Origin of the sequence: Aquimarina sp. MMG016 (assembly GCF_018100805.1) — a bacterium.
In the GTDB taxonomy this organism is placed as follows: Bacteria; Bacteroidota; Bacteroidia; order Flavobacteriales; family Flavobacteriaceae; genus Aquimarina.
On record NZ_JAGJEA010000011.1, the window covers coordinates 1 to 57,671 of the forward strand.

52 protein-coding genes and 1 pseudogene (1 of these 53 running past the window's edge) are annotated in these 57,671 nt (G+C 32.6%); 34 read left to right on the forward strand and 19 right to left on the reverse strand.

The annotated features are described in order from the left end of the window. The 4 genes from J8M14_RS17515 to J8M14_RS17530 form a co-directional block, all read left to right on the forward strand. Positions 1-806 (forward strand): toll/interleukin-1 receptor domain-containing protein (locus tag J8M14_RS17515; protein WP_211076119.1); only part of this gene is annotated, 806 nt, incomplete at its 5' end. Positions 807-971: 165 nt separating this feature from the next. Then, positions 972-1,499 (forward strand): hypothetical protein, encoded by a 528-nt coding sequence (locus J8M14_RS17520; RefSeq protein WP_211076120.1) that lies wholly within the window; start codon positions 972-974, stop codon positions 1,497-1,499. 208 nt (positions 1,500-1,707) lie between these two features. Continuing rightward, positions 1,708-2,175: a hypothetical protein gene (locus J8M14_RS17525; RefSeq protein WP_211076121.1), complete on the forward strand. Its 468-nt coding sequence runs from the start codon at positions 1,708-1,710 to the stop codon at positions 2,173-2,175. A gap of 219 nt (positions 2,176-2,394) precedes the next feature. Then, positions 2,395-4,053, forward strand: a complete 1,659-nt coding sequence (locus J8M14_RS17530; RefSeq protein WP_211076122.1) for a DUF4832 domain-containing protein — start codon at positions 2,395-2,397, stop codon at positions 4,051-4,053. Positions 4,054-4,187: 134 nt separating this feature from the next. Here the strand turns inward: J8M14_RS17530 and J8M14_RS23410 are convergent, their stop codons facing one another. Next, positions 4,188-5,048: a helix-turn-helix domain-containing protein gene (locus J8M14_RS23410; RefSeq protein WP_211076123.1), complete on the reverse strand. Its 861-nt coding sequence runs from the start codon at positions 5,046-5,048 to the stop codon at positions 4,188-4,190. Between the two features lie 395 nt (positions 5,049-5,443). Further along, positions 5,444-5,755, reverse strand: a pseudogene (locus tag J8M14_RS23415) (hypothetical protein); the annotation flags it as partial. A 362-nt stretch (positions 5,756-6,117) separates the two neighbouring features. Between J8M14_RS23415 and J8M14_RS17545 the strand changes: the two are divergent. The 17 genes from J8M14_RS17545 to J8M14_RS17625 all read left to right on the forward strand — a co-directional run bounded on the left by J8M14_RS17545 (position 6,118) and on the right by J8M14_RS17625 (position 21,118). After that, on the forward strand, positions 6,118-6,567 hold the full coding sequence (locus J8M14_RS17545) for a cytochrome c oxidase assembly factor Coa1 family protein (protein WP_211076124.1): 450 nt from the start codon (positions 6,118-6,120) through the stop codon (positions 6,565-6,567). A 122-nt stretch (positions 6,568-6,689) separates the two neighbouring features. Further along, the gene (locus J8M14_RS17550; protein ID WP_211076125.1) at positions 6,690-7,766 is read left to right on the forward strand and encodes a two-component regulator propeller domain-containing protein; all 1,077 of its coding nucleotides are present in this window, start codon (positions 6,690-6,692) and stop codon (positions 7,764-7,766) included. Positions 7,767-7,909: 143 nt separating this feature from the next. Continuing rightward, positions 7,910-8,569 (forward strand): hypothetical protein, encoded by a 660-nt coding sequence (locus J8M14_RS17555; RefSeq protein ID WP_211076126.1) that lies wholly within the window; start codon positions 7,910-7,912, stop codon positions 8,567-8,569. Between the two features lie 393 nt (positions 8,570-8,962). Next, the gene (locus tag J8M14_RS17560) at positions 8,963-9,406 is read left to right on the forward strand and encodes a nuclear transport factor 2 family protein (protein ID WP_211076127.1); all 444 of its coding nucleotides are present in this window, start codon (positions 8,963-8,965) and stop codon (positions 9,404-9,406) included. A 148-nt stretch (positions 9,407-9,554) separates the two neighbouring features. Beyond that, positions 9,555-9,848 (forward strand): barstar family protein, encoded by a 294-nt coding sequence (locus tag J8M14_RS17565; RefSeq protein ID WP_211076128.1) that lies wholly within the window; start codon positions 9,555-9,557, stop codon positions 9,846-9,848. A 610-nt stretch (positions 9,849-10,458) separates the two neighbouring features. Next, positions 10,459-11,022, forward strand: coding sequence for an RNA polymerase sigma factor (locus tag J8M14_RS17570; RefSeq protein WP_211076129.1), 564 nt, complete (start codon positions 10,459-10,461; stop codon positions 11,020-11,022). Positions 11,023-11,043: 21 nt separating this feature from the next. After that, complete coding sequence (locus tag J8M14_RS17575; RefSeq protein ID WP_211076130.1) at positions 11,044-11,340, forward strand: hypothetical protein; 297 nt, start codon at positions 11,044-11,046, stop codon at positions 11,338-11,340. A gap of 56 nt (positions 11,341-11,396) precedes the next feature. Next, positions 11,397-11,825 (forward strand): hypothetical protein, encoded by a 429-nt coding sequence (locus tag J8M14_RS17580; RefSeq protein WP_211076131.1) that lies wholly within the window; start codon positions 11,397-11,399, stop codon positions 11,823-11,825. Between the two features lie 38 nt (positions 11,826-11,863). Next, positions 11,864-12,646, forward strand: a complete 783-nt coding sequence (locus J8M14_RS17585; protein WP_211076132.1) for a YHYH protein — start codon at positions 11,864-11,866, stop codon at positions 12,644-12,646. A 101-nt stretch (positions 12,647-12,747) separates the two neighbouring features. Further along, a complete protein-coding gene (locus J8M14_RS17590) occupies positions 12,748-13,371 on the forward strand; it encodes a toxin-antitoxin system YwqK family antitoxin (protein ID WP_211076133.1) in 624 nt (207 codons plus the stop codon). Then, the gene (locus J8M14_RS17595; RefSeq protein ID WP_211076134.1) at positions 13,361-14,014 is read left to right on the forward strand and encodes an SCO family protein; all 654 of its coding nucleotides are present in this window, start codon (positions 13,361-13,363) and stop codon (positions 14,012-14,014) included. The genes J8M14_RS17590 and J8M14_RS17595 overlap by 11 nt, the downstream gene beginning before the upstream one ends. Before the next feature lie 153 nt (positions 14,015-14,167). Further along, complete coding sequence (locus J8M14_RS23420; protein WP_211076135.1) at positions 14,168-15,031, forward strand: helix-turn-helix transcriptional regulator; 864 nt, start codon at positions 14,168-14,170, stop codon at positions 15,029-15,031. Between the two features lie 86 nt (positions 15,032-15,117). Further along, entirely contained in the window at positions 15,118-15,873 is a 756-nt protein-coding gene (locus J8M14_RS17605; RefSeq protein WP_211076136.1) for an SDR family oxidoreductase, read from the forward strand. A 304-nt stretch (positions 15,874-16,177) separates the two neighbouring features. After that, positions 16,178-16,888, forward strand: a complete 711-nt coding sequence (locus J8M14_RS17610; protein ID WP_211076137.1) for a class I SAM-dependent methyltransferase — start codon at positions 16,178-16,180, stop codon at positions 16,886-16,888. 309 nt (positions 16,889-17,197) lie between these two features. Then, positions 17,198-19,042, forward strand: coding sequence for a PLP-dependent transferase (locus tag J8M14_RS17615; RefSeq protein ID WP_211076138.1), 1,845 nt, complete (start codon positions 17,198-17,200; stop codon positions 19,040-19,042). Positions 19,043-19,154: 112 nt separating this feature from the next. Continuing rightward, positions 19,155-20,027, forward strand: a complete 873-nt coding sequence (locus J8M14_RS17620; RefSeq protein WP_211076139.1) for a hypothetical protein — start codon at positions 19,155-19,157, stop codon at positions 20,025-20,027. Between the two features lie 173 nt (positions 20,028-20,200). Then, positions 20,201-21,118 (forward strand): leucine-rich repeat domain-containing protein, encoded by a 918-nt coding sequence (locus J8M14_RS17625; RefSeq protein WP_211076140.1) that lies wholly within the window; start codon positions 20,201-20,203, stop codon positions 21,116-21,118. 91 nt (positions 21,119-21,209) lie between these two features. On the opposite strand, the gene J8M14_RS17630 is transcribed toward J8M14_RS17625, so the two are convergent. Then, positions 21,210-21,581 (reverse strand): VOC family protein, encoded by a 372-nt coding sequence (locus J8M14_RS17630; protein ID WP_211076141.1) that lies wholly within the window; start codon positions 21,579-21,581, stop codon positions 21,210-21,212. 306 nt (positions 21,582-21,887) lie between these two features. Next, positions 21,888-24,272 (reverse strand): TIM-barrel domain-containing protein, encoded by a 2,385-nt coding sequence (locus J8M14_RS17635; RefSeq protein ID WP_211076142.1) that lies wholly within the window; start codon positions 24,270-24,272, stop codon positions 21,888-21,890. A 283-nt stretch (positions 24,273-24,555) separates the two neighbouring features. On the opposite strand from J8M14_RS17635, the gene J8M14_RS17640 reads away from it, so the two are divergent. Continuing rightward, entirely contained in the window at positions 24,556-25,155 is a 600-nt protein-coding gene (locus J8M14_RS17640; protein ID WP_211076143.1) for a hypothetical protein, read from the forward strand. Between the two features lie 82 nt (positions 25,156-25,237). Here the strand turns inward: J8M14_RS17640 and J8M14_RS17645 are convergent, their stop codons facing one another. After that, positions 25,238-25,684: a hypothetical protein gene (locus tag J8M14_RS17645; RefSeq protein WP_247672691.1), complete on the reverse strand. Its 447-nt coding sequence runs from the start codon at positions 25,682-25,684 to the stop codon at positions 25,238-25,240. A 65-nt stretch (positions 25,685-25,749) separates the two neighbouring features. After that, positions 25,750-26,511, reverse strand: coding sequence for an MBL fold metallo-hydrolase (locus tag J8M14_RS17650; RefSeq protein ID WP_211076145.1), 762 nt, complete (start codon positions 26,509-26,511; stop codon positions 25,750-25,752). Between the two features lie 171 nt (positions 26,512-26,682). Between J8M14_RS17650 and J8M14_RS17655 the strand changes: the two genes are divergently transcribed. Continuing rightward, positions 26,683-28,128 (forward strand): TonB-dependent receptor, encoded by a 1,446-nt coding sequence (locus J8M14_RS17655; protein ID WP_211076146.1) that lies wholly within the window; start codon positions 26,683-26,685, stop codon positions 28,126-28,128. Between the two features lie 85 nt (positions 28,129-28,213). Here the strand turns inward: J8M14_RS17655 and bcp are convergent, their stop codons facing one another. Continuing rightward, positions 28,214-28,663 (reverse strand): thioredoxin-dependent thiol peroxidase, encoded by a 450-nt coding sequence (gene bcp, locus J8M14_RS17660; RefSeq protein ID WP_211076147.1) that lies wholly within the window; start codon positions 28,661-28,663, stop codon positions 28,214-28,216. 154 nt (positions 28,664-28,817) lie between these two features. On the opposite strand from bcp, the gene nth reads away from it, so the two are divergent. Next, entirely contained in the window at positions 28,818-29,468 is a 651-nt protein-coding gene (gene nth / locus J8M14_RS17665) for an endonuclease III (RefSeq protein WP_211076148.1), read from the forward strand. 256 nt (positions 29,469-29,724) lie between these two features. Here the strand turns inward: nth and J8M14_RS17670 are convergent, their stop codons facing one another. Then, positions 29,725-30,309 carry a sigma-70 family RNA polymerase sigma factor gene (locus tag J8M14_RS17670; protein WP_211076149.1) on the reverse strand — a complete coding sequence of 195 codons (585 nt, stop codon included), beginning with the start codon at positions 30,307-30,309 and terminating at the stop codon, positions 29,725-29,727. Positions 30,310-30,549: 240 nt separating this feature from the next. Between J8M14_RS17670 and uvrA the strand changes: the two genes are divergently transcribed. The 4 genes from uvrA (at position 30,550) to J8M14_RS17690 (ending at position 36,075) form a co-directional block, all read left to right on the forward strand. Next, on the forward strand, positions 30,550-33,330 hold the full coding sequence (gene uvrA, locus J8M14_RS17675) for an excinuclease ABC subunit UvrA (protein ID WP_211076150.1): 2,781 nt from the start codon (positions 30,550-30,552) through the stop codon (positions 33,328-33,330). A 160-nt stretch (positions 33,331-33,490) separates the two neighbouring features. Beyond that, positions 33,491-34,135 (forward strand): hypothetical protein, encoded by a 645-nt coding sequence (locus J8M14_RS17680; RefSeq protein ID WP_211076151.1) that lies wholly within the window; start codon positions 33,491-33,493, stop codon positions 34,133-34,135. Between the two features lie 279 nt (positions 34,136-34,414). After that, on the forward strand, positions 34,415-35,509 hold the full coding sequence (locus J8M14_RS17685) for an amidohydrolase family protein (protein ID WP_211076152.1): 1,095 nt from the start codon (positions 34,415-34,417) through the stop codon (positions 35,507-35,509). Then, complete coding sequence (locus J8M14_RS17690; protein ID WP_211076153.1) at positions 35,509-36,075, forward strand: DUF4348 domain-containing protein; 567 nt, start codon at positions 35,509-35,511, stop codon at positions 36,073-36,075. Before J8M14_RS17685 ends, J8M14_RS17690 begins: the two co-directional genes overlap by 1 nt. A 60-nt stretch (positions 36,076-36,135) precedes the next feature. Here the strand turns inward: J8M14_RS17690 and J8M14_RS17695 are convergent, their stop codons facing one another. Further along, the gene (locus J8M14_RS17695; protein ID WP_211076154.1) at positions 36,136-37,140 is read right to left on the reverse strand and encodes a hypothetical protein; all 1,005 of its coding nucleotides are present in this window, start codon (positions 37,138-37,140) and stop codon (positions 36,136-36,138) included. Positions 37,141-37,452: 312 nt separating this feature from the next. Here J8M14_RS17695 and J8M14_RS17700 point away from each other — a divergent pair, with 312 nt between their 5' ends. Beyond that, positions 37,453-38,763 (forward strand): hypothetical protein, encoded by a 1,311-nt coding sequence (locus J8M14_RS17700; RefSeq protein ID WP_211076155.1) that lies wholly within the window; start codon positions 37,453-37,455, stop codon positions 38,761-38,763. 98 nt (positions 38,764-38,861) lie between these two features. On the opposite strand, the gene J8M14_RS17705 is transcribed toward J8M14_RS17700, so the two are convergent. From J8M14_RS17705 to J8M14_RS17720, 4 genes are read right to left on the reverse strand one after another with little or no spacing between them, the layout of a single operon-like run. Continuing rightward, positions 38,862-40,316, reverse strand: coding sequence for a polysaccharide biosynthesis C-terminal domain-containing protein (locus J8M14_RS17705; protein WP_211076156.1), 1,455 nt, complete (start codon positions 40,314-40,316; stop codon positions 38,862-38,864). 4 nt (positions 40,317-40,320) lie between these two features. Then, complete coding sequence (locus J8M14_RS17710; RefSeq protein ID WP_211076157.1) at positions 40,321-41,610, reverse strand: glycosyltransferase family 4 protein; 1,290 nt, start codon at positions 41,608-41,610, stop codon at positions 40,321-40,323. A gap of 8 nt (positions 41,611-41,618) precedes the next feature. Next, positions 41,619-44,066 carry a YfhO family protein gene (locus J8M14_RS17715; RefSeq protein ID WP_211076158.1) on the reverse strand — a complete coding sequence of 816 codons (2,448 nt, stop codon included), beginning with the start codon at positions 44,064-44,066 and terminating at the stop codon, positions 41,619-41,621. A gap of 33 nt (positions 44,067-44,099) precedes the next feature. Further along, the gene (locus J8M14_RS17720) at positions 44,100-44,369 is read right to left on the reverse strand and encodes a DUF4834 family protein (RefSeq protein ID WP_211076159.1); all 270 of its coding nucleotides are present in this window, start codon (positions 44,367-44,369) and stop codon (positions 44,100-44,102) included. Positions 44,370-44,430: 61 nt separating this feature from the next. On the opposite strand from J8M14_RS17720, the gene J8M14_RS17725 reads away from it, so the two are divergent. Together J8M14_RS17725 and J8M14_RS17730 are read left to right on the forward strand one after the other, a co-directional pair. Continuing rightward, positions 44,431-46,131 (forward strand): transporter, encoded by a 1,701-nt coding sequence (locus J8M14_RS17725; protein WP_211076160.1) that lies wholly within the window; start codon positions 44,431-44,433, stop codon positions 46,129-46,131. A gap of 124 nt (positions 46,132-46,255) precedes the next feature. After that, positions 46,256-47,386, forward strand: coding sequence for a GNAT family N-acetyltransferase (locus tag J8M14_RS17730; RefSeq protein WP_211076161.1), 1,131 nt, complete (start codon positions 46,256-46,258; stop codon positions 47,384-47,386). Positions 47,387-47,468: 82 nt separating this feature from the next. Here J8M14_RS17730 and J8M14_RS17735 read toward each other — a convergent pair whose 3' ends face one another. From J8M14_RS17735 to J8M14_RS17745, 3 genes are all read right to left on the reverse strand, one after another. Further along, entirely contained in the window at positions 47,469-48,728 is a 1,260-nt protein-coding gene (locus tag J8M14_RS17735) for an aminotransferase class I/II-fold pyridoxal phosphate-dependent enzyme (protein ID WP_211076162.1), read from the reverse strand. A 148-nt stretch (positions 48,729-48,876) separates the two neighbouring features. After that, on the reverse strand, positions 48,877-49,917 hold the full coding sequence (locus tag J8M14_RS17740; RefSeq protein ID WP_211076163.1) for a cysteine synthase family protein: 1,041 nt from the start codon (positions 49,915-49,917) through the stop codon (positions 48,877-48,879). 88 nt (positions 49,918-50,005) lie between these two features. Then, positions 50,006-52,141 carry a S9 family peptidase gene (locus J8M14_RS17745; RefSeq protein WP_211076164.1) on the reverse strand — a complete coding sequence of 712 codons (2,136 nt, stop codon included), beginning with the start codon at positions 52,139-52,141 and terminating at the stop codon, positions 50,006-50,008. A gap of 70 nt (positions 52,142-52,211) precedes the next feature. On the opposite strand from J8M14_RS17745, the gene J8M14_RS17750 reads away from it, so the two are divergent. Together J8M14_RS17750 and J8M14_RS17755 are read left to right on the forward strand one after the other, a co-directional pair. Next, a complete protein-coding gene (locus J8M14_RS17750; protein WP_211076165.1) occupies positions 52,212-52,538 on the forward strand; it encodes a YbaB/EbfC family nucleoid-associated protein in 327 nt (108 codons plus the stop codon). A gap of 43 nt (positions 52,539-52,581) precedes the next feature. Beyond that, on the forward strand, positions 52,582-53,031 hold the full coding sequence (locus J8M14_RS17755) for a thioredoxin family protein (protein WP_211076166.1): 450 nt from the start codon (positions 52,582-52,584) through the stop codon (positions 53,029-53,031). 58 nt (positions 53,032-53,089) lie between these two features. Here the strand turns inward: J8M14_RS17755 and J8M14_RS17760 are convergent, their stop codons facing one another. Then, positions 53,090-54,193: an OmpA family protein gene (locus tag J8M14_RS17760; RefSeq protein WP_211076167.1), complete on the reverse strand. Its 1,104-nt coding sequence runs from the start codon at positions 54,191-54,193 to the stop codon at positions 53,090-53,092. Between the two features lie 227 nt (positions 54,194-54,420). On the opposite strand from J8M14_RS17760, the gene J8M14_RS17765 reads away from it, so the two are divergent. Then, positions 54,421-54,741 (forward strand): YegP family protein, encoded by a 321-nt coding sequence (locus J8M14_RS17765; protein WP_211076168.1) that lies wholly within the window; start codon positions 54,421-54,423, stop codon positions 54,739-54,741. Between the two features lie 39 nt (positions 54,742-54,780). Here the strand turns inward: J8M14_RS17765 and J8M14_RS17770 are convergent, their stop codons facing one another. Further along, positions 54,781-55,821 carry a GntG family PLP-dependent aldolase gene (locus J8M14_RS17770; RefSeq protein WP_211076169.1) on the reverse strand — a complete coding sequence of 347 codons (1,041 nt, stop codon included), beginning with the start codon at positions 55,819-55,821 and terminating at the stop codon, positions 54,781-54,783. 29 nt (positions 55,822-55,850) lie between these two features. After that, a protein-coding gene (locus J8M14_RS17775) for a zinc-dependent metalloprotease (RefSeq protein WP_211076170.1) crosses the window boundary here: on the reverse strand, positions 55,851-57,671 show its 3' portion. The gene runs 603 nt beyond the window's last position; the window shows 1,821 of its 2,424 coding nt (coding positions 604-2,424); its start codon lies beyond the right edge, outside the window — the gene reads right to left on this strand; it ends in the stop codon at positions 55,851-55,853.

A 57,671-nucleotide genomic window follows, 5' to 3' on the forward strand; every position in this document is an offset into this window, starting at 1 on the left:
TAAAAAAAACTGTAATGATATTTTTAAGTCATAATTATAACGACAAACCAATTGTAGAGCCTGTTGCTATAAAATTATCCGAAGTCTTTGGAATGGATAAAGTATTCTATGATAGTTGGTCTATGCAACCTGGAGAAGGAATAATAGACAAAATGAATGAAGGATTGGAAGCATGTGAATACTTCTTTTTCTTTGTTTCAAAAAACAGTTTATCGAGTAATATGGTTAAACTTGAATGGCAAAATGCATTATATAAGGCGACTCAAAATAAAGTGAAGTTAATTCCGGTAAAACTTGATGATTGCATGATGCCTGCTATTTTAATTCAAACTCTTTACATTGATATCTTTGGTAAAGGTCTTGATTATGGATTGAGGCAAATGATAGATGTAATTAACAACAAAAACACTTTTAATAGTACTCATCAAACCTACGAAAATGTTAGAGGTTATGTAAAGGAAATAGTACCAAATATAGAGATGGAACTTGAGATTCGTGCAGAAACGTACGTTGAACCTATGTCAAAATATATTATTCTTGTTGAGAACACGGAAACTGAAGTAGAAATCAATGTAACTTCGAAGGAATTATTAAATCCTACTGGGAAACGTTATATGGAAAATATTGACGTTACAGACGATTTCAAATGCAATGGTTTTTATTATTACGTTTCAAGGGCAACTCTTCCAAACTATCCAATAAGATTTTCTATTAAAAGCCTTGGTAATACATCCTTGAAATTTGTCGGTGTTTTTAGGTCTGTTGGTGAAAATACTGTTAGATTGATTCCAATTAATAAATTATAAAACTACCTACAACACCGTGTATAATTCATTGCTAGTACTTGCCTACTTACGAAAATCCTCGCGGATTTTCTATTCGGTTTGTATTTGCTAAATTAGTTGCTTAAATCACGCAACGAAATCATACACAAACACGTTGTGCTTCATTTTGACCCATTAACAAAACAAATGTCATCGAAAATTGAAAAAATAGATATCAATTACAAAGGAAAAAAAGTCAATGGAAGAAAATTGACAGTTTCTTCTGAACTTAATATTGATATTGATAATGCTTGGAACGAAGTACAAAAAAGTTCATTATTGGAATTTATCTGTAAAGGTAAAATAAAGTTCAAGCCTGTAAATTCGAATTTACCAAAACACTGGAAAACTGATATGGAAGTACAAGTCAAATTGCTCGTTTATGGCTTTATTCCATTTGGTGGTATTCACACTCTAAAATTGGTTGATATCATGCCAGAAAAATATACAGTCTTATCAAATGAAAAAAATTCTATCGTTAAGGTTTGGAATCATAGAATTGAAATGGTGAAGCTAAATGAGAATCTAATAAAATACACTGATGAAATTGAATTATATGCTGGATTCTTAACTAGTTTTGTGGTAAAATGGGCCGAATCATTTTACAAATACCGACAAAGAAGATGGAATATAGTTGCGGAAAAAATAAAAACGAAAGCACAACAAAGTGTATGAATTAATTGCGGCGGAATTTCCATATCGGAAATTCACACGCATTAATTATCTTTAGCAACGGCGGAAAGTACCTGCGTACTTTCTCGCAACTAATCATACACAAACCGTTACCTGTAATTTAGCACATTAGAATCCGATTAGTTTCTTAAGCTAATGGGCAGTTTTGAAGATTTTAAGAATAAAATTAAAGTCAGCAAAAGTTAGAAATATGAATGAAGACTTCATAAGTGGATATTTAGATTGTATATCAAGAGTTAAAAGTATTTATACCCCATTCTTAGGCGGACATAATTGTTTTTTTGGAGTTAATCGAAATGAAGGAAACGGTCTTCGAGAAGATTTAGTCGATTACTTGAATTCAAATTCTGAGCGTTACACAAAAGAGGAAATAAAAAATAAAATTGAATTGATTGAAATAAAAAATTGGTCAATAGAATTTATTCCAACAATAGAAAAATGGACATGTGATAAGCTAATAGAAAAAGAAAATGGAAATAATGGAGATAGTTTATCAGAGTATTTGGTGATGTTATTAACAGAATTCTTACCTGATGATAGAAAACTCTATAAAATGAATCTTGAGATAAACTTGCCTTGGGGAGACAGCACTGAAGAAAATTTTCTTTTTGAAACCAAAAATAAGTTTTATATCCTGCATTTCGGTGAAAGTTCATAAGACAAAAGCAGGTAACAATATTTAAAAAAACATAGGGCTTTTGGTCTTAATAGAAAGGTTCATGTTTGTTTGAAAAGTCGACAAATATAAAATTTGGCGTTTTCAAAAAATGATAAAAGTAAAATATTTATATTTGGCTTAGTACCAACCCAAAACGTATCGCTTATCACCTGTCCTACATTTCTTATACGAGACTTTGTCTGTCATTAAAAAACAATTATGATTAAAGTATTTTTTTTAAAGAAATCATTAGTATTCACACTACTCCTATATAGTTGTACATTAGTATTAGCACAGTCTACAAATTATACAACATCTACAGATATTATCGCAAACCCCGAGAGAGGTTTACAAAAATATTCTATTACATCTAGTGACTATGCTACAACTACAGATTACAACAACCTTTCTGTTGCTACATTAAATAATTGGAAGACAAGTACAGATAAAGTAACTGTGGTATATCGTTATTTTCTTTTGGATGCATTCCTGAATTCAGATATTAACGCAACTTTTTTAGAAAATATTCAAGGTGATTTCGATAATGTTAGAAATGCGGGTCTTAAAATCATTGTGAGATTTTCTTATTCTAATTCCCAAGGAACTACAGCACAACAACCAACCAAATCTCAAATATTAACACATATTTCTCAGCTTTCTCCAATATTAAATACAAATAAAGATGTTATTTTTTCTGTTCAAGCCGGCTTTATTGGTACTTGGGGAGAATGGTATTATACAAACTCTACAGAATTTGGTACCGATGGCAATATCTCCGAAATTCAATGGGCTAATCGCAAAGAAATAATAGACGCTATGTTAGCTGCTATACCTATAGAAATTCCTATTCAAGTCAGATATGCTGGAATTAAAACTAAAATGTATAGCACGACACAACTAACTGAGCAAACAGCTTATCAAAATACACCCAATGCTAGGATTGGTTTTTATAACGATGCCTTTCTTAATGATTATGGTGATCAAGGGACTTATTCGGTATCCTCGCAATGTGAAAATCCGGTTGGAGCAATTGATTACTCCTATATTGCTAACGAAACCAAATATTTACCAATGACCGGAGAAACTAATGGACTAAATACTTGTGATAATGGGTTTAGAACTAGTGGCGCTAATGCGCTGAATGAATTGAATTTAACCAATTGGACAACTATAAATAGAGATTACTACACTCCCTTTTGGACTCAGGTAATTAATTCAGGCCACTATAATGATATTGTAAAAAATATTGGATACAGATTTGTTTTAAATTCATCCACAATAACAACAAACACTAGTGATTTTGACTTAACTATAGATTTATCAAATGTTGGTTATGCAAGACATTTTAAAGAAAGAAATGTATATTTAATTTTGAAGAACACCATAACTGATGAAATTACAACGGCATTAATCGATACTGATATTAGAACATGGGAATCTTCTGTTTCAATTACTCAAAATTTTAATTTAGGACTAACAGGAACATTTCAATTGTATCTTTGGTTACCAGATAAAGAAACTAATTTAGCAATGAATCCCGATTATAGTATTCAATTTGCAAATACGAATATATGGGAAACTGAAACAGGGTATAATAGTTTATTACAAACCATAACTCTAGATAGCACACTCAGTGTAGATGACATTTTAAACAACAATCACTTCTCTATTTATCCAAATCCATCATCAGACTTTATTACATTGAAGTTAAAAGAATCCAAAGAAGTAAGAATTCAAATTTTTGATATATATGGACAATTAATTGAAGAGGTTTCTATTTTTGATGATTACACATTAGATGTTTCTAATTTAGAAAATGGAGTATATTTTATAAGATTTAAAAATAAATTATTTGCCCATAAATTTATAAAACAGTAAAGTACAGAAAATGAACACACAACAAAAGTTATAATTAATATGGGTTTATGTACTTAACCGAAAGTTCACTACTTTTAATTCCCGTACTAACCATAGCCTAAATGATGTACAACTGGAGAAAAGTTGTATGCTAATCATTTTTCTAGTTTAGCGAATCCTACTGTTTTTCTATACGTATCTGGAGAAACACCTACTTTCTTCTTGAAAAATCTACTAAAATAAAACTCGTCATCATAACCCAGACTAGCAGCAATTTGTTTCAAAGGTTTTGAAGTTAAGTAAAGTTCACGCTTGGCCTCCATAACAATTCTATTTGAAATTAATGTACTTGGTGTTTGATTCAAATATTTTTTTACGATTCCTGCTAGCGTTTTAGGACTAATACACAAAACATCTGCATATTCCCTGGGAGAATGTAACTCATAATAATTACTCTCAATAGCATCTACTAAATTTTGCAAAATCTCTGATTGACTATCAGAAAACCTTGGTACAACATTGTCATCAAATTGTTTTTTTTGTCTTACTGCTTCTATTAGGAATACCTTTAGGAAAGCTACAAGAACTTCATGTTGAGCGATAGAGTCTCTATCCATCTCTTTTGAAATTTGATCTATTAAATTAAAAAACAGGGATTCTTCAGAAAGCTGAAAATGTGGTAGTCCTTGAAAATTGTTAAAAAGAATACCTTCCGTTTCAATTTCATTCTGATGTCGATACGTACAAAAAAAATCAGGATGAAAGTTCAATAACCATCCCGAACAAGATCTTTCTGAAGTAATCATAAAAGGCTGGTAAGGTGACAAGCAAATCATTTGATTCCCTTTTAATTCATAAGTAGACAAATCTGCATTTAACTTATAATTACTGCCATTTAATAGAATGATAGAATAATAATTCTTTCGTTGCAAATGATCAAACTGACTGAGATTTTCAAAATACTCTAATCTAAACGCGAGTTCACCATTATGTTTATCAATAATAATTTGAGCCACAGGAATCTGTTTTTTCTTTTTAAAATCATTTATATAAAAAAGAAAGGAGTGTTTGCTACACTCCTTTCTAAATATAACAATTATTTGGAAGCTAAAATATCTATTTTTTGGATTGCTGATGATTCAAAACCTTCTAAAATAACAGGAGCGTTTTCCATAAGTGCTGCTGCTACTTTACCAGTTAGATGGGCATCTCTACCTGAATCTTCTACAAAAGTATCAAAAATCGCATATGTATTAGTATCTATTTTAATAGCGTACCAAGATAAAGTCTTTGGTTCGTCACCAACTAATTGCTTGCCTACATTTAAGAAATTTTCTACATCTATTGTCTTAGCTTCCTTCGCTTTCATAACAACCAACAAACCTTTGTTTTGTTTACCAGCTTTATGATTAGAAGCTAACACATGTACTGCTTGAATGCTTGTCTTTGGGTTGAAATCTTCTAACAAATGGTTTGCATTAGCCAGTAAAGCTTTAGCAACTTCTCCTGTTAAATGTGCTTGCCTACCTTCTTCTACTTCAAAAGTATCATAGATTCCAAAAGTACTATTGTCAATCTGAAAGGCAAACCAAGATACAGTTTGAGGTTCTTGATTCACTAGATCTAATCCTCCAAGCAAGAAGTTTTTTACGTCTTGTTCTTTTCCTGGTTTTGCTTTCATTGTTACTAATAATCCGATAGTTTCTTTTTTTGTGTCTTGCATAATGTTTGTGTTTTTAGAATTTGAAAATGTTTGAATTGTAAAACCCAGAGATAGAACTAGGAGTGTTAATTTTAATGGAATTTTAGTTTTCATCTTTTCTTTTGTTTTTTTTACACTGCAAATTTGAGAAGGAATGAGAACCTATGGAATGGATATCTATTACTATAGCATGGACAATTTTCAAAAAGATAATGCTGAAGAATGCAGTATGCACATAACAATGTATATGGTTAATAGCTTCTTCTACGTGGACTCTGAAAATCCTATGAATTTTCTTCTGGTTTGTTTTCTTTTACTAACTTAGTTATAGCCTACGCAGCTAACAACACACAAACACATTACCAGTAATTGAAAAAAGCTATATGAATAATGAAATAATTGAGAAAAAAAGTTGGTGGAATCGGAATTGGAAATGGTTTTTACCACTTATAACTTTCACTTCAATTTCTGTGGTTTTGTTTTTTTCTTCTGGGATGGGAGGACATATGACTGATTTTGTTCAAGCATACTCAGATACTGAACTTTATGAAAATGCACTAGAAAAAGCGCAACAGAATAAAAAAGTAACTGATCTTTTGGGTGAATTAGAACCAATAAACAAATTAGCAATCTTAGAAGGTGAAGTTCGATATTCTGATGATCATAAATCAGTTGATTCATCTATTCGTGTTAAAGGGAGTAAAAGAAAAGCTTCTATAGATATTTCTGCTGACAGAATAAACGGAAAGTGGAATTATAGAAAAATCAATATCCGAATTAAAAAGCCTATTGAGGAAAAACAAACGATTGAAATAATTAATCAATCAGAATAAACAATGCCTGCAAAAATAAAAGTTAGCAACCAATGCGTTGTAAAATCGAAACGAAAGGTAACATTTCGCCCTGTTACAACACATATATTCACTGTTGTGCGTCATATTCGAACCAAAAACTGATGATAAAAACTAAACTGACCATTGCCATAATTCTGGCGCTTATTTTAAACTCTTGTAATGGACAAAAAAATGAGATTGATATACAAAACCACGTAAACTCAGAAAAAAAATTAAACGAGAATAAGCCAAAAGTCAACTACAATGAATACTCTTTATTCCATTCAGATTTTAAAAGTCAGATTAGTCAAGTCGTAAGAACCATTTTTCAAGACAGTAAAGGGAATTTATGGTTTGGAACCCAAAACGGAGCATTTAAACTTAACGGAAATACATTAATCCACATTGATAGTATCGTTAGTGAATCTGGAAAAGATGTAACAATAAAAGAAATCACAGAAGGTAAGGATGGAAAAATATGGTTAGGACATACTGATGGTGTGAGTAGTATTGACGGAGAAATTGTAAATAATTATTCTAAATCAGATGGACTAATTAGCAATGATGTTTGGTCTATTAATGCTGATAAGCATGGAAAAATATGGATTGGAACCATTAATGGTGTATGTGTTTATGATGGTCAGGAGTTCACGAACTTTAGTCTTCCGGAAGGAAAAATCGACACAACTGTAGGGGTTTCAAGTACAAGAATGGTTCACAATATATTTGAAGACAGTAAAGGTACATTGTGGTTTAGTTCAAATGCAGGTCTATTTTCATACCCTAATGACACTCTCATAAATGTTTCGAAAAAACTAGGAATCCAAACAAATTTTATCAATCAAGTATTTGAAGACCAAAATGATCAATTATGGGTATCAACGAAAGTCGGGTTATATAGTTTAAAAAACAGTACAGCCCATAATATTACAAAAGGAAAAATTGAGAAAGGCAAAGGAATTGGAAGTATAGCAGAAGATAAAGACGGTAACATATGGTTTGTATCTAATCAACATTTCTTGTTTAAATACAACAAAGAGAAGTTAACTGAAATTAAAAAAACCGAAAACAATAAACGACCAGTAATTTTTGAAATATTTAGGGATAAAGACAATAGACTTTGGTTTGTTGGTTTTGGAGGTGCTTTTCGAATGGAAAACGAAAAATTCATTAATATCACAAAAAATGGGCCTTGGTAAAAATACGAATGCACGACAACGTATATAAAACCTTTGTAAAACATTAAACAACTCATCAATAAAAAACAACAATTCAGAATTTTAAGCTTTCTAAACCAAAACTATAATCTGAATTTTGAACCGTTAAACTGAATTAAAAATAAATGGAAGAAACGATAAAAATTTTGATTTATATCCACGCATTCTTTGGTGGACTTGGATTAGTAACAGGAATTGGAAGTATAATTGTAAAAAAAGGAAGTAAACCTCATAAAAAAATGGGAAAATTATTTTCAATCGGAATGGTAATAAGTTCTCTAATCTCAATGCCAATTTCTTGGCTACCTAATCACGAAAATATATTTCTTTTTCTAATTGGACTATTTACTATTTATTTAGTAATTTCTGGGAATCAAATTTTGACTTTTAAATCAAAAAGCAAGAATCTTGCAAAACCAATTGATAAAATCATTTCTGGAAGTATGTTAATTCTATCGATACTTATGATTTTATTTGGTGCTTATGGTGTGATTAAAGGAAATTTGACATATCTATTATTTGTTTTCTTTGGTGGTTTTGGACTTTCATTAACAATTAGAGATTTTATTTTTTATAAAAATGTTGGAAAAACAAAAAACGGATGGCTCTCTAATCATATCGGAAAAATGATTGGAGCATTTATTGCCTCAATTACTGCATTTATAGTTGCTGGGTTAGGAATAGGAAATCTAATTGCTTGGACTTTACCATCAATTTTGGGAACGATATATATTGTATACTGGAGAAGAAAACTGAAAACAAAAACTGTTATCAACACTATATAAAATTAATTGGTTAGTACGAGCCTACTTACGATGATAAAACCGAAATCTTGATTGAATTAAGTATTTTTAATAAAAATTCGGATTTAGGAAAAGCTAATCTTGTTGGATTGACAAAAACGGAATTGGAATCGGAATTCGGAACGGACTATCTTAATTTAAACAAAAAGAATAGTTTACTCGAATAAAAACAAAGTTTTAATAATTGAACTTAACAATTCAAAAGTCTAATCTTACTATTATATCAAGTTGAATACTGAGAAAATCAATACTGATTTAACCGGACAAATAATAAAATAAAAATGTTGTACACCAATTTTTGTATATTATATATGCCGCCTCCAGCAGATAAACGCATTATAAATAAACGTTGTGACCAATAAAGAACCTTAAGGAATGAAAAGAATAATCCTGATTATTGTAATAATCTCAGCTTTAGGTTGCCAAACTAAAAAAGATATGAATGAACAACGAAAGCAAGTAATTGAAAGCTATATTAAATCATACAATAACTTTGATATTAATGGAATGACGAAAGACTTGACCGAAAATGTTGTTTTTGAAAATGTATCAAATGGAAATGTGGAATTAAGAACGGAAGGAATAAAGGAATTCATAAAACAAGCCGAATCAGCAAAACAATACTTTACTGAAAGAAAACAAACTGTTCAGTCTTGGGAATTTAATAACTCTAAGGTTATTGTAGGTATTGACTATAAAGCAATATTGGCAGTTGATTTACCGAATGGAATGAAAACAGGAGATACTTTAAAATTAAAGGGTAAATCAGAATTTGAATTTGCGAATGAAAAAATTAAAAGTATAACGGACAAAAGTTAAATACAGGATACAACAAGGTGTCCTAATGAGGATTCTGATGCTTTACCAAAATTTAGAACTTTACACCAAGTCCGCCAAATCCAAAGTTTACTACCTTTATTCCCGTACTAACCATAACCGAGACATTGGCAGTAATTTGAAAAACAAAATGCAAACATTCAGAATTAAAGGAAAAAGATTAAAAAATTGGAAAACATTCCACTCTGAATTTAAGAAAGAATTGAACTTCCCAGATTATTATGGACAAAATATGAATGCGTGGATTGACTGTGTCGACGAACTGACAGACGAACCAACTCTACTACAAATTGATAACGGAAAGTACTTAAAAGAAAATGCACCTGAATTATTGAACGCAATTTTGGAATGTGGAGCTTTCGTTAATTATAGAAAAATAGAAGTTGGAGAAAAACCGAATTTGATAATTTCAACGGATTGTTAAATGAGAGAAAGTAAAACTTCAAAATGGACTTTGATTTCGATTTGCGGAATCGTAATGGTAATAACGAATTTTACTTTGTTATATGATTTGCTTATTCCAGACATTTGCTATTATCACATTCACGAAATGAATTCATTTTTGAACTTATTTTATAGTGCTGGACCTGCTGACAATGGGCATCCAAGTCCAAATTTTTTGAACTTGATAATTTCATTAATTATTGGTGGAATTTTAGGTTATGGTATTTATAAAATTTTGATAAATAAAACAAAAAGAAAATAAAAACTACCGCCAATACGATGTATAAAACATAGCTAATAAGTATTTAATCAAAAGGTTTGTTCTTACTTACAAAGACGGACAAATTTTTAATTTGGCTTTTAAAAGTGATAAATTAAAACAAAATATAAGAATTCGGCTCTGTGTTTATCCAAAAGTTAGTGTCTTTTTACACGTTACGTTTCATACACAAGCCATTACCATACATTCTCACTAGTTGAAATTTACTTATACAAACGGAATAGATTAAATTATAATTATTAATATTACTAAAGTCACTGAAATTCAATAATCTGAACTACGATTAGTTAGAGTAAAACAAGTAAACTCATTGAGAACAGAAACCGAAATTATACAAGCTGTTGCTGATGGAGATGAACAAGCCTTAGCCGTATTGTATAAATTGTATTCGGAAAAAATCTATAATACAGCATTAAGCTATACCAAAATCGCAGAAGACGCAGAAGAAATCACACAAGATGTTTTTTTAAAAATTTTAAAAAGTATTTCAAAGTTTAAACAGGAATCCTCATTGAATACATGGGTTTATCGAATTACGGTCAATACATCACTTAATTACTTAAAAAAAAAGAATAGGTTTAAATTCTTAAAGACACACATTAAAACACATCAACACATTGATTTTGAGCATCCCGGAGTTTTATTAGAAAATAAAGAAAAAGCAGCAATACTTTACCAAGTAATCGATTGTCTGTCAAAAAATCAAAAAACAGCATTTATTTTAAGTTTTATTGAAGAACTGCCCCGACAAGAAGTTGCCAACATTATGGAAACTTCCCTAAAAGCTGTAGAATCCTTACTACAAAGAGCAAAACAAAATATGAGGACAGAATTGGAAAAAATTTACCCTCACCGAAGGAAATCAAAAAAATAATTGTCAAAATAAAAAAGTAACATGAATGACTCTAAAAAAAAATGGATGGAAGATGTCTTTCAAAGCATGAAAGGCAGTCAACGAGCGAAGCCTCAACAAGAGCTATTTGCAAAAATTAACAACCAATTTAAACTTGAAAAAACTGAGGTTGTTCCTTTGCATCAATGGAGGTATACTGCGGCTGTGGCCATTTTTCTTCTTTTGATGAACTCAACCGCACTGATTTACTATAACCTAAATAGACAAGTAGACTATGATTATGCTACATTTGAGGATACCTATAAAGAATCACTAATTAGTTCATATCAAATTTATTAATAATGAACCAAGTAAGAATTTACAAATATATCATTTTAGGTTTAGTAGTCTTGAATATGATAGTTTTAGCTTTTTTTTTGCTGACTAAACCACAGTTACGACATCAACCTCCTCCTAAAAACTTTCGGTCGGAAGTAATCGAAATGTTACGCTTAAACAATCAACAAGCATCTCATTTTAACGAATTGGCTGATGAACATAAACAAAAAATGGAGGAAATCAATAAGCGACAGGCAAGATTGCTTTTCCCATATTTTGAAAGCCTTACGAACTCTGTTGATAGTATTGGTAAGGATAGCATATTGAATAAATATCAACAATTGGAAATGGAAAAAATAGAAATGACATATCAACATTTTCAAGACATAGAAAAATCTTTAAACAAAGAGCAACTATCTGATTTTAAATATTTTATAAAAAAAGCTACCAACAAACTTCTTTTAAGTAAGAAAAAACATTCACCTCCCCCGAAGGATTTTGATTAATTGATGGTCTAAAAGGAAATTAACTTAAAGAAATAGTTATGACAAAATCAGTTTTTCCTTTTTTTACAGTCCTTTTAGGATCATTGATACTTTATACGTCCTGTAGCAACAATGATAACGATACAACAACTACAACTGATAACGATGTAGCCAAAACACCAGTATCGGCATTTGATGAATTTAACAAGGATGCGGTTACAATTTCATTTGATGGAGATGAAATTACGATTGAAACAAATGGTATGCCTAACCATACATCACCTTATTGGGAGGAGACAGCCCCTTTGTATATTGCTCCAGTAGTAGCTATTGCTCAAACACCTGGACGCATAGGAGACCGTAATTTAACTGTTACCATTCCTGCTGCACCAGAAATAGCTGCTTCCAGTACAGCTACTGGGTTAGGTCCAATCGGTATTTCTGTAACGGGAGTTCCTATTTTCAATGATACCGAGGGACCAAACCGTCCAATAGAAGAACAAATTGTCGAAACGTTTGACTATGCTGGAGCTCACAACGGTCCTAGTGGTTATCACTATCATATTGAGTCATATGATGTTCCTGAAAATACTGTGCTTTCTCATAATGATGAAAAGTTGGTCGGTATAATGGCTGATGGATTCTTAATCTATGGAAGAAAATGTAATTCTCTTGGAGATCATCCAACGAACCTTGATGTTTCAGGTGGTCATATCTCATCAACACAACATAGTGATGGTGAAGAATTTTATCACTATCATATCATTAACGAATTTTATTTAGGATCCATAATCGCACTTTTTGCCGGTGATTTACAAGGTACTCCTAATAGTATCATGTAGCCCAATCTTAGATTATTGATTGAAATAAAAGTACCATTCATATTTCATTCATAAATGGTAGCTTCTTCGTTAGATAAATTATTTAAGTTAGAATCATAAAAATGAAAACAATTTTTCGGATGCTTTTGCTGATAAGCCTTTTATTAATGGCTTGTTCTCCTGTAGAGAAAAGAAAAACTTCTGGAAGTAATAGTGCTAAATGTTTTCTTGAGATACCAGAAATTACCATTGAAAAATCAGCTCTGCAGTATGATCATGAAACATCATTATGGCTTTTAAACGGTCTACCCTATTCTGGATATGTTGTTAGTTATTATCCAGATAACAGTTTGAAGGAAAAGATTGGGATGTTACACGGGAAAAAGCAAAACAAGACTATCGAATGGTATCCGGACAGATATTTTAAAAATGTTTCCAATTATCATGAAGGAAAGTTACATGGAGAGAAAAAAGTATGGACAAGAGATTCAACACATATTTTAATTGCACACTACAATTTTTATGAAGGCAGAGCACATGGAGAACAAAAAAAATGGTACCCAACTGGGGAGCTATATAAAATTTTAAACCTAAATATGGGAAAAGAGGAAGGCCTACAAAGAGCATTTAGAAAAAATGGTGCTCTGTTTGCCAACTATGAAGCCAGAAAAGGTCGAATTTTCGGGTTAAAAAAAGCTGCTCTTTGTTATGGACTAGAAGGTGAAAGTATTAAATATGAAAATTAAAAACATTCTTTTTCTATTAATGATTTGCTTGATTGCTTGTAATGAATCAAAGCACAACCAAACTAGAGTCAAAACGCTTCCCTTTTATAACGAAGCTACCTTCACTCCTCATTGGATTTTACCTAACGATGAAGCATTAGATTCCTTTCATAAAATCTCGCCTTTTAGCCTTACTAATCAGGAAGGAGAAATTATTACAGAGAAAAACTTTAAGGATAAAATATATGTAGTAGATTTTTTCTTTACGAGTTGCCCTGGTATTTGTCCCAAAATGACTACTAACATGATGGAATTACAGAATGAATTTTTAAAAGATGATGATGTGTTATTATTATCACATTCAGTAACTCCAGAGCGAGACTCAGTCTCTGTTCTCAAACAATACGCCTTGAATAAAGGCATTTTATCTCACAAATGGTATTTAGTGACTGGCACGCAACAAGAGATATACCACTTAGGTAGACAGGAATATTTTGTCGAAGAAGATTTAGGTTTGAATAAAGAAAAAGATGAATTTTTACACACTGAAAATTTTATATTGATTGATAAAAACAGGCAGATTAGAGGAATTTATAATGGTTTAAACAAAACCTCAATCAATCAATTAATAGCCGATATAAAAACATTAAAGAAGGAGAAATGACTGTTGCTAACAAAGCGTATAATTAATTGCTAGAGTTTGGTCAGTTCTAATCGAAAAATACTATTCTGAATTATCATCATGCTCGTTCCCTTTTGCTATCTTTAGTCTCAACACAACTAACCATACACAAACCGTTAATAACATAAAAAGATAGTGGACACAATTAAAAGCTACGATCTTCATAAAGATGATTATTCAAAACTTCATTTTGAAATAAATGACACCAAGTCTTATTTCGATATCAATCAAAAACATGCATCAGTTCCTCACAGACATAGTTTTTATCAAATTATCTGGTTTAAAAAACCTGGCCGTCATTTTATAGACTATGAAACTATAAATCACGAAGAAAACACCATCTTCTTTATTAATCGTAATCAAATACATTACTTCTGTTTAGATGCTCCAAATGAAGGATACTTGTTCCATTTTAATGACTATTTTATCAATAAAGGAAAAGAAGGTTTAATGAATAGATTATCGTTATCTATATTTAATGAAATCGGAAGCAATCATTTAAAATTATCCAAAGAGGATAGTAAAAAAATAGGGTTACTAACCTCCTTTATAGAATCAGAAATCTTAACAAGAGATAACTATTATAAAGAACAGATATATCATTATTTTCAAAATATTTTATTTCAAATTGAACGTTTACGAAAACTTGACAATAATTTTGATATTAAAACAAACCCAGGGTATAAGTTAGCTGCAGAGTTTAAAAAACTAGTATTTAAAGAAATAGAACACTTTCATAGTATAGAATATTTTGCAAACGAACTAGGTACTAATACTAAAACACTCACTGACATTTCTAAGAAAGTGTTACTAGACACACCTGCCAATATCATTAGGCATAGTAAACTTCTAGAAGCCAAACGTATGTTATCTAGTCATACTACTTCAATTAAAGAAGTTGCCTATGGTTTAGGGTTTGATGATCCTACTTATTTTACTAAATATTTCAAAAAAGGAACTGGCTATACTCCCAAACAGTTTCAAAAGACACATCTCTGAATTACCATTCTCAGTTTCTGGATTACCATTTTTTACTTGGATTTGTATTGAAATTTGTACCAATATTAATTTAAAAGGTAAAAAATATGAAAACACAAGCGTTGATTATTGGTGGAACTTCTGGAATAGGAAAAGCCACCGCAGAACTTTTATTAAAAGACGGCATTGAAACTATTATTGTGGGTAGAAATAATGCTAATTTAACAAATGCCGAAAGGGAGTTATCTAAATTGGGATCTGTAAAAACGATCAATGTAGATCTTAGTAATGCTAATGCTGTAACATCTTTTGCAGGATCTCTAAAAAGTGTTGCTTCAAATTTAAAATATATTGTAAATGCAGCAGGTTACTTCAGTCCTAAACCTTTTTTAGAGCACGAAGAAGCGGATTACGATATTTATCACAACTTCAATCGTGCTTTCTTTTTTATTAACCAGGCAGCCTCTAATATACTTATTAAAAATGGTGGCGGATCTATAGTGAATATAGGCTCTATGTGGGCAAAACAAGCTATTAAAGCTACACCTTCTTCAGCTTATTCTATGGCAAAAGCAGGTCTTCATTCTTTAACGCAACATCTTGCTATGGAATTAGCAGAATACAATATTCGGGTGAATGCCGTATCCCCAGCTGTAGTGGTAACACCAATTTATGGAGCTTTTATCGAAAAGGATAAAATCGAAGAAACACTACAAGGCTTTAATGATTTCCATCCTATTGGTCGAGTTGGTAGATCTGATGATATCGCAAAAACCATACGCTTCTTATTATCAGATGAAAGTTCATGGGTAACTGGAGCAATTTGGGATATTGATGGTGGTATAATGGCAGGAAGAAATTAAATGAAGTACTAGTTAAAAAATAAATCAAAAAATAGGTCGGAAGAAAAATCCTATGTTATATATAAGTCTGAAGACCTGGGTATGACTTGGTTTTCATTTGCTAAAGGAATTCTGGAGGATGCAAGATTGATAAGTAAAACTATACATAAAAACTGAACAGTTTATGGTAACGAAATTCTTTATCAAAATTTCTATTCACCTATACTATGGTTTCTACTCTATTTGCTATCTTAGTGTTTATCGCAAAAAAACCATACTCTTAGGGGTGAGCTGCAATCTGCTTAAACTTAAAACCGAAACAGAAATGAAAAAAATAGCTTTTATAATTACATTTTTTCTATGGTTGGGATGTAAAAACAATCATCATGTTTCAGGTACTGACCAAGTAAAAGAAAATGTTCACGAGCACCACGAAGATGGGCAATCGAAACATAGTTCAGCTAATGAACATATGCTCCGATCCTCTATTAAAGATTTAATCGAACGATTTGAGTCTCCAGAAAGAGATGCTTATCAACAACCCCAAAAAGTATTGGAATATTTAGGGGACATACAAGGACAAACTATCATGGATATTGGAGCTGGTTCTGGTTATTTCTCTGTGAAATTAGCGGAAAAAGGAGCAACAGTTATTGCTGCTGATGTAGATGATGAGTTTCAAGAGTTTCTAAAAAATCGAATTAAAAAAAACAATTTAAAAAACATTGAAACCCGTAAAATACCATACGATTCTCCTAAATTGAAAGAAAAAGAGGCCGACATGGTATTCATTGTTAATACGTATCATCATATTGAAAATCGTATAGAATATTTTGCTAAAGTAAAAAAAGGTACAAAATCTAACGGAGATTTAGTTATTATCGATTTCTTTAAAACTGATATCCCTGTTGGCCCTCCTTTAAACCACAAGTTATCTATTGATGTAGTTGTTAATGAATTAAAAAAAGCAGGTTATACCTCTGTTAATGTAAACGTAGATTTGCTTCCGTATCAATATATTATTAAAGCGAAATAATATCATATATCTAAAAGATAGCAGCTAATAACTTATAAAATTAAAACGTTTTTTATACAAACCGTTAGCACCAATTAAAAAACGTACAATGAAAGCTACAGCTTAATATTTGGTTGATGAGTTTGTAAAAGGAAAGAAGGTGGAAAAGATTTTATATGAAAAGAAATAAGAACCAATACGAACAAGGTTTATAATGTATCCCCTTCAGAATGTGTACTCTGCATAGAACATTGTAATGTAACAACAATTTGAAGCACTTAAAAAAATCTAATTAACGTATATTTGTTGGCTTATTTAAAGGTGAAAATTATGCAAGACAATAACACGCTAACTTATATTAACGATGTCTTAGAAAATATGCCAAATGATTGGTTGAGTCTAACAACCCATCGATTGGATATTTATGATGAAAAATTGGCTAAAATTCAATTTTTAGAACAGTTTGAGATTTTATATAATGACAATAATTCTCAATCATCAGCACTACATGGATTACCTACGGCTTTCGACTATATTCGATTAGGGCATCCATTGTCTTGTGTACTAGAATGGAGCATTGCTAAATTACATCATCTAAACGCAGAAAATGTAATCAGTTTTTCATCAAAAACGGTTCCTGTTCTAGCAGTGCTAAGAAAAAATTTATTAGCTAATAAAAACACCTTAATTACCTATACAGGAGAATTACCTGATTTTTTTGATATTGATCTACTAAAGCGTGTTTATGGATATCAATTTGATATAAAGCAGGTAGGAAGTGTATCAGCTATTCCTGAGTTTCGTGGTAGTACCATTTTCATTTCACAACAGGATAATATTTGTAATTTTGAACTCAACCCTAACGTTGACTTTTTTATTAATATTCACCAGTATTTGGGAAGTGTTTTATTAGTACATACTGAACAAAACGAAAGTTATATTTCTGAAATTCAGCACGTAAGAAGAAGGGAAACCATAGCTATGACACCTGCCAACACTTTGGTTGCCTTACAGCATCTCATTAAACAACCTTCTGATCAGGAGAATACTAATATTGAGAACAACAAAAAACAGGTTCTAGATTCCATAAAGGATATTACTGGCACATATATAACTCCACTAGTGGGTTCTAGCGGATTATCTATGCAGTATGCCATTATGATGGGCTTAATTCACGATGCCATAGAAAAGTATAAAGGAAAGGCTATCAAAATTGTCGTCCCTCCAAATTGTTATGGAGGTACCAATGATCAGGCAAGACGTGTTGCTGTTTGTATTGATAATGTAGAAATCATGGATTTACCAGTAGATGGTGACAATGATATGGTACAAAGTATTGACATTGTTTTGAACAAAATTGCTCAAGAAGATGCTGTACCATACATCATTGCAGAAATTCCAACAAATCCAAGAGTCGAAGTTCCGGATCTTGAACAATTAAAAGATGTTTTAAGTAAGGAACGTACAACTCCGGATGGTGATATTGCTATCGATCCGGTATTTATTTTAGATCAAACATTTTGCCCTAATGTACATTTCCTTGGTGAAGGTGAAATACTCTCTAAGATTAGAGCTATTGCCTATGTAAGTGGATCTAAATTTCCAAGCGGTGGACGATGTACGGCAGGCTACTGTGTAGCAAACAAAAAATCCGAAGCCCTAATGGAGAAAATAGCATTGCATCTAAGACTTTGTGATAATGAGGCTACAGATCTTCAGGTGGAAATATTGGCCGAACAATTACCATCTATGAACCAGAGAATTCATGATGCCTATCAAAATACACGAGAATTTGTAAACTTTATCCGCGATACGTTACCTGAGGCGAAAATCAATTTTGTTTCAGAGAAATTAGCAGAACAAGGATTTACTCCATCTGTATTTTCATTGGATCTTCCTACAAAAGGTGCTACTGAAGAGGAAAAAGAATCCTACAAAAGAGCATTAAATCATAGATTAATCAATCTAATGATTAACGAAATTCCTAATAAAAGTAAATACTGTGTGAGTTATGGACAATTAAAAGGTTGTTATTGGACGATACCTGCTACATCTACTCAAGGGACCACTAAAGAAGGTGACAAAGATTATATTGCTCGAGTAGCGCTTTCTCCTAAGATGGATCTTGAACGTCATAAAAAAGTCTTTTTAGATTTTGTTGAAAGTATTGAATAACTGGTTTTATTAATAATTAGTATTATCTACTTTTAGGTGTTTAATTCCTTCTTTTAAATCATATTTGTATCTTACGAATGTTATTTAAAACAACCCCAAAAATTTACATACCATGAAAATCTACTTTTTAGTACTGGTAGCTATTGCTATTACGTTCCTATCGTCATGCAGTAGTAACGATGATGCATCAGTGGAAAACAAGCCTAAACTAATTGTAAAACTTGCTGTGGATCCTAATCAGGTTCGGTTAGGCAATGATGGATCACAAACGGATATTGAAGCTGGAAATGCAGGACAAAACCCTGTGTTTAATAGTATCTCGGCACATTATTTAGAGTTAGCACCCAATGCTAGTACCTTTTTAGGTCAAGGTACCATACTATATCAAGCACCGGAAACCGATACCGGAGGTGCTACAGCAATTGATTTCGATCAATCTAACATAGTAGCTCCTGGGGAAACTTTTTTAGAAATTCCTCTCAAAGATATTCAGGCGGGATCGTATGAGTGGGTTCGCCTATCCCTTTCGTATCAAAATTATGACGTCACATTTCATTTTAATGATGCTCCTTTTACTGGAACGGTAGCCAGTTTTGTAGGATTTAACACGTATATCACCGACTATACCGTTAAAAATGAACAGGTAACAGTCAACGACAATAAACTTCAGGGATATTGGGGTTTTGAGACTATTACAGGTGTACAAACCGGGCAAGCACCAGAAGGTGCAACGACAGTACCTAATCCATTATTCAATACCTCTCCTATTCCACAGGGTTCTTGTGTGGTGACAGGAAGTTTTGATACTAACTTGGTAATTACCGGAGAAGAAACGGAAGATATCGTGGTAACGCTATCTCTATCCATCAATAAAAGTTTTGAGTGGATAGACACTAATGGAAATGATAAATGGGATGTAAATCCAGGTACCGAAGAATCCATAGTGGATATGGGATTAAGAGGGTTAGTCCCCTCGTATGAATAAGGTTTTAGATATTTCTTTATTAAAAAGAAATTCCGTTTAGTTTGTCCTATTAAAATTTTAATCGCTCAATCTAACAATGAGAATTATACATTTATAAATGTTCACTTCGTAGATAAAAAAATATAAATTTACTTTTGGTAAGTGTGTAGTGGTAATAAACAATTAAAAAAAACATGAAGCGAATTCAAATACTAGTTCTGATTTTGTTACTTCCTACAACTACTATTTGCCAGGATAAAAGATATACTTCCTTTTTAACTGCTCTACAAGAACCTGAAAAAGTGAAATGGTTAGATTTAGACTGTAAAGAATTAGATAAATTGCCCAATAACACAAAAAAATTACCAAATGTAAACTCTTTCTACCTGACGGACTGCAAGTTAAAAGAAATACCTGAGGGAATAGAGAATTTGCAGAACTTAACACTATTAAATGTTCAAGGAAACAACTTGTCTACTTTACCGGATAATTTGATCAGATTGAATATGCTTTCTGTAATAAATTTACGTAATAACAGCTTCAATAATTTACCTAAAGTACTAACCTCTTTTTCTAACCTAAGAGAGATCGACATAGCTGAAAACCATAAATTAGATTTTGAACAGGCTTGTAAGGTCTTATCCGGTGTAAAAAACTTAGATTTTCTATACCTTAGCGGAAACCAATTTACAGAGCTTCCTACCGGAGTATCCACTCTAAAAAAATTAAAAGAACTTCATTTAGAAGACAATCCTGAGCTTAATTTCGAACAAGCTTTTGAAGTTATGGCCCAAATCAAATCATTACGGATTCTTATAATCTCAAATAATAATTTGAGTAAAATCCCAAATAACATTGAAGTTCTTCAACAAATTGAAGGCTTAGTACTTGACAATAATCCCAATATTAAAATTGAAGATTTAGTGCAACAGATTCAAAACTTAACGAACCTAAAAGTCCTTTTGATTAGAAATAATAATTTAGAATATTTGCCAGATGATTTAAACGGATTTGCATCTCTCAAATTATTAGAATTAAGCAAAAACAAATTTTCAGAAAAAGAAAAATCACGTATCATTAATAGATTACCAGCGACAAAAATAATTTTCTAAAAACTGTGGTTAAAACAAACCTCTAAAAATAAAACAGAGTAAGAAATGGGTTTTCTCTGCATAAATAGTATTTTAGTTTTACTTAAAAGTTCTACACGTGTTGATCTACAAGAATAGCATTTCCATCAGGGTCGAGTACTACAAAACTTGCAGGTCCTGAAGTATTTTCATCTGCTTCTGATTCTAGTTTTACTCCTTTACTTTTGAGGTGTTGTTGGATTTCTCTAACATCATCAAAGTTTTTTAAGGTATTTGCATTTTCATCCCATCCCGGATTAAAAGTCAAAATATTATTCTCAAACATTCCCTGGAATAATCCTACCAGAGCGTTTCCATTTTTCATAATGAGATAATTCTTCTCAATATCACCTGCAAAGACTTCAAAGCCAAGGTTTTCATAAAACGCTTTCGACACATTAATATCTTTGACACTAAGACTTATAGAAAATGCACCTAATTCCATACTCGTGTGTTTTTATTGGTTGTAATTATTATGTAGCCTATTGATATTTCGTTTTTTGGTTAACTGTTTTATTCCTTGTCTTTTGATCTAATGACAATTTTTAAACTTAATAAACTATTCTCCAAAGAATCGTCTTCCATATTGATTATTTAGATAATGCAACGTTTTAAACCCGAAAATTACAATAGACACTAAAAATAAACTTGTACTATTAACTCATAGGAAAAGCATTATTTTTCATTCTTAAATGTAATGATAAAAATTTAAAATCATTATTCGTAAACTTAGATATCAAACTACCTCCGATTAAAATTCGATATCAATCTCAGTAGACTCAGCAGAGTTCCAATCTAAATTAATAATCAACGATTTATCAGACTCGTTCCAGTTAAAATCTTTAGACTTTTCAGCAATAGTAACTGAGTTTGGAGCAGCTTGAACGTTATGAATCATTAAGGTAAGTTTTCTATTAGTAGCTTTATAACTCTTACCTGTATCCGCGGATAGTATAATAGTAAGTTTTTCTGCAGTGGATTTACTAGCAAATTTTAGCAATTCATACTTTCCTTTTTCAAAAGCATTTGGTGTTTTTCCATCATCGTCATACAATTTTCCTTGACCAGAACTAATCTCTGTATCATAATAGTAGTGTAAGGTCAAATCTTTAGTGGTATACTCTTCCGTAGTTTGTACCGGAGCTACCATTGGAATAAAAGATCCGGCTTTAACAAATACAGGGATATAATCTTCAGCAATTTCTACGCTTGTATACTTTCCTCCTTTATAAGACTTTCCTGTAAAGAAATCATACCAATTTGATCCTTTTGGAAATGGAATATCCATAGATGCAACACCCGGTTTTACTACCGGAGATACCAAAAAGTTATCTCCCCAGTAATAAGCAAAGCTTACTTCTTGTAATTCTTTATCTGCAGTAGTATCAAAAAATAACGGACGCATTAACGGCATACCAGTTTGATTATTCTCAAAAGCAAGTGTATAATTATATGGCAATAAGCTATATCTAAGCTCTATACTTTTTTTGGCTAATGCCTTAGTTTTATCATCGTGAAAAACAGGCTCGGGAGCAATATGCTCTTGTGCATGTGGTCTAAAAATGGGGTGAAATACTCCATACTGCAACCAACGTGTATATAATTCCGGATCAAACACCTCTCCTCCTGCAAATCCGCCAAGGTCTGAGTGCATATATCCTAATCCTTGCATTCCCATGGATAGAGCGATTTCCGTTTGTGGTTGTAATCCTTCCCAACTGCGGCTTACGTCCCCAGACCAAGGAATCATACCAAATCGCTGTGACCCAGAGTACCCCGCACGCATAAGAATGAATGGTCTTTGATCGGGAAAATCTTTTTGATACCCTTCCTGAACCAACCTTGCCCAATCGTGCCCGTAAATATTATGCACCTCATCTGCGCTTCCTGTAGCGTGTTGTAAATCTGACGGATGAACCTCTGGTTCTCCCAAATCTCCCCACCATCCGGCTACTCCAAAATCCTGGGTATACTCTTTATAGATATTCCAAAACCATTCTTTTCCTTTTGGGTCATAAATATCCACAATTCCGGTATTACCAAAATAGAAATCATATTTAAATGGATTACCAACAGAATCTTTACCCAAAACTGCTTTTTCCACAGCCTCATCCCACTTTTTAGAAGTCGTTAATATAAATGGTTCTGTAATCAAAATAGTTTTTACTCCCTTATCTTTAAAGTCATTAATCATCTGCTTTGGGTTAGGAAAAGAATCTTTTAGAAATTCAAGATTCCCCATATGTCCCTTGATATCCTTACCAAACCAGTAAATATCTAGAATTATTGCATCTAACGGAATACTATCAGTTTTGAACCTAGCAACAATTTCCTTAGTTTCTCTTTCTGAATGATACCCAAAACGACTGGCAAAATTACCAAAAGCCCAACGTGGTGGTAAAGGTTGCTTACCTGTTAAGTCTGTGTATTGGTACATTAATTCTTTCCAATCATCTCCGGCTATTACTTGATAAGTTTTTCTTCCGTTTATGGTTTCATAACTTAGTGTATTGTCTTTTTTACTATCAATATCTAAAAACCCTATCGGTGCATTATCAAAATGTACAGCATACTTCTTAGAAGAAAGAACTAAGGGCATGGTATAATTCATTAATTCGGAATGTGTTCCGTAACCATAGTGAGCCTTATTATATAATTCTAATCTTTTGCCTCTTCGGTTCATTCCTACTACCCTAGATCCTGCTCCATAGATTACCTCGTCTTTATCTAAATTAAAATTCAGAATTTCAGTTGAATCAGTTTTGATATACCCTTTTTTCTCAGAAATTAATTCTTTTCCTTTATAAATATATGAAATATGAAAGGGTTCTTTGGTCACCTTAATCTTTATTCCATCTGTTCCATACGTAAAACCATTTTCGGTTTTTACTAAATCTGCCTCAATACTTTTATCCTTTATTACGGCATGAGATTCTAGATTTATGGTCTCACCAGTAGGAATAAAAGAAGTTTCTATAATATGATCAGAATATAGTTTTATAATATACTTACCATTTTCTCTTGGGATTTCTATATACTCATTTTTATCTACAACGAATCCATCTCCTTTTTTACAAGAAAAGTTAAAAGTAATAACAAATAAGAGCAGTAGAATAGAAAGAAATTTGGTTTTCATCTTTTAGGATTAAGTTTATGATTCAAATGAAGTCAAATATAAAAGAATCCCTATAAAATTAAGCGATAACCAAAGTATAGCAAGCAGAATTATTGAATTCTCAATGATACGCCTTTCTCTTTGAAGAGATTTCATCTCATACGCTATAAATTTCCTTTTCGGGTCGTAAAATCATATCGTTTCCCTTTTAGGGTAACAAAAATTAACTCCAATTGATATGAAGATAACAAAGAAGGAGGAACCGAAAATCCTAAAAAGAGTAGGCAAATCAAATCTTATTATTATGAAAAATTTGAACTCAAAAAACACTAACCATTTATTTTTCTTACTATTATTAAGTCTATTCATTTTCTCTTCGTGCGAAAGAGATGAATTAACATCTATTGAAACTGAAAGTGATTATATTGAACAATCTGACACTAAAAACCTGGAGCACGAAACTCAAACTTCATCTCAATGTTATAGTACAAATAGAGGTTCTTGTGATGATAACCTGACCAATAATGGCTGTAATTTTACCACAGGACAAGGTAGAAAAGGTAGGGATATGCCAAATCAGTATCTAATGGTAAATATGTTAGATAATTGTCGCACTGAACAGCTTCCTGCCAATTGTAGTTGGGTTGGAAATCATACTCAAACCCGAGTAATCGAGGTTGATCTAAATAACTGTTGTTCTCCAGCATATGCGCTTAACTCTAGATTAGATAATTGGAGAGATCTGGCAATTGCTAACAAACCAGATTCTTCATACTTAATAACCGACTATGAAAGAATTTATGGATTTATGGTAACCTCTTATGGACCATATAGAATGCGTATAAGAGTTACCTATCGCAAAAAAATCTGTTCCATAGGAACAGTAGATGTTATCAGAAAGTAATATTTTCAAAAAAATATAATATTGCGGTCGAAGCTGTCTGGAAATTATTTCAGGCAGCTTTATTATTCAAAACCCATAAAGCTTAGCTTCTAGGATACAAAAACGATTTTTCTACCTCAAAGTCCACTACTCCATCCTCACGAACATCGTATACAATAAAAAGTTGCCCCCAATACACACCATCTGTAAAATCAGCAATAATCCATCTATGATTAAGTAATCTCACTTTATTAATACTCATATTTCCTTCCATACCTACAAAAGGAACAATCGGATTATCTTTTCCGGCTTTATTCTGGCTTATGATTTGATCGCTAATTGTTAACTCCAGCTTCTTAGCATCATATCCTTTTTCTTCAAAATATGTTTTAGCTTCTTCATCACTATCCAAGGAAAAATAAGTAAGATCCAGATTAGCATCTATTAATGAATCTATAGTTGTTTGCGCAGATGCTTCATTCTCCCTAATTCGTTCTTGTAGGTTTATAATTTTAGCATCATAAGATTCTTTAGCTTTCTTTGCATTCATGAATTGAAAAAGTATAAACAATAAGGCAAAGATGAATAGATACAAAAATATTTTACTTCTCATTTTTATATAATTATTTTAAGATTATCGTACGCAATATGTACATTTTCCGGTAATTGTTCTTCAACTTCTGCATGAAAGCCTAGCATATGACTAATATGAGTTAAATATGCTCTTTCTGGTTGTATTTCTGAAATAAACTCTAGAGCTTCTTCCAGGTTAAAATGTGAATGATGTGGTTCTATTCGCAATGCATTAACCACCAAAACCTTAACTCCTTTTAACTTCTCTCGTTCCTGTTGCTCAATGGTTTTCACATCTGTTAAATATGCAAAATCTTCAAAACGAAATCCAAATACCTGCAAACGATTATGCATTGTATTTATAGGAATCACATCCAGATTACCCAGCGCAAACGGTTGGTTAGTTAGTTCGTGTTCTATAACGCTGGGCGCGCCTGGATATTTATTTTCTGAAGAAAAAATATAGTTAAATCTTGATCTTAACGAGTCTAAAACACGCTGATGCGCATAAATAGGGATATCTCCTTGCCTAAAAAAGAAAGGTCTGATATCATCTAATCCCATAGTGTGATCTGCATGTTCATGAGTAAATACTATACCATCAATCTTCATTACATTATTGGCTAACATCTGCTGCCTAAAGTCCGGACCGCAGTCTACCACATAAGTATAATCATCCCAAGAAATCAATACGGATACTCGCAAACGCTTATCTCTTGGGTCTTCGCTTAGACATACGGGGTGAGTACTTCCTATAATTGGAATTCCCTGAGATGTACCTGTACCAAGAAATATTACTTCCATCCTTTTCAAAAAAAGTGCAAGACAAATGTAAAACTATTTTTAAGCAAAAAAGTAATTGATTTTTGCAAAAGTGATTTATATCAATCTTATTACACAAAAATCTGTGATACAACTTTTATTATAATGAAGGTATTAGTACCTTTACAGTAAACAAAAAAAGCCCGATTCACTATGCCTATTACTATCATGGGAGATAAGGAATTCGAATCTGTTCCCTCTATAAAAAGTAAAGCCTTACGCATCAACCTCAATCAGAATATCTATGGTACATTCGCCGAGATAGGTGCCGGACAAGAAACTGTACGTAACTTCTTTAGAGCTGGTGGCGCTTCTGGTACAATCGCCAAAGCAATGAGTGCCTATGATAAAGACTTCAGTGATGCGATATATGGTATTGAAGATGATAAACGCTATGTTACTGAAGCAAGGTTAAAAAAAATGCTTAAACATGAAGTTGGGCTCATTGAAAAACGTATTACCAGAGAAAAACATCCGAATAAATTATTTTTTAGTTATGCAAATACTGTAGCTACTATAGATTTTGCCAAAAAGTATAAAGGTCATGGCTGGGTCGGTATTCGTTATCAAGTTACTCCAAATGAAGATTATAATGAAATTACACTTCATATACGATTTCATGAAAATGATGCCCGTTTACAACAGATGACTCTTGGAGTTCTTGGAGTAAACCTTATCTATGGTGCATATTATAAGTATGACAACCCAAAAAAATTACTTCGATATCTTTATGACCACTTAGATAAAGATCAGATAGAAATTGATACAATTAACTTTTCGGGCCCAAGATTTAAGAAAGTTGATAATCGCTTAATGAGTTTACAACTTGTTAAAAACGGGATGACAGAAGCAGTAATGTTCGGCCCTGATGGTAATAATATTTTACCTGCTGCGATTCTATATAAAAAGAATATCCTGGCGCTTAGAGGAAGTTTCAGACCGGTTACCAGAGTAAATATGGATATTTACAAGAAATCACTTAATATGTTTTTAAATGAAAACAAAGTGAATAAAGATAAAACTGTGGTCATATTCGAGATTACACTATCCAATCTTAGAGCAGAAGGAGAAATTGATGAAGTAGATTTTATGTCTAGAGCAAGACTATTATGTTCTTTGGGACAAACTGTTATGATCTCTAACTTTAAGGAGTATTATCGTGTAGTTGATTATTTCTCTAATTATACAAAGGAGCGAATGGCATTATCCATGGGGGTCAATAATTTAATAGATATTTTTGACGAAAAGTATTATAGACATCTTAGCGGTGGTATCTTAGAAGCTTTTGGTAAATTATTCTTTAAAGATTTAAAAGTTTACCTATATCCATTAAAGGATCATAAAACCGGAGAGCTTAGAACTAGTGAAAACCTAAAAGTACATCCAAGAATGAAAGAGTTATACAAGTTCTTTAAATACAATGGTAAACTTCAGGATATCACAGATTATGATTCTGAAATTATGGATATTTTCTCTCGAGAAGTACTACAAATGATACAAGAAGGAGAATCTGGATGGGAAGATAAATTACCAGAGCTTATTCCTGAAATGATTAAAGAAAATAATTTCTTTGGATATAAAACCAAAGAAACTGTTTAAAAATAAATTTACTGTTTGTAAAAGAAAAAGCATTAGCCTGTTGTAAAATACAGTTAATGCTTTTTCTGCTTCTAACACTTAAGAATTATAATATTTGTGCAGCGTGATCTTTGGTTTTTACTTTTGTAATTACTTCAGATATTACAGCATTTTCGTCTATAACAAATGTGGTACGATGAATTCCATCATATTCTTTACCCATAAATTTCTTTGGACCCCACACACCAAAAGCTTCGATTACACTTTTATCTTCATCGGCTAGAAGAGGGTAAGGAAGCTCGAATTTATTCTTGAAATTCTGTTGACGTTTCGCACTATCAGCGCTAACTCCTAATATTTCATATCCCTGAGCCTGAAATGTTTGATAATTATCTCTGAGGTTGCAAGCCTCAGCCGTACATCCAGGTGTACTAGCTTTTGGATAGAAAAAAACCACAAGTTTCTTTCCTTTATATGTGTTCAAAGTAATAGTGTTACCTTCTTGATCTAATGCTGAAAAATTAGGAGCTTTATCCCCTACTTTTAATGTTGTCATTCTTTATAATATATTAAATTAAGTTTTGTTTAAAGTTATGTTATAAAAATAAAACAAAAAGATCAATTCAATCATAGTTTTATCAAAAATTTAATGATTCAAAGCTGTTATATTAGATTGATATTTTAATTTTAGCACAAATACCTTTTAACACATGACTAAACAGGAAAAAGTAGATTTCACAATTAAAACATTACAAGAATTATACCCAAAAATTCCAATTCCTTTAGATCACAAAGATCCTTATACTTTACTAATTGCAGTATTAATGAGTGCCCAAAGCACTGATGTAAGAGTAAACCAAATCACCCCTCTTTTATTCGAACGTGCTGACAACCCATACGCAATGGTAAAATTATCGGTAGAAGAAATACGAGAGATTATAAAACCTGTTGGATTGAGTCCCATGAAGTCTAAAGGTATTCATGGTTTGTCAAAAATTCTTATTGACAAACATAATGGAGAAGTTCCTCAAAGTTTTGAAGCATTAGAAGAATTACCTGCTGTTGGTCATAAAACTGCTAGTGTAGTAATGTCTCAAGCGTTTGGTGTACCTGCATTTCCGGTAGACACACATATTCATAGATTAATGTATAGATGGGGCTTGAGTAATGGAAAAAATGTAACTCAAACCGAAAAAGATGCAAAAAGGCTATTCCCTAAAGAATTATGGAATGATCTACATCTTCAAATTATCTGGTACGGAAGAGAATATTCTCCTGCTCGAGGTTGGAATCTTGAAAAAGATATTATTACTAAAACTATAGGCAGAAAAACAGTATTAGCTGATTATTATAAAAAATAAAAGACCTGTTACAAAATAACAGGTCTTTTATCAAAGTTTAGTTTAGAAGCGTTTCAAACTTCAAATTTTTATAATCTATAACACTTAAAGCCTTTGAATAGTTCAAAAGAAAATCTACTGTAGATTGTTTTGGAACTAATTGTTTTTCTTCTCTTTTAGAGGACGTAAAGTAAAATTTTGCCATATTAATGATCTTAAATTAGGGTTATTTAAGATGATAACGGGGCTAATGTTACTTTTATTGTATAAATAAATATTAATTTGTTAATACAATATTATTTTTTTCAATAACCTTTCTCAAATTAATTAATGCATAACGCATACGACCAAGCGCTGTATTAATACTTACACCTGTTTTATCAGATATTTCTTTGAAACTCATATCACGATACATACGCATTACCAAAACTTCTTTTTGATCCTCTGGCAACTCCTGAATCAGGTTACGTAAGTCTTCTTCTACTTGACTTTTAATCAATTTTTTTTCTGCATTAAGATCTCCATCACTGATCACAGAAAAAATACTAAACTCTCCGTTATCTTCGAATTTAGGCATACGATTTCCTTTTCTAAAGTGATCAATTACCAAATTATGAGCAATACGCATCACCCAAGGCAAAAACTTTCCTTCTTCGTTATATTTTCCATTTTTCAGAGTACGGATAACTTTGATAAAAGTATCCTGAAAAATATCTTCAGAAACATCTCGATCAAAAACTTTGGAATAAATAAAACTGTAGATACGTTGTTTGTGGCGTTCAATAAGGATAGACAAAGCACCTTCATCTCCTTTGATGTAATCATTTACCAAATGTGCATCTGATAGCGTGTAATCTTTCATACCTTTGACTTTGTTTTAGTACCAACAAGCTTGGGGCTCGGGCTATGTTAAACTTAAAAAGTAAAGGTTCGCTATAGGCTATTCTTTTAATTAGATTTGGTTATTTCTGGGTGCAATATAACAACAATCATTCAAAATCAAACAATTTTCTGTTAATTTTTTTAACTAAACTTTCATTATCAACCAGTTATCATACTTCTTTTGTAATCATTATCTTTGCGCTCTTACCGCATGATTACTATGATTCAAGATATAACGACCTTAGATCCAAAAAAGAATATATTAATAAAAGGGGCTAAACTTCATAACCTTAAAAATTTAGACGCTGCTATACCAAGGAATAAGTTGGTCGTCATTACTGGACTATCCGGATCTGGTAAATCAAGCCTTGCTTTTGATACTTTATATGCAGAAGGACAACGTAGATATGTAGAAAGTCTTTCTTCTTATGCCAGACAATTCTTAGGACGTCTTAATAAACCTAAAGTTGACTATATAAAGGGTATAGCCCCTGCCATTGCAATAGAACAAAAGGTAAATTCTACTAATCCACGATCTACTGTGGGAACAACTACAGAAATATATGATTATCTGAAGTTACTTTTTGCTAGAATTGGTAAGACCTACTCTCCTATTTCTGGAAATCAGGTAAAAAAAGATCGAGTTACGGATGTAATAGAATATGTAAAATCTTTTGAAGAAGGAGAGAAACTACTTCTAAATTCACCAATCCAGGTAGAAAATGGACGTACTATTGAAGGTAAACTAAAAGTGCTACAACAACAAGGGTATGCTCGTGTAAAAGTTAATGACTCTGTAATTAGAATAGAAGAGGCAGAAATCAAAGACAAAGACAAGTTGTTTCTGGTTGTAGATCGTATAGTGAAACGAAATGATGAAGATTTCTATAATCGATTAGCAGATGCAGTGGATTCTGCCTTTTTTGAGGGAAAAGGAACTTGTTCTATTGAGACATTAAGTGATGGGAAACTTCGTCAGTTTAGTAATAAGTTTGAACTTGACGGAATGACTTTTCTAGAACCTAATGTCCACCTTTTTAGTTTTAACAACCCTTATGGAGCCTGTCCTGAATGTGAAGGATATGGAGATGTGATCGGTATAGATGAAGATCTTGTGATTCCTAATACTGCATTGAGCGTATACGAAAGTGCTGTATTTCCTTGGCGTGGTGATAGTATGAGTTGGTATAAAGATCAGTTGGTCAATAGCGCATATAAATTTGATTTCCCGATTCATAAACCATATTTTGAACTATCAGAAGAACAGAAAGAATTACTTTGGACAGGTAATGAATATTTTGAAGGAATCAATACTTTCTTCGAAGAATTAGAGGCCAAAGCATATAAAATTCAAAATCGTGTAATGCTTTCTCGCTATCGCGGAAAAACTAAATGTAATACGTGCAAAGGAAAACGCTTACGACAAGAAACTAATTATATCAAAGTAGGCGATGCTACTCTTAATGATTTGGTAGAATTACCTCTTAATGAGTTAGCTGACTTCTTCAAAAAGCTAAAACTTAACGAATATGATGCTGCAATTGCCAAGCGATTACTTAAGGAAATTAATAATCGATTAGAGTTTCTACAAAACGTAGGATTAGAATACTTAACCCTTAACAGAAAATCCAACACCCTTTCTGGAGGAGAATCACAACGTATTAATCTGGCAACCTCCTTGGGTAGTAGCTTAGTAGGTTCTATGTACATTCTTGACGAACCAAGTATTGGTTTACACCCAAAGGATACAGAAAAATTAATCAACGTACTCTTATCACTTCGTGATCTTGGCAATACCGTTATTGTTGTAGAGCACGATGAGGATATTATGAAAGCCGCAGATGAGATTATAGATATTGGCCCAGAAGCAGGAACTTTTGGCGGAAATGTTGTTGCTACAGGCGATTTTGAGGAAATTCTAAAGGCAGATTCCTTAACTGCAAAGTATCTTAATGGTAATTTGGAAATTGAAGTTCCGAAGGAACGCAGAACCTCTAAATATTTTATAGAGATTATTGGAGCCAGAGAAAATAATCTAAATAATATTGATGTTAAAATACCATTAGGAATCTTTACAGCCATTACCGGAGTATCCGGAAGCGGGAAAAGCACTTTGGTTAAAAAGATTGTTTACCCATCTATATTAAAAGAATTAGGTGGTTACGGAGAAAAAGCTGGTCAGTTTACTGAAATAAAAGGAAATTACAGCAACATAAAACATGTAGAATTTGTAGATCAAAATCCTATTGGGCGATCATCACGTTCCAACCCTGTCACTTACATCAAAGCCTATGATGATATTCGAAGTCTATTTGCTAACCAGAAATTATCATCTATTCGTAATTATAAGTCCAAACACTTTTCATTTAATGTAGATGGTGGTCGCTGTGAAACCTGTAAAGGAGAAGGTGAAGTTACAATCGAAATGCAGTTTATGGCGGATGTTCATCTAGAATGTGAAACCTGTGGAGGAAAACGATTTAAAAAAGATGTACTGGAAGTAACTTTTCATGATAAAAGTATTCATGATATCCTTACCATGACTATTGATAATGCTATAGATTTTTTTACAGAACATAATCAGACTAAGATTCAAAGAAAACTTCAACCCTTACAAGATGTTGGTTTAGGATATGTGCAATTGGGGCAAAGTTCTTCTACCCTTTCCGGAGGTGAAGCGCAACGTATAAAACTAGCTTCATTTCTTGTAAAAGGAAATACTAAGGACAAAGCACTTTTTATCTTTGACGAACCTACAACAGGACTTCATTTTCATGATATCAAAAAACTACTCAAATCATTTAACGAACTGATATCCAAAGGACATTCTATTCTGGTGATAGAACACAATATGGATCTCGTAAAATGTGCTGATTACATTATTGATTTAGGGCCAGAAGGAGGAAAAAATGGTGGAACTGTTGTTGCCGAAGGTACTCCTGAAGAAATTGCAAAAAACAAAGATTCTTATACTGGGAAATATTTAAAGGAAAAAGTGTAGAGACATTCCTCCTTTTAAAAAAATATTCTACTGAAAAACAAACAATTACACTTCATTTTTCATAATCTCTAAATTTTTGGCACGCCATTTGAAACTACACTGATCAAATAGCGGAAGCCGAAAAGCTAATGAGTAGGCATTAACCCAAAACATTTAGGTTATGAAAAAAATGATACTTTTTATGGCAGCTATGTTACTAGTTGGAACAGCTGCTCAAGCGACGACCGATCACAAACATTTGGATCACAATGATAGGGTTGCCAATCGCTATCATCATAAGCAAGAAATTGCTTTTGTTCAAGGAGGTGTAAAATTCTTTATCAATACGGATGGAGGAATTGATTTCAAAATTTTAAACAGAAGAACAAGGTTCAGACAATCTAACTGGTATAGTTATAACACTCCTGGAACTTATAGATATAACAGATATCATAACTTAGTAAGATATGACTACTACGGAAGATTAAAAAGAGTAAAGTCTAATTACATTAGCTATAATAGATATAATCAAGTAAGAAGAGTTGGTAATATCATCATAAGATATAATAGAAGAGGATTAGTATCTCAAATCGGTGGGTTGCATATCTATTATAAGAAACACGGTAGAATCAAATTTATAGAAGGAGATGTTCATTATAGAGGATGTGGATATTGCGGAATTGATGGATGTACTGTAACACACGATCCATATTTTGACCTCAACCGAAATCAAAATCATCATAACCAAGATGAGTACTTCTATAAGAATAGAAAAAGAAAGAAAAAATATCGTAATGACGATGATGATGACAGAGATGATGATTAAAAAATAAGATTTAGTTGTTGGTTAGTTGTTTAAAATCCCGTTACCTAATACTTCTGGTAGCGGGATTTTCTTTTTTGGGCGTTCGAGCCGGACTACTTGTCTGCCAGTAGGTAGATCCGCTACAATTCCTCGCATTGTACATCCTTCAACAAGTTCAGGATGTACAATGCTGTGGGATTTTCACTACTATCCCTAACGCATTAAAGTGTTGTTAAGGTTTTTTAGAGTGAAAAGTATTCTTCTATATTTATAAATCAAATTTCAAAAAACCCGATAGATATGAAGTTTATTCAATCCTTTCTATTACTCATTTTTATAACTACTACATCAATTACCGCACAAAAAATGGAATTCGAGGATTATGACCCTCCCTCTACTCTAGTCGTTCCGGGAAAAGAAATCAAAAAAGCTAAATTTCCTTTTATAGACGTGCATAATCATCAATTCAGGATGCCAACACAAAATCTGCAAAAAGTTGTTTCTGAAATGGATAAGCTCAATATGGCAGTAATGGTTAACCTATCCGGAAGAGGAAGAGGATCAGACGAACATCTCATTAAATCCTTAGAAAATGTAAAAACTAATCACCCCAACCGCTTTATTGTTTTTACAAATATTAGTCTTACAGGAATTGATGAACCCGGATGGACCAAAAAAACGGTACAACAGCTAGAAAACGATGTAGCTCTTGGTGCTAATGGGTTAAAAATCTATAAAAGCCAAGGAATGGATAATAAAGATAGTAACGGTAATCGTATTAAAATAGATGATCCACGTATCGGGCCTGTTTGGGAAAAGTGTGGCGAATTAGGAATTCCAGTATTGATTCATTCCGCTGATCCAAAACCATTCTGGGACGCTCACGATAATCAAAATGAGCGTTGGTTAGAATTGAAATTACGCTCTAGGAGAAAAAGAGATTCCAAGGTAACAGGTTCTTGGGAAACTATTATACAAGAGCAACATAATATCTTCAGAAAGCATAAGAATACTAAGTTTATAAATGCCCACTTAGGTTGGTATGGAAACAATCTAGCTAAACTAGCTAAGTTGATGGATGAAATACCAAATATGTATACAGAAATTGGTGCTGTTATTGCAGAATTAGGTAGACAACCTCGTAATGCTAAAAAATTTCTTACCAAGTATCAAGATCGTGTAATGTTTGGTAAAGACTCTTGGAAACCTGAAGAATATTATACTTATTTCAGGGTATTAGAATCTGATGATGAATATTTCCCATATTACAAAAGATACCATGCCTTCTGGAAAATGTATGGTTTAGACTTAAGTGATGAAGTTTTGAAGAAATTGTATTACAAAAATGCCCTGAAAGTAATTCCTAACATTGATAAAAGTTTGTTTCCAAAGTAATGGCTAAAAAACATCAAAACACCAGAGTATTAATATTTTTAATAATTCCAATTTCGATTATTTTTTTAGTTAGTATGTTTTTTTATAATTCTGCAATTGGCTTTGGCAAAGCGATCACAAATGGCACTATAGAAATATCTAAAATATTAAAAGAAGATCATAAAGAAAATTCTACCATAAAACCTAAGATCGTTCAACTTAAACCATATCATTGTGATATGGATTTCAAGTCTTTTTTTACAAAATTTTCATCAGATAGTATCTTTCAGATAAGAAGAATTAAATTTCCTCTAAAAAATATATCATATGATATTTATGGTGAAGACCAAACCACTCCAATAGAAGATTTTACTGCACCTGAGAGTTTTTCTTTTATGGATTTTAGCGTTGATCATAAAGCCATGGATAAAGAAGTTGATGCCTATAAGGTAGAAATTGAAAAAAAGAAAGATGACTTTTATGTATATCATATAATCGGTATTGATAATGGTATAATGGTAGATTTTGGATTTAAAAAAGAAAATGGTTGCTGGCTTCTTATATATATTGAAGACTTTTCAACCTAATCATAAAAAAATGCAGACCAAAATACAAAAGTTGCATTTTTTTATCACAAACACTAAATATTACCAAACCCGACTATCCCCCGATTCATCATTAAAATTCTGAAGTTCCGTCCATATAAAATCAATAATACCCTGATAATTTTCTCTAACCCCACTATGAATTATAGTCGGAATTTCTAAATCTGCAGGAGGTTGCACTCCATACATTGCAGAATAGGTGATCAAACCAGCTAGAAAATAAATAGTAGGACGACCGTGTGGAGCATCATCTTCGTACAATTCAGTAACAGGAATATCAATTAATGCAGAATCAGCAAGAAGTCCGGTTATTATCGGTCCAACCGGAATCATTTTTACATTGGCATCAGGTCTACTATCTATAATAGTATCGTGATACTCCAACCACCAATTATGAAAATCTCCTGTGGTATAGTTATTATAAGTATTGAATTCTTCTTCTGTGGGCGGAAAAGAATTAATGAATCCCATATCGGGCCAATTTTCATAAATATAAATGGTAATTCCTTCTTCTTGCTCTAGCAACCAATCTATTATAGTAGTTGTAGCGCCAATCGGAGTAGTATTATCTGGATTATCTCCATCATAAGGAATGTTTGAAGATTGATATTGAATGAAGTTAGCAGCCGTTAATAACACAGTATTAAAGTCAGCTTCGGCAAAAGGAGTTGTATCAGAATTCCATACTCCAGGCACAATATCAAATCCCCATTGTGCAATTGGAGGAAGGTTATCGTGCTGAGGAAGAAAACCATATTGTCCATCCACGGCATATGAATATCCTGCTGAATTAGATAAAACTTTCATCCAATGAGGTACCGTAGTTTCATTGCTGGGTGTAGGAATTAATGGAGGCTCATGAACAATAAGACTATGACCAAATATAAAAGTCCGCATATCCGTAAGTAACGGTGTTCCTGGTTCAACCGTTATTGGATTGGAATCACCAGAATTTGGAATGGTATCTGGAGTATCGTCTGTACTAGTACAGTTATATAAAGCAGTTAAAAATATTAGGTTAATGCATATTAAAAATATTCTTTTCATAAATAAGCTTTTGGTTAAAGTACATTTGGGTTATTCATCTCTTCATAATCAGAAGAATTTTTGATGAATACATTAATAAAACGCCAACAATTGATTCTACCCTACCACATCATACCTGAATAATTTACTTTTTTTCATATAACAAAAGACTAAAAGGTATATGACTAACAACTAAAAAAGATAATAAACACAATAGATTAAAAACTTTTTAAAACTGTAATGCATACTATTTAATTTTTGGCACGTTGCTTGATAATATAAAAGTGAGTATCAAAAAAACAAATTGGAGATGCTCCATTAAAATCACAAATTATGAAAAATGTTGTTTTACTTTTTACCGGTTTATTATTAGCATCCTTCTCTGCTAATGCTTTCGATACTAAAGCAGAATCGACTGCACGTTATAATTATGGAAAATCATTCATCTTTAACGAAGGTGGAATTGAGTTTTCAGTTTATGCAGATGGGCAATTTGATTTTTATCTTAACAGACCTAGAAACGGTGTAAGTGTTAATATAAATCGTCCCGGAGTGAACATCAGTTTTAATTCAGGATATGATTATGATGCTTATGTGCAATATGATGATTATGGCGCTGTAGTTCAAATAGAAGATGTACCTATTTTTTATGATTATTATGGTAGAATAACCCAGGCCGGCGATATATATATTGGGTATAATAGTTTTGGTCGTGTATCCAGAGTAGGTGGATTATATGTTAACTATAATATCCACGGAAATTTTATTAACTATACGGGATATATCAACAATTACAATAGATACTACACATACAGACCATTTCATGCATATTTTAGCATTCCGATAGTAAGTAGATGTATTGTTTTTAACAGACCATACAGAAGATTTTATACACCTTATAGATGTTCTTATAATCTATACAGAAACAACTATTATAGTGGATACTATAGCAGATCATACAGAAACCGTAATTACTATAGACCACATCAGAGAGTAAGAAGTTATAATAGAGGTACCAGAATTTCTAGAGCGCGAAGTTTGGATTATAGAAATCGTGATTACAGAAGAAACATGTATAAACGTAATGATAGAAACTTTAGCACTGTAAATAGAAGTAGATCAAGATCAAATAATGATGTAGTTCGAAGTGTAAACAGATCACGATCAGTTACTACTAACAATAGAACTAGAAATATTAACAGAAATCGTTCCGTAACATCTGAAAATAGATCTAGATCAATAAACAGAAATTCTCAGTCTAGAAACAGAGTGCAATCTAATAAAAGGAGCACTCCTAATAATAGAGCAAGAGTTCAATCGGATAGAAGAACCAGAAACACCGTAGCTACAAGATCGAATAGATCTTCTTATAAAAAAGATAATAGAAGTAGATCCAACAGAGTCGAAAGAACGCAAAGAAGCACCAGAGCTCAAAAACCTGTTACAAGAAATAATAGAGTTCAGAGACAACAAGGAACAAGTAGAAATCGTTCTGGTAATGTAACAAAACGTTCCAATAACAGTCGTTATAGTAGTAAAGGAAATAGTTCTAGAACAAACATAAAAAAACAAAGAAGTAATACTTCTAATAGAGCAGCAAGATCAGGAAACCCTCGTTCTCGTTCTGCCAGAAGTAGAAGCTAGAAAACATATATAATTTTTATTTTTTTGGTTGGTTAGTTGGAAAATCCCTCAGAGTTGAATGCCTAGGCACCTCGAGGGATTTTCTTTTTTTAGTATGATTACTTAATCAAATATTTTTTGATTAAACTATTAATATCAGGTGATATCTTTAATCCATAAATAACAATTGCATAACTGATTCCGATTAAAACACTCTTAATACCAATATTGAATATTGGATGAAATGGTAATTCCCAATAGTAAAATCCAAAAACGAAAGTTAAGATTAGTATTAAGGTCAAAAATGTTTTCTTTGAAAACGGATGCATTTTAAACTTAGCATTCACAATCCATAATTTTGCAACGTTATAACAAAAAACTGCAGTAAAAGTAGCTATTGCAGCCCCTGTTACACCATAAACCGGAATACATAGTATATTCAATACAAAAGTAAGAATTGCCATCCCTAATCCGATATAAAGAATTATCCTATAGTAATCAGAATTGTAAATTATCGAATTATTATTTCCTAAAAGGTTATCAAAGAGCTTTGCGCTTCCTATTAAAACTACAATCCATATATACAACTCATAATCATCAGGAATAATCTCAAAAAGTTGTTTTACATTACAAATGATTAGCACAAACAACAAACCACTGGTAACTAATAGATTTATTGAACTTTTCTTATACAATTCGTGCAACTGATCACGTTTTTTTTCATTAATCAATTTAGCAGTCAACGGATACGTAATTTGATGCATTGCCCGTGATGGAATTATAATTACAATAGCGATAAAAGCACATAGTTGATAATCTGCAAGGTTTTCGATCGGTAAGTAACGTTCGATCATCGCCTTATCAAGATCAATTAATAAAGTAGCCACAGATCCAGCTATTAATATTAAACTAGAATATTTAAAAATTGAGACATAATTATCCGGTAATGATAAGCGAAACTTAAAACTATGCAAACCAAAAGCATATATCATCATCACTATAGTTCTTAGTATATAGGAAATGACCAAACCATAAATAAACTCTTCTACCGAGAGTATTTTAGCATAAACCAAAATCAAAAGAATACTTGTGCTGACCCTAAGAAATAACTCTTTCATAAAGTTGCCAAAAACACTTTTCAGCTTTACTTTGGACCAGGCAAAAAATATTTCGAAATAAGATACCGCAAAGGCAAGTATAAAAATTGTCCATATATAAGGCTGAACTACAGTATTTTCATCATCAAAGAACCCTTGTAACGTAGTGTAAAATATAGTTCCGAATACGCCTAAAAACAATGAAATCCCAAACGGCACGATCAAAAGCAGCGTTAAAAACTTATTTTGTTGATCCTTATCTTTATATGAAGAAAAAAACTTGACCAAAGTATTCTGCATACCGAATGCCATAAGTGGCCAAATTAAATTCGAAGCAGAAATCAAATATGAAACCAATCCATAGTATTCCTTTTCCATAAAATTGGTAAATAAAAACAGTGTATTTACTGCTCCTATGCCAAAACCAAAAAAGGTAATGATTACATTTTTTATGGATTGATTAATGACTACTCCCATTACATTAGTTTCCGTTTCCTTTTAACACTTTTGCCAATTCCCTGGTTAGTTCTCTCCTGCTATACTTTTCTATTCCTGTAACCTCAGATTTTAGTTTTCCTTCCTTATACTTTTCAAAATACTGAAGCAATTTCATCTTTATATCTTCATACTCTCGATATTCAAAGAAATTTCCAGAATTGGTTTCAATTATTAATCTTGAAATATCAGCGCCCTTTGGACCAATCGCTAAAATTGGCCTTTTAGAAACCATATACTCAAACAATTTACCTGGAATAATACATCGGGTTTCTTCTGTATCAATTTCAATAAGCAATAATACTTGTGAACTCCTTTGAATTTCGATTGCTCTAGTATGTGAGACATATCCTTTTAACTCCAAAAAAGCCTCTAAACCAGACGCTTTAATCGATGCTAATACGTCATCACTCACTGCGCCTACTAACTGTAATTGGAACGCTTCCGCGAAAGCATTATTTTCATTTGTAAGATCATATAATGCTTTCCAAAGGTTTTTAGGGTTTCGTCCGGACAATAATGAACCTATATGAGAAACCGTGAATTTTGCGTCTAAATCAACTTCAGCAACTTCTTCCTGATCATAACCATTAGTAATCACGGATATTTGTTTATCCGTAATTTCCTGAAACTCCTTTTGAGTGGTAAAACTTGTAACCACAATATGATCAGCTTTATTAAGAACCTCTTTTTCTAAAGTTTTATGCTTTTTTATAGATTTTTTAGAGAGTTTCAGTTGATCATGATAGCCAATCGTTGTCCACGGATCTCTAAAATCAGCAACCCAACTGACTGACAATTGAGATTTTAACTCTTCCCCTATTAAATGCACACTATGTGGTGGTCCTGTGGTGATAATAGTCCTGATATCATTTTCTTTGATATAGCTTTTCAAAAACTTTACAGATGGTTTTACCCAAAATTTACGAGCATCAGGAATAAAGAAGTTGCCTCTGATGTATAATAAAAACCGCTGTATAAGAGATTGCTTTTCTTTTCCTGCAATAATCCCTTTACTAATAGTTTTGGTTTCCTTCCTGGAAAAAAGTTGCGCAAAACGGTAAGGTTCAAAAATAGGATAACTAATAATCTTAATTCCTTCAGGAACTTCAGAAAGTAAAGAAGCGTCTTCAAGGGGATAGGTAGGATTCTCCGGAATATACACTATTGGTTCTACATCAAAATCCCTAAAATATTTTACAAATTTAAGCCATCGTTGCACGCCGGGACCTCCTGCAGGTGGCCAATAATATGTAATGATCAGGATTTTTTTCAAAACGAATATTACTTCTCTTCTTTTGTTAAAGATAGTAAACTCCCAGTTCTCTTATATTGATAAAACAATCCTCCTATCATTAATAAGATAAAAACAATTGTACTCGTCAATGTTATAACACCTCCTGTTTTTATAACCTGAGGATCAAACCTGAACTCGATTTTATGCTTCCCTGCAGGAATCGGTAATCCGCGTAGTGTATAATTTACTTGTGCATGACCAACCTCTTTTCCATCTATAGAAGCTTTCCAGCCCGGATAATATACTTCAGAAAATACCGCAAATCCATCTTGTGTATTATTAGATTCATATACCAAATGATTAGGCTTATGAGAAGTAAGCTCTATAGTAGATAAACTATCAGATTCATACTTAGCTTTAGAAACGATATCTCTAAACTTGGTATTGACTATAGCTTCAGACTTATTATCCAGTTCCTTTAATCCTAAAATTTCATCGTTTGCTGTATCTACAAACTTTAGATCACTGACAAACCAAGCATTACCATTAGCATAAGGGTTGAGCTGTGCTTGTGGGCCTTCTTTTTGATCTGTAGTAATGATATATTTTACATTATACATGTTTAGAATACTTACATCTCCATTGGCAATATAAAATTCGAATAAATCTTGCGCTCTCCCTGGCTTTGCAGCATGATATCCTCCAAAAGCATTATGAAAATAAGAAGCCCTACCCGAGTTAAATGGATTTGTAGTTAAATCATAAACCTTAAAATGTCCTTTATCCTTTAAAATTTCTTTATCTGCATTATTTACTATAAATGGTCTATCGAACTCTCTTGCTGTAACAAAATTATCTTTGTTAACATAATTCCAATCCACTAGTACGAGATCAAGAACTATTAAAGTTCCAACACCAATCAATAGAATGTTTTCTTTTACTTTACCTTTTAGATAAAACCAGCATCCACTGGCTATTAATAATATAAAAATTAAAGAACGTAGCGTATCTGAAGTAAACATCGCCTTTCTATCTTCTTTTATCGCTCGCAGAAAGTCAGGACCTCCTTGCTGAATTATCATATTATCTCCTAATCCACTAAAGCTAAACAAAGTAGATTTGAATAATAAAAAGACAAGAGAAATACCACCAATAATAGCTGTAGTGTATTTTAAAGCTTTTTCTTTCTCTTCTTTAGTAACTGAATCACTAAAAAGTTTATGTATGCCAATAACAGCCATAATTGGTAGACACAATTCTATAATTACTTGTATCGATGAAACTGCTCTAAATTTATCATATAGAGGAAAGTAATTAATAAATAACTTTGTTAGAAAACCAAAATTATGCCCCCAAGATAATAGTAAAGCTAAAATTGATCCTCCGACAATCCACCATTTAAGTCTTCCTCTAACTAAAAACAATGCGAAAACAAATAAAAATATAACTGTTGCACCAATATATGCTGGAGCTCCAACAATAGGTTGATCTCCCCAATAAGTCTGAGAATATTGTACAACAGATTTTGCTTGTCCTGGTGACACTCCTAGTTTCAACAGTTCTTCATAGGTATTAGAGTCTGTTCTCAGGTCCTCATATGAAGCCCCACCCATAAATCTTGGGATAAAAAGATTAAAACTTTCTAATATGCCATAGCTGTACTGAGTGATATATTCATAATCCAACCCAGAACTTTCTTTCTCTTTTCCATTTGGTTGAATGGTAATGCCTGTATCCCCACGAGTACTAAATTTAGCATACTCTCTAGTTGCCAATAAACTTGTAGCATTTAATAATACAGAGAAGAATACCGCAATAATCATTACTCCAAGTGCTTTAAAATAATCTGATAATTCTTTCTTTTTATAAGCATCAACTAAATAAGATACTCCCAATACCAGCACTAATAAAAACAAGTAATACGTCATCTGGAAATGGTTAGCAGCGATCTCCAATGCCATAGAAATTGCTAACAAAATAAATCCCCAAATATATTTCTTTCTAAACGTGAGTATGATTCCACTTAAAACCAAAGGCATATATCCTATAGCGTGAGCCTTGGCATTATGCCCTACGCCTAAAATGATAATAAAATATGTAGAAAAACCAAATGCTAAACTTCCTAAAAAAGCTAATTTATAATCAACTTTCAGAACTAATAACAATATATAAAAGCCAATAAAATATAGAAAAAGATAATCTGCCGGTCTTGGTAGAAAACGAATTAATCTATCCAATTTTTTAATATAACTATGAGGATATTGGGCACCCATTTGGTAAGTAGGCATTCCTCCAAACGCATTATCTGCCCAGTAAGGCTCTTCTCCTGTTTGATTTCTAAAGTCAGTTTGTTGCCTGGCCATCCCGGTATATTGTACGATATCATTCTGGCGCATTTTTTTTCCACTAAGAACAGGATTAAAATACGCTAATGAAGCAATGATAAAACCTAAGACAACAAAAAAGTGAGGTAAGAATCTTTTAATTAAAGACATGATGAGTGCTGGTTTACTAAATGAAGCGCCAAATTAATCAATTTCCTCAAAATCGATATATTCTCCTACATCTTTATTAGAAGAATTTTGTTTTGACTTTTTATCAATAGTAACCTCTCCTTGCGCAGATTGCTCAGGGTTTTGATACTGATTAAACTGCTGCTGAAACTTTTCACCGGCTTTCTTTGTTACATACTTAAGCAATAGAGGACCAAATAAACGCGTTAATATCTTTAGTCCATAATATACCAGTAATATAATGAGAAGAACCTTTAATACTCCTTGCAATGAAGACTCTTGCATATTATTTTTTTTCAAAAATAAAGAACTCTCTACACAATTACAGCCCTACTGTCCTAAAAAAATGATAAAATCTGCTATATTTGAACCAAAAGTATTGGATATGAGCCCTAAATCAATTCTATTACTGGTTAGCCTCCTTTTATTAAGTTTTATAGGATCGGCACAGTACACAGAAAAAATTAACTCTAATAGACCAGGAACATCTCAGGGTGCTTTTTCTGTTGGTAACAATGTACTTCAATTCGAAGGCGGTTTTGGTTTTGGGAAACAGAAACACAAAATTTTAAATACAAGAACAAACACTTTTAATTTCGATTATACTGCTAGGTATGGACTGCTAATCGAGCAATTAGAAATTAGGTTCAATGGTAAATATAGAAGTGATGGTGTAAGAATAGCGGTTGGAGGTACTGAGGAGAAAATACGTCAAAGTAATTTTGAACTAAACACCATCGGAGCAAAATATCTAATTTATGATCCTTATAAAAAACCTAAAGAAAAGGATTCTATAGATTATGAAGACTTAAAAAGCTGGAGAAGAACACATCGTTTTAAGTGGAAATCATTAATTCCTGCGGTATCTGCATATGTAGGAGCTAATTTTGTTACTAAAAACAATCCATTCACAGCATCTGGAGATGAAGGCTTTAGCCCAAAAGTTGTATTAGCTACTCAAAATAACTGGAATACCCGTCTTAGTGGTGACTGGGCTTTAGTTACTAACTTAATTTTTGACAAAATAACAACCGATGATCTTGTTATAGGATGGATTATAACTTCTACCCATACCATTAGAGATAAATGGGCTGTTTTCGGAGAATATCAAGGTCAAAAAAGTGATTTCTATAGTGACGATATATTGCGATTAGGTGGAGCATATCTATTTAATAAAGATTTGCAAATTGACACTAATGTCGCGTTTAATTTTAAGGACACTCCTTCAATCTTTACTTTTAGTGTTGGTGCATCTTATCGTTTTGATTGGCATACCAAAGATGAAATTATAGAAAAACCTGGACTAGAAGGTGGCGTTAAAGAAAAAGAAGAAGAAGGAGAAGGAGAAGACGGATTGGAACTTGATGAATTCGAACAAGAAGAAAATGATAGCCTCAAGCTAGGAAAAACACCTTTTATTAATGAATTCGAAGATGATAGTTTTAGAGATGCGATAGAACAAGACCTTGACGAAAGAAGAACCGAAGAGCGATTAGAACGTGAACGTATTGAAGCTGAAAAAATAGCTAAAAAAGAAGACAAAAAGTTCCAGAAAGAAGAACGCAGAAGGTTAAAACGTGAAGAAAAAGAAGCTAAAAAAGCAGAAAAAGCTCGTCTTAAAGAAGAGAAAGAAAAACAGAAAATGATTGATGATATCGATGCAGAATTAGATAAGATAGAACAAGATGAAGGCATAGATAATCAATTGGATGACTTGGATGCAGAACTTAAAAAACTGGAAGAAGAAGAAGCTCAATTTAAATCTGAAGAAGAGAAACTAAAAGAAGCCGAGCAAAAACAAGCTGAAGAGGATCAAAACATAGACGACGAATACGAAAAGCTTCAACAAGAACAAGCAAAAGCAGAGAAAGAAGAAGCTAAACGCAGAAAGAAAGCAGAAGCTAAACGTAAAAAGGAAGAAAGGAAAAGAAAAAAAGAAGAGGCAAAGCGTAAAAAGCAAGAAGCTAAAAAGAAAAAGCAAGAAGCTAATAACGAAAAAACCAAAGAAGAAATTGATGAAGAGCTAAAAATACTGGACGATCAATAAATTGTCTCAGTAATAGCTAACAGGTATAAGCCCTCGAAAACTATTAAATATACTGTAATTGAAACTTTATAGTTACAATATTTAAAAAAGGGTTATATATTTGCTATGTTTTAGTTCATATTATATGATTACAATAAAAGAAATTACTTCGAAAGGAGATTTAACTACATTTGTTAAGTTTCCTTTTCAATTATATAAAGATTCCCCCTATTACGTTCCTTCTATTATCAAAGAAGAACTTGATGTAATGAATCCTCAAAAGAATCCTGTTTTTAAAAATGCAGACGCTAAATACTTTTTAGCATATAAAAACAATGTTATAGTTGGAAGAATTGCTGCTATTATAAATTGGATCGAAGTAAAAGAACAGAAAAAACCAAAAGTTCGTTTCGGATGGTTTGATGTAATTGATGATATTGAAGTTACTAAAGCTTTACTAAAAAAAGTCGGAGAATATGGCGCAAAGCATGACTTAACCTATATGGAAGGCCCCGTAGGGTTTTCCAACATGGACAAAGCTGGTATTTTGATCAAAGGTTTTGATGAACTAAATACTATGATTACCTGGTATAATTATCCATATTATGCCAAACATATGGAAGAATTAGGTTTTGAAAAAGCGGCTACCTGGGTAGAATATAAAATTAAAGTTCCCAAAGAGACTAAGGAGAAAGTTATTAAATTTTCACAGATCATTAAAGAACGTTACCAATTAAAACTCCTTAAATTCAACAAAAGCAAAGAGCTTCTGGTCTATGCCGATGATATGTTTGATCTTTTGAATAAGACATATAGTAGTCTACAGACTTTTGTTCCTATACAACCCTATCAAATCGAAATGTATAAGAAAAAGTACTTACCATATCTAAATCCAGAATACATAACGTGTATTGCCGATAAGGAAGGTAAACTAATTGCTTTTTCTATTGTTATGCCTTCATTTTCTAAAGCACTAAAAAAAATGAACGGCAAAATATATCCACTTCGTTTTTTACATATTCTTAAAGCACAGCGTAGAAACGATACTGCAGCCTTTTACCTTATTGGAGTAGATCCGGAATATCAGAACAAAGGAGTTACTGCTCTCATTTTTAAAGAAATGAATGAAGCCTTTATACGTAATGGTATTGAAGTAGTAGAAACCAATCCAGAATTAGAAGAAAATAAAGCTATCCAGGCTTTATGGAATGGTTATGAGCATGAACAACATAAAAAAAGAAGAACTTTTAGAAAAGAACTTAAGGATTTATCCTAAAAACAAGAACGTCTACAACTCCCCACATAAAAAAAATCCGCTATTGATAGCGGATTTTTTTTATGTAAGAAGAAGGAAAACTTTATTCTCCCATTGCCTCTGCAACTGCTGCAGAAACTCTTTTATAAGTACCATTTTCAAGTCTTTCTCTAATTGACGAAAAAGCATTTAGTGTCTCTTCTACATCCTCTAGAGTATGCGATGCAGTAGGAATTAATCGCAATAAGATCAATCCCTTTGGTATTACAGGATATACAACTATAGAGCAAAAAATCCCATAATTTTCTCGTAAATCCTTTACTAAAGCCATTGCTTCAGGAATACTACCTTTTAGATATACAGGTGTAACACAACTTTGAGTGGTCCCCAAGTCAAACCCTCTATCCCTAAGACCATTCTGTAAAGCATTTACGTTTTCCCAAAGCTTAGCTTTAAGCTCAGGCATAGTTCTCAGCATATCTAGACGCTTCAAAGCACCAACCACTAACTGCATTTGTAATGATTTAGCAAACATCTGAGAACGTAGATTATATTTTAGATAGTCAATAATCTCCTGATCTGCAGCAATAAATGCTCCAGTACTAGCCATTGATTTTGCAAAAGTGGCAAAATACACATCTATCTCATCCTGAACTCCTTGTTCTTCTCCAGTTCCTGCACCAGTAGCTCCCAGAGTACCAAATCCATGAGCATCATCAACAAAAATCCTGAAATTAAATTTTTCCTTTAAAGCAACAATCTCTTTAAGTTTACCTTGTTCACCACGCATACCAAAAACACCTTCAGAAATCAATAAAATTCCTCCTCCAGTCTTTTCAGCCATTTTTGTGGCTCTCATCAAGTTTTTCTCTATGCTTTCGATATCATTATGTCGGTATGTATATCGTTGTCCTTGATGAAGTCTTACACCATCAATTATACAAGCATGGGCATCCACATCATATACAATAATATCATCTTTACTTACCAGGGCATCGATTGTAGAAACCATTCCTTGATAACCAAAGTTTAAAAGATAAGCTGCTTCTTTATCCACAAATGTCGCTAACTCATCCTGTAATTGCTCATGAAGATCAGTATGACCACTCATCATTCTTGCCCCCATAGGATATGCAGAACCATAAGCTGCCGCTGCCTCAGCATCAACTTTACGAACTTCTTCTTTATTAGCTAAGCCCAAATAGTCATTTATACTCCAAGTAATTACTTCTCTCCCTTGAAACTTCATTCTATTTGATATTGGGCCTTCCAGCTTTGGAAACACAAAATATCCTTCTGCCTGATCTGCCCATTTCCCTAAAGGACCTTTGTCCTTATATATCTTATCAAATAAATCTCTCATCTACCAAAAATTTGATTTCTTTAAGTTTGCGAAAATACAGAAAATTGATGTGATCACATAATTATATCAAAAAACACTGCTATAAATAATAAATTCACAAAAAAGCATCTGTAAAGTGCCAGATGCTTCAATTTTCTAGATTCTGAACTTACTTAATAAATTCAACTTTCATTTCTTCTAATTCGTTTTGACCATCAAAAAAACCTTGTTCGGTCATCCAATCGTCACTATATACTTTACTCATATACCTGGATCCATGATCCGGAAGAATAACTATTACATTACTATTTTCATCAAACTCTCCTTGCATAGCCATTTGCTTTACTCCTTGCAAAGCTGCTCCACTGGTATATCCTAAAAACATACCTTCTTTCCTTACTAATTCACGTGCAGTGAGGGCACTATCCTCATCATTTACCTTTTCAAACTTATCAATTACATCAAAGTCCGTAGCTGTGGGAATCAGGTTTTTTCCTAACCCTTCTATTCTATATGGATAAATTTCATCTTTATCAAACTCTCGAGTTTCGTGATACTTTTTTAGAACCGAACCATATGCATCGATTCCTAAAATACGAATGTCATTATTCTTTTCTTTCAGGTATCTTCCTGTACCGGAAATGGTTCCTCCTGTACCACAACAAGCTACAAGATGTGTAATCAGACCATTGGTCTGATTCCATATCTCAGGCCCCATAGAATTGTAATGGGCATCAATATTTAATTGATTAAAATATTGATTAATGTACACAGAATTTTCTGTTTCTTCATGAAGTCTTTTAGCTACCTGATAATACGACCTAGGATCATCTGCACTTACATGAGCAGGGCAAACATATACCTTAGCACCCATATTTTTAAGCATGTCAATCTTATCATTAGAAGATTTTGAACTTACAGCTAGAATACAGTCATAACCTTTAATCACACTAACCATAGCTAAACTAAACCCTGTATTTCCACTTGTCGTTTCAATAATAGTACTACCAGGTTTAAGAATACCTTTTCTTTCGGCTTCTTCAATAATATAAAGTGCGATTCTATCTTTGGTGGAGTGTCCCGGGTTAAAAGATTCTATTTTAGCATAGAAATTGCCAGGAAAGTCGTTCATAATACTGTTTAGTTTTACAAGTGGGGTATCACCTATAAGCTCCAAAACATTATTATAAGCCCTTATGTTTTCTTTCATATAGTTGCGTTTTAACAAGTAAATGATATAAATATGGGGAATCATTTACCGCCTAAAAAACGGTACGAAGTTACATTAAATTTTTCAATTAACTCCTTATTCCTTCTAAATCGAATAAAAAAGCGTATTCTTTTGCAACCTCTTTTAAAGCCTCGAATCTTCCTGAAGCGCCACCGTGACCAGTATCCATATTGGTGTGTAATAACAAGATATTATCATCTGTTTTTAATTCTCTTAGCTTCGCTACCCATTTGGCGGGTTCCCAATATTGCACTTGAGAATCATGTAATCCTGTTGTAACTAGCATATTAGGATATTCTTGAGCAACGATATTATCATATGGAGAATATGACTTCATATATCCATAATACTCTTTTTCATTTGGGTTACCCCATTCATCATACTCTCCTGTAGTTAATGGAATGCTATCATCTAACATCGTAGTGACCACATCTACAAAAGGTACAGCCGCCACTACTCCATTATATAATTTTGAAGTCATATTTATTATCGCCCCCATTAAAAGTCCACCAGCCGAACCACCCATGGCGTATAAATGATCCTGAGAGGTATATCCATCTTCTATCAAAAATTTAGAACAATCGATAAAATCAGTAAAAGTATTTTTTTTCTTTAATAGCTTTCCATCTTCATACCAGGATCTACCCAAATACTCGCTTCCGCGTATATGTGCAATTGCATAAATAAACCCTCTATCAAGTAAACTTAATCTAACAGAAGAAAAATAAGGATCAATGGTTGAACCATAAGAACCATAACCGTATTGTAATAAAGGATTCTTTCCGTTTTTTTCTATACCTTTTCTATATACCAAAGAAATCGGAATTTTGGTTCCATCGGTGGCGGTAGCCCATACTCGCTCTGATATATAATTATTTTTATTAAACTTCCCTCCTAAAACCTCTTGTTCTTTCTTTACTTCTTTCTTTTTGGTTTCCATATCAAAGTCGATCACAGAATTGGGAGTAGTAAGAGAGTTATAAGAATATCTTAAGTGTTTTGTGTCAAAATCTGGATTGGTACTTACTCCAGCAGTATAAGTTTCATTATCAAAAGGAAGGTAATAATCGGCAGAGCCATCCCATCTTTTAATATTAATCATATTCAAACCATTATTCCGCTCGCTGATAACTAAATAATCTTTAAAAATCTCTACATCTTCAATCAAAACATCCTTGCGATGAGGAATAAGATCTACCCAATTTTCCTTAGCAGTATTTTCTTCACTAACTTTCATTAATTTAAAGTTGGAAGCTTTATCTGCATTGGTTAACACATAAAAATGATCTTCATAATGTGCAATACCATATTCTACCCCCCTAATTCTAGGTTGAAAAACCTTAAACTCACCTTGAGGATCATCTGCTCTTAGAAATCTATATTCTGAAGTCAAAGTACTATAAGAACCAATAATGATATATTTCCTAGATTTTGTTTTATAAACGAACGTATTGAAAGTATCATCTTTTTCATTATAAACTTCTACATCCTTGGTTACTGGTGTATTTAGTATATGTCTATAAATTCTATCAGAGCGCAAGGTTTCTTCATCTTTTTTAGTATAAAAAAGTGTTTTACCATCAGCAGCCCAGGTACTCCCGCCAGTAGTGTTTTCTATTTTTTCCGGATAAATTTCTCCGGTTACCAGGTTTTTGATACTAATATTATATTTACGTCGACTTACCGTATCCACTCCAAAAGCTATAAGCGTATTATCGGGGCTTACATTTAAACCTACCATTCTGAAATAGCTATGTCCTTCTGCTTCTATGTTACAGTCAAAAAGTATTTCTTCCTCTGCCTCTAATGTTTCTTTCTTTCTAGAGTAAATAGGATAATCTTTCCCTTTCTCATATCTGGTAATATACCAATATCCATTTTTCTTATAAGGCACAGATGCATCTTCTTCTTTAACTCTACCCTTCATCTCTTCAAAAAGTGATTCTTGAAAATCTTTGGTATGCGAAGTCATTTTGTCGTTATAATCATTCTCACGTTCCAGATAGTCAATAACATTAGCATCTTCTCTTTCTTTTAGCCAAAAATAATTATCAACACGAACATCGTCATGTTTTTCCAGATTAGTTGGGTTCTTATCTGCTATTGGAGGCTTTATATCTGTATCAATTGTTGACATGGTTATACATTTATATGAAGTTGCTAAAATAATAGATAACAGAAATATAATACATAGTCTTTTCATATTATTATACTGGTTTATTAACAGGCAAAATGCTAATTTTGCCTTAATAATTTTAAAAAAAGATATACTCATGTTTGGAGATATGATGGGAATGATGGGCAAACTCAAAGAAGCTCAACAAAAAGTGGAAGAGACAAAAAAAAGATTAGATACTGTACTTATCGATGAAAATAGTTCTGATAATGCATTAAAAGTTACCATAACTGCAAATCGAGAAATAAAAAACATTTCGATTTCTGATACATTATTAGAGGACAAAGAGCAGTTAGAGGATTATTTGGTACTTACTATTAATAAAGCTATTGCAAAAGCTACTCAAATCAATGAAGCAGAACTTGCGGCGGCGGCTAAAGAAGGGATGCCCAATATTCCTGGATTAGGCAACTTTATGAAATAGTTGGAATAGTTTTTGGTAATTCAATAATAAAAATTCATAGTCTATGAAAAATCTTTTGTTCATTTTTATTTTTATTGGTTTCTCAGCATCTGCACAGTTTGATCAAGGAAATTCATTATGGATACAGAATTGGAAAAGTGCAAAGATAAAAGCAAAAAAGGAACGAAAACCTATCCTTATGTACTTTAGCGGAAGTGATTGGTGTAGACCTTGCAAAATGCTACAAGAAGATTTTTTTAACAGTCAAAAATTTGAGCAATATAAAAACTCTTTTATTTTCCTATATATTGATATTCCTAGAAATAAGGACTTATTATCTAAAGAGCAGAATATTGAAAACAACAAACTTGTAGAATTATACAATAAGGAAAAATCGTTTCCTTTAATAAATATAATGGATGATAAAGGAAAAGTCTTGGATAAAATTTCTGGATACAGCTCTCTAAGAGACACCAAATATCATTTTGAGTTACTGGATAAATTCAAAAACTAAATAAAAATGCCTGATAACTTTATCAGGCATTTTTTAAATTAATGATTATAACAACTTCTTATTGAATTAACCTAAATTCTGTTCTTCTATTAGAAGCATGCTGTCTTTCTGTACAAGTAACACCATCTGAACATCTATTCTTAAGCCTTGTTTCTCCATATCCGTTTGCAACTAAACGGCTAGAGTTAACTCCCTTAGAAATCAGATAAGTAACAACAGATTGTGCTCTTCTATCAGAAAGCGCTTTATTACTTGATTTCGAACCTCTTGAATCCGTATGCGAAGCAATTTCCATTTTAGCACCAGGGTTGTTAGCTAATACCGGCATTAATCTGGTGTCAATTATACTTTTTGCCTGTGGTGTTAACGTTGCACTCCCTAAATCCCAATTAATTGGTAAAGCTGAATATTCAACCAAAGAACACTCTACTTCTTTCCAGGTCGTAAGTCCGCCTTTTTGAGTAAGCACCTCTTTTGTAACGGTTTTAAATGTTGCAGGAACAACAACTTCTTCTGTATAAGCATCTTTTACCAATACTGTTTTGGTAACCGTACCGTATTCTGCTGGAATCTCTTCCTCAATAACCCTTGCAGGTTCAACCACTACTCTTTTTGAATAAGTGCCCGATTGTTCAGGAATTGGATTACTAGAAGTAGTTGCATCAGCATTTAAAACCTGAGTTGGAACAGTTGTAAATTCAGCAGGGTAACCTTTATAACACCAATAACGACAGTCATCAGGGTTACCTGAAGCACAATCCGGTGCGGGCGAACCTAATTCCCATTGTGCATATGCAGGCTTTATCTCCACAGTTTCTGCTCCTGTACCTAATTTAGCAGGAATAACTTTAAGCGTAGAAGCCCCTTGTTTTTTAAGAAAAGTAATTGTTTCCGTGCGATACTTAGCCGGAACAACCGTAAGTTTCTTTGATGCTTCTTTAATAATTACTTCTTCAGTTACTTTTTTGTATTCTGCAGGTACTACCTTTAGTTTTTTGAACTCAGGAGTAACTTGCACTTGCACAGTTTGGTTTTCATAAACATCAGGAGTGGTACAACGTACATAACACTTTCCTGGTTCTGGATTTGGTGGTAAATCCTGAGCATAAGTAGTACTAAACCCCAGTACTAACAAAATCGAAAATAAGATCTGTTTTTTCATAGTTGATCATTTGTGGTTATTAAATATTTATAATAAGATACGAAATTACCATCGGGGAAAATATAGTCTTATAAAGTAATATTAGAAAATCTTATATTTTCGACAATCTGTTTTCTTTTTCGATGAAAAGCACAAAAAACAAACCTTCATAATTTATAAATTTTTCTTTCTCATAAGAATTATATAATTTTAACAATGTCATATTAATTTAATTAAAACTTAAAAACATGTTTGAACTTAAAAATAAAGAAGGATCTAGTTACCATTTTACACTAAAAGCTAAAAACGGGCAAGTAATCTTGAGTAGTGAGGTATATAATAGTAAAGCTGCTGCTCAGAACGGAATCGCTTCTGTACAAAAAAACGCTTCTGAAGATGGTAGATATGAACGCAAAACTGCGAAAGATGGTAGATTCTTTTTTAATTTAAAAGCTACTAATGGACAAGTTATCGGTAGTAGCCAAATGTATTCTTCTGAATCCGGAATGGAAAACGGAATCAATTCAGTAAAAGAAAATGCACCTGGCGCAGGTACTAAAGAAGTTTAATCTTTTAAGTGTTTAATGTATAAAATTGAATAAAGCTGTTTAGAGTTTCTGAACAGCTTTATTTATTTCAAAGGACTTCAACAATTTCAAGAAATGCTCATGCATTATTGGAGTATAATCAAGATGAGTGACAAATCTTAATTTCCCTTGTCCCATTCCATAAAAATGCACATCTTTAGTTTCCATTTTTGAAATAAAATCTTCTTCATCACCATCAATAGTAAAAATAACGATATTAGTATCTATTGGCTCTACTTTTTTTACGAAAGATAAATTTTCTAATACTTCTCCAATTTCTTGAGCTCGTTTATGATCTTCGTCTAAACGTTCTATATGGTTTTCTATCGCATATAAACCAGCAGCAGCAAGGTACCCAACTTGTCTCATCCCTCCACCTAAAACTTTCCTAACACGCATCGCGTTATTCATGATTTCTGTATTACCTATCAATACTGATCCGATCGGAGCTCCCAAACCTTTGCTTAAGCAAACCGAAATTGTATCAAAAGCTTCTCCATATTGCAAAGGACTCTCTTTTTTTGCTACCAAAGCATTCCATAATCGAGCACCATCTAAATGATACCCTAAATTATGATCATCACATACTTTTCTGATTTTTCTTATTTCTTCAAAATTATAACAAGCCCCACCTCCTTTATTTGTTGTATTTTCGATACATACCAAACTTGTTAACGGACTATGATAAAAATCCGGTGGATTAATTGACTGCTCTACTTGTGAAGCTGTGATCATCCCTCTATATCCTTTAATTAATTTACAAGAAACAGCACTATTAAAAGAAACCCCTCCTCCTTCATAATTATAAACATGGGCATATTCATCAGCTATCAGTTGCTCTCCAGGTTGTGTATGTAATTTTATAGCAGTCTGATTGGCCATACTCCCAGTAGGAAAGAATAAAGCTTTTTCTTTACCAAACATATTGGCTACTCTTTTTTCTAATTCATTTACCGTAGGATCCTCTTTATACACATCATCTCCAACTTCAGCATTCATCATAGCACTAAGCATACCAGAGGTAGGTTTAGTAACCGTATCACTTCTTAAATCTATTCTCATCTATCTTTTTATTTTGCTTACGCGAAAATTCAATTCCTTTTATAAAATTCACATTGATAACTTCCTATTGGAGAACCATCAGGAATTTTTGGTGAAGGTAATATTTTAAATTTCTCGGGTTTCTCTATGAAGTCATTAATTTGTTTTAAATAATAGCCTGTATACATTTTATCTACACCGTTGCTTTTATCATTTTTAAGCAATAAGCCTATATCTCTAATTTTCCCAAAAGCAATTGCATTCACCTGCGAATATGCTTGTTTGTTATTACCAAGACTCATTATATGTTTTAAGACATTTGACTTCACCATATATTGAATCTCTTTATGATAATTATTTTGAGTTTTAGCTTTAAAAGTTACATCAATCAATTCATCAAGCGTTTCTGACAATCCTAACTGTTTTTCATCCAAACTCTTTTGTTTTACCAATCTAGAAGCTCTTTGAGGATGTAATAACAATGACAAACTCATATCGCTAGCTGTTGAAGCTACACTTAATGGATCAAACCCAACTCCAGTTTTTCCTTTAAAAGATTCTCTGGTTCTATTATACCCAAAAGCCCTTGGCGGAAAAAGCTCTAGTTTATCTTCAGGGATTACCAAAACTTCGGGGAATAAGGTTTTTAAGACTTGTTTTAATGCTTCTTTTTGTTGTCTTACATCAACAGTCTCCACAATAGTTTGCTGATCTCCTTTTACCGAATAATTGTAATTTAATCCTCCGATTAGTTTTACCGCGGCTTCTGTTTGATACCTATGAAAGAAATATAATGGAACAAAAACATCTTCTAAAATCGAATAAGGTTCATTACTTCTAATATTTTCAGCAGAGAAATTACGAATTCCCACTTCTCGAACTTTTAACACCTCTTCTAATTCCTCGGCTGCATTTTTTCCATTATCCCAAAGATGTGCCAAAGCATGAGCCCCTCCCGGAGGTCTGGCATCACTATCAGAAATAAAACGTAAACCAGACTGATAGGCTTCATCTAAAATTTGGTTTAGCTTCTCTTGTTCTTCGAGGTCTTCATTGAATTCAGAATAACTGTAAGCTACGGTGACCTTATCCCATACCCCTATTTTGGTATCATAAGCATCGGATAAGTCAATTTCACCATCTCTAAGCGTAACTTTAGGATGAGGATAATCCATTACAGAAGCTCTACCATTAGTACTAGCTGCAAAATTATGAGCAAATCCAATAGTATGCCCTACTTCATGAGCTGATAATTGACGAATTCTAGCTAGAGCCATTTCTAACATAGGTTGATAATTATCATCATTATTTTTAAAAGGTTGGTTCATTAATGCTTGAGCGATCAAAAAATCTTGACGAATACGCAAACTACCTAAACTCACATGTCCTTTTAAGATCTCACCCGTCCTTGGATCCACTACACTCGCTCCATAACTCCAACCTCTTGTGGATCGATGCACCCATTGAATTACATTGTATCGCAAATCCATCGGATCAGCATCAGATGGCAATATCTTTACCTGGAAGGCATCTTTAAAACCTATAGCCTCAAAAGCTTGATTCCACCATCTTGCACCATCTAATAAAGCTGATCTAACAGGTTCAGGAGTGCCTGGATCCAAATAATAAATGATTGGTTCTTTAGCTTCACTAATAGCTTGATCAGGATTTTCTTTTTCTAATCGATGTCTTATAATATAACGTTTGGTAATTGACTCTTGTACGGGAGTAGCATAATCCATATAAGAAATAGATATAGCTCCACTTCTAGGATCAAACTCTCTCTTTTTGTAATTGTTATCCGGTAACTCCACAAATGAATGATGCTGAACTACTGAAAGAAATTTAGCATCGGGAGCCACAGATCTAAT

Bases quoted from the DNA above. Each gene is read 5' to 3' on its own strand.
- J8M14_RS17520 (WP_211076120.1), top strand. From the start codon at position 972: ATGTCATCGAAAATTGAAAAAATAGATATCAATTACAAAGGAAAAAAA.
- J8M14_RS17525 (WP_211076121.1), top strand. From the start codon at position 1,708: ATGAATGAAGACTTCATAAGTGGATATTTAGATTGTATATCAAGAGTT.
- J8M14_RS17530 (WP_211076122.1), top strand. From the start codon at position 2,395: ATGATTAAAGTATTTTTTTTAAAGAAATCATTAGTATTCACACTACTC.
- J8M14_RS17545 (WP_211076124.1), top strand. From the start codon at position 6,118: ATGAATAATGAAATAATTGAGAAAAAAAGTTGGTGGAATCGGAATTGG.
- J8M14_RS17550 (WP_211076125.1), top strand. From the start codon at position 6,690: ATGATAAAAACTAAACTGACCATTGCCATAATTCTGGCGCTTATTTTA.
- J8M14_RS17555 (WP_211076126.1), top strand. From the start codon at position 7,910: ATGGAAGAAACGATAAAAATTTTGATTTATATCCACGCATTCTTTGGT.
- J8M14_RS17560 (WP_211076127.1), top strand. From the start codon at position 8,963: ATGAAAAGAATAATCCTGATTATTGTAATAATCTCAGCTTTAGGTTGC.
- J8M14_RS17565 (WP_211076128.1), top strand. From the start codon at position 9,555: ATGCAAACATTCAGAATTAAAGGAAAAAGATTAAAAAATTGGAAAACA.
- J8M14_RS17575 (WP_211076130.1), top strand. From the start codon at position 11,044: ATGAATGACTCTAAAAAAAAATGGATGGAAGATGTCTTTCAAAGCATG.
- J8M14_RS17580 (WP_211076131.1), top strand. From the start codon at position 11,397: ATGATAGTTTTAGCTTTTTTTTTGCTGACTAAACCACAGTTACGACAT.
- J8M14_RS17585 (WP_211076132.1), top strand. From the start codon at position 11,864: ATGACAAAATCAGTTTTTCCTTTTTTTACAGTCCTTTTAGGATCATTG.
- J8M14_RS17590 (WP_211076133.1), top strand. From the start codon at position 12,748: ATGAAAACAATTTTTCGGATGCTTTTGCTGATAAGCCTTTTATTAATG.
- J8M14_RS17595 (WP_211076134.1), top strand. From the start codon at position 13,361: ATGAAAATTAAAAACATTCTTTTTCTATTAATGATTTGCTTGATTGCT.
- J8M14_RS17605 (WP_211076136.1), top strand. From the start codon at position 15,118: ATGAAAACACAAGCGTTGATTATTGGTGGAACTTCTGGAATAGGAAAA.
- J8M14_RS17610 (WP_211076137.1), top strand. From the start codon at position 16,178: ATGAAAAAAATAGCTTTTATAATTACATTTTTTCTATGGTTGGGATGT.
- J8M14_RS17615 (WP_211076138.1), top strand. From the start codon at position 17,198: ATGCAAGACAATAACACGCTAACTTATATTAACGATGTCTTAGAAAAT.
- J8M14_RS17620 (WP_211076139.1), top strand. From the start codon at position 19,155: ATGAAAATCTACTTTTTAGTACTGGTAGCTATTGCTATTACGTTCCTA.
- J8M14_RS17625 (WP_211076140.1), top strand. From the start codon at position 20,201: ATGAAGCGAATTCAAATACTAGTTCTGATTTTGTTACTTCCTACAACT.
- J8M14_RS17630 (WP_211076141.1), bottom strand. From the start codon at position 21,581: ATGGAATTAGGTGCATTTTCTATAAGTCTTAGTGTCAAAGATATTAAT.
- J8M14_RS17635 (WP_211076142.1), bottom strand. From the start codon at position 24,272: ATGAAAACCAAATTTCTTTCTATTCTACTGCTCTTATTTGTTATTACT.
- J8M14_RS17640 (WP_211076143.1), top strand. From the start codon at position 24,556: ATGAAAAATTTGAACTCAAAAAACACTAACCATTTATTTTTCTTACTA.
- J8M14_RS17645 (WP_247672691.1), bottom strand. From the start codon at position 25,684: ATGAATGCAAAGAAAGCTAAAGAATCTTATGATGCTAAAATTATAAAC.
- J8M14_RS17650 (WP_211076145.1), bottom strand. From the start codon at position 26,511: ATGGAAGTAATATTTCTTGGTACAGGTACATCTCAGGGAATTCCAATT.
- J8M14_RS17655 (WP_211076146.1), top strand. From the start codon at position 26,683: ATGCCTATTACTATCATGGGAGATAAGGAATTCGAATCTGTTCCCTCT.
- bcp (WP_211076147.1), bottom strand. From the start codon at position 28,663: ATGACAACATTAAAAGTAGGGGATAAAGCTCCTAATTTTTCAGCATTA.
- nth (WP_211076148.1), top strand. From the start codon at position 28,818: ATGACTAAACAGGAAAAAGTAGATTTCACAATTAAAACATTACAAGAA.
- J8M14_RS17670 (WP_211076149.1), bottom strand. From the start codon at position 30,309: ATGAAAGATTACACGCTATCAGATGCACATTTGGTAAATGATTACATC.
- uvrA (WP_211076150.1), top strand. From the start codon at position 30,550: ATGATTCAAGATATAACGACCTTAGATCCAAAAAAGAATATATTAATA.
- J8M14_RS17680 (WP_211076151.1), top strand. From the start codon at position 33,491: ATGAAAAAAATGATACTTTTTATGGCAGCTATGTTACTAGTTGGAACA.
- J8M14_RS17685 (WP_211076152.1), top strand. From the start codon at position 34,415: ATGAAGTTTATTCAATCCTTTCTATTACTCATTTTTATAACTACTACA.
- J8M14_RS17690 (WP_211076153.1), top strand. From the start codon at position 35,509: ATGGCTAAAAAACATCAAAACACCAGAGTATTAATATTTTTAATAATT.
- J8M14_RS17695 (WP_211076154.1), bottom strand. From the start codon at position 37,140: ATGAAAAGAATATTTTTAATATGCATTAACCTAATATTTTTAACTGCT.
- J8M14_RS17700 (WP_211076155.1), top strand. From the start codon at position 37,453: ATGAAAAATGTTGTTTTACTTTTTACCGGTTTATTATTAGCATCCTTC.
- J8M14_RS17705 (WP_211076156.1), bottom strand. From the start codon at position 40,316: ATGGGAGTAGTCATTAATCAATCCATAAAAAATGTAATCATTACCTTT.
- J8M14_RS17715 (WP_211076158.1), bottom strand. From the start codon at position 44,066: ATGTCTTTAATTAAAAGATTCTTACCTCACTTTTTTGTTGTCTTAGGT.
- J8M14_RS17720 (WP_211076159.1), bottom strand. From the start codon at position 44,369: ATGCAAGAGTCTTCATTGCAAGGAGTATTAAAGGTTCTTCTCATTATA.
- J8M14_RS17725 (WP_211076160.1), top strand. From the start codon at position 44,431: ATGATAAAATCTGCTATATTTGAACCAAAAGTATTGGATATGAGCCCT.
- J8M14_RS17730 (WP_211076161.1), top strand. From the start codon at position 46,256: ATGATTACAATAAAAGAAATTACTTCGAAAGGAGATTTAACTACATTT.
- J8M14_RS17735 (WP_211076162.1), bottom strand. From the start codon at position 48,728: ATGAGAGATTTATTTGATAAGATATATAAGGACAAAGGTCCTTTAGGG.
- J8M14_RS17740 (WP_211076163.1), bottom strand. From the start codon at position 49,917: ATGAAAGAAAACATAAGGGCTTATAATAATGTTTTGGAGCTTATAGGT.
- J8M14_RS17745 (WP_211076164.1), bottom strand. From the start codon at position 52,141: ATGAAAAGACTATGTATTATATTTCTGTTATCTATTATTTTAGCAACT.
- J8M14_RS17750 (WP_211076165.1), top strand. From the start codon at position 52,212: ATGTTTGGAGATATGATGGGAATGATGGGCAAACTCAAAGAAGCTCAA.
- J8M14_RS17755 (WP_211076166.1), top strand. From the start codon at position 52,582: ATGAAAAATCTTTTGTTCATTTTTATTTTTATTGGTTTCTCAGCATCT.
- J8M14_RS17760 (WP_211076167.1), bottom strand. From the start codon at position 54,193: ATGAAAAAACAGATCTTATTTTCGATTTTGTTAGTACTGGGGTTTAGT.
- J8M14_RS17765 (WP_211076168.1), top strand. From the start codon at position 54,421: ATGTTTGAACTTAAAAATAAAGAAGGATCTAGTTACCATTTTACACTA.
- J8M14_RS17770 (WP_211076169.1), bottom strand. From the start codon at position 55,821: ATGAGAATAGATTTAAGAAGTGATACGGTTACTAAACCTACCTCTGGT.